This window comes from Pseudoxanthomonas taiwanensis, assembly GCF_010093135.1.
Classification (GTDB): Bacteria; Pseudomonadota; Gammaproteobacteria; order Xanthomonadales; family Xanthomonadaceae; genus Pseudoxanthomonas; species Pseudoxanthomonas taiwanensis.
In genome coordinates, this window is record NZ_PDWK01000026.1 from 1 (window position 1) to 41,453 (window position 41,453).

36 protein-coding genes and 1 pseudogene are annotated in these 41,453 nt (G+C 72.4%); 14 read left to right on the top strand and 23 right to left on the bottom strand.

The features are described from left to right. Positions 1-16 precede the first annotated feature (16 nt). The 3 genes from metH (at position 17) to yeiP (ending at position 4,148) form a co-directional block, all read left to right on the top strand. The gene (gene metH, locus CR938_RS06860; RefSeq protein ID WP_162124291.1) at positions 17-2,707 is read left to right on the top strand and encodes a methionine synthase; all 2,691 of its coding nucleotides are present in this window, start codon (positions 17-19) and stop codon (positions 2,705-2,707) included. Positions 2,708-2,781: 74 nt separating this feature from the next. Then, the gene (locus tag CR938_RS06865) at positions 2,782-3,552 is read left to right on the top strand and encodes an SDR family NAD(P)-dependent oxidoreductase (protein ID WP_162124292.1); all 771 of its coding nucleotides are present in this window, start codon (positions 2,782-2,784) and stop codon (positions 3,550-3,552) included. Positions 3,553-3,581: 29 nt separating this feature from the next. Continuing rightward, complete coding sequence (gene yeiP, locus CR938_RS06870) at positions 3,582-4,148, top strand: elongation factor P-like protein YeiP (protein WP_162124293.1); 567 nt, start codon at positions 3,582-3,584, stop codon at positions 4,146-4,148. A gap of 102 nt (positions 4,149-4,250) precedes the next feature. Here the strand turns inward: yeiP and CR938_RS06875 are convergent, their stop codons facing one another. From CR938_RS06875 to CR938_RS06885, 3 genes are all read right to left on the bottom strand, one after another. Continuing rightward, complete coding sequence (locus CR938_RS06875; protein WP_162124294.1) at positions 4,251-6,062, bottom strand: DUF7844 domain-containing protein; 1,812 nt, start codon at positions 6,060-6,062, stop codon at positions 4,251-4,253. A gap of 10 nt (positions 6,063-6,072) precedes the next feature. Next, the gene (locus CR938_RS06880; RefSeq protein WP_162124295.1) at positions 6,073-6,378 is read right to left on the bottom strand and encodes a DUF2388 domain-containing protein; all 306 of its coding nucleotides are present in this window, start codon (positions 6,376-6,378) and stop codon (positions 6,073-6,075) included. A gap of 82 nt (positions 6,379-6,460) precedes the next feature. Next, positions 6,461-7,849 (bottom strand): FAD-binding oxidoreductase, encoded by a 1,389-nt coding sequence (locus CR938_RS06885; RefSeq protein ID WP_162124296.1) that lies wholly within the window; start codon positions 7,847-7,849, stop codon positions 6,461-6,463. Between the two features lie 198 nt (positions 7,850-8,047). On the opposite strand from CR938_RS06885, the gene serA reads away from it, so the two are divergent. Continuing rightward, complete coding sequence (gene serA, locus CR938_RS06890; RefSeq protein ID WP_162124297.1) at positions 8,048-9,289, top strand: phosphoglycerate dehydrogenase; 1,242 nt, start codon at positions 8,048-8,050, stop codon at positions 9,287-9,289. A gap of 18 nt (positions 9,290-9,307) precedes the next feature. On the opposite strand, the gene CR938_RS06895 is transcribed toward serA, so the two are convergent. Beyond that, entirely contained in the window at positions 9,308-9,880 is a 573-nt protein-coding gene (locus tag CR938_RS06895; protein ID WP_162124298.1) for an NUDIX hydrolase, read from the bottom strand. Between the two features lie 162 nt (positions 9,881-10,042). Between CR938_RS06895 and CR938_RS06900 the strand changes: the two genes are divergently transcribed. The 6 genes from CR938_RS06900 to CR938_RS06925 all read left to right on the top strand — a co-directional run bounded on the left by CR938_RS06900 (position 10,043) and on the right by CR938_RS06925 (position 16,069). Further along, entirely contained in the window at positions 10,043-11,527 is a 1,485-nt protein-coding gene (locus tag CR938_RS06900) for an amino acid permease (RefSeq protein ID WP_162124299.1), read from the top strand. Between the two features lie 104 nt (positions 11,528-11,631). Further along, positions 11,632-13,059 (top strand): amino acid permease, encoded by a 1,428-nt coding sequence (locus tag CR938_RS06905; protein WP_162124300.1) that lies wholly within the window; start codon positions 11,632-11,634, stop codon positions 13,057-13,059. Between the two features lie 82 nt (positions 13,060-13,141). Next, positions 13,142-13,786, top strand: a complete 645-nt coding sequence (locus CR938_RS06910; RefSeq protein ID WP_162124301.1) for a methylthioribulose 1-phosphate dehydratase — start codon at positions 13,142-13,144, stop codon at positions 13,784-13,786. A gap of 96 nt (positions 13,787-13,882) precedes the next feature. Continuing rightward, positions 13,883-14,440 carry a 1,2-dihydroxy-3-keto-5-methylthiopentene dioxygenase gene (locus CR938_RS06915; RefSeq protein WP_162124302.1) on the top strand — a complete coding sequence of 186 codons (558 nt, stop codon included), beginning with the start codon at positions 13,883-13,885 and terminating at the stop codon, positions 14,438-14,440. Between the two features lie 43 nt (positions 14,441-14,483). Continuing rightward, entirely contained in the window at positions 14,484-15,182 is a 699-nt protein-coding gene (mtnC, locus tag CR938_RS06920) for an acireductone synthase (RefSeq protein ID WP_162124303.1), read from the top strand. Between the two features lie 2 nt (positions 15,183-15,184). Further along, a complete protein-coding gene (locus CR938_RS06925; protein ID WP_162124304.1) occupies positions 15,185-16,069 on the top strand; it encodes an EamA family transporter in 885 nt (294 codons plus the stop codon). On the opposite strand, the gene CR938_RS06930 is transcribed toward CR938_RS06925, so the two are convergent. The 10 genes from CR938_RS06930 to CR938_RS06975 are packed head-to-tail and all read right to left on the bottom strand — an operon-like array spanning position 16,039 to position 25,227. Beyond that, positions 16,039-17,646, bottom strand: a complete 1,608-nt coding sequence (locus CR938_RS06930; protein WP_162124305.1) for a calcineurin-like phosphoesterase C-terminal domain-containing protein — start codon at positions 17,644-17,646, stop codon at positions 16,039-16,041. The genes CR938_RS06925 and CR938_RS06930 overlap by 31 nt on opposite strands. A 60-nt stretch (positions 17,647-17,706) precedes the next feature. Further along, a complete protein-coding gene (gene hisIE, locus CR938_RS06935; protein ID WP_162124306.1) occupies positions 17,707-18,390 on the bottom strand; it encodes a bifunctional phosphoribosyl-AMP cyclohydrolase/phosphoribosyl-ATP diphosphatase HisIE in 684 nt (227 codons plus the stop codon). Next, on the bottom strand, positions 18,380-19,156 hold the full coding sequence (hisF, locus tag CR938_RS06940; protein ID WP_162124307.1) for an imidazole glycerol phosphate synthase subunit HisF: 777 nt from the start codon (positions 19,154-19,156) through the stop codon (positions 18,380-18,382). Before hisF ends, hisIE begins: the two co-directional genes overlap by 11 nt. Beyond that, the gene (hisA, locus tag CR938_RS06945; RefSeq protein WP_162124308.1) at positions 19,150-19,884 is read right to left on the bottom strand and encodes a 1-(5-phosphoribosyl)-5-[(5-phosphoribosylamino)methylideneamino]imidazole-4-carboxamide isomerase; all 735 of its coding nucleotides are present in this window, start codon (positions 19,882-19,884) and stop codon (positions 19,150-19,152) included. Before hisA ends, hisF begins: the two co-directional genes overlap by 7 nt. After that, the gene (gene hisH / locus CR938_RS06950; protein ID WP_162124309.1) at positions 19,881-20,480 is read right to left on the bottom strand and encodes an imidazole glycerol phosphate synthase subunit HisH; all 600 of its coding nucleotides are present in this window, start codon (positions 20,478-20,480) and stop codon (positions 19,881-19,883) included. Before hisH ends, hisA begins: the two co-directional genes overlap by 4 nt. Next, positions 20,480-21,556, bottom strand: a complete 1,077-nt coding sequence (hisB, locus tag CR938_RS06955; RefSeq protein WP_162124310.1) for a bifunctional histidinol-phosphatase/imidazoleglycerol-phosphate dehydratase HisB — start codon at positions 21,554-21,556, stop codon at positions 20,480-20,482. The genes hisH and hisB overlap by 1 nt, the downstream gene beginning before the upstream one ends. Beyond that, the gene (gene hisC, locus CR938_RS06960; RefSeq protein WP_162124311.1) at positions 21,553-22,662 is read right to left on the bottom strand and encodes a histidinol-phosphate transaminase; all 1,110 of its coding nucleotides are present in this window, start codon (positions 22,660-22,662) and stop codon (positions 21,553-21,555) included. Before hisC ends, hisB begins: the two co-directional genes overlap by 4 nt. Beyond that, complete coding sequence (hisD, locus tag CR938_RS06965; protein WP_162124312.1) at positions 22,659-23,990, bottom strand: histidinol dehydrogenase; 1,332 nt, start codon at positions 23,988-23,990, stop codon at positions 22,659-22,661. The genes hisC and hisD overlap by 4 nt, the downstream gene beginning before the upstream one ends. After that, positions 23,987-24,901: an ATP phosphoribosyltransferase gene (gene hisG / locus CR938_RS06970; RefSeq protein ID WP_162124313.1), complete on the bottom strand. Its 915-nt coding sequence runs from the start codon at positions 24,899-24,901 to the stop codon at positions 23,987-23,989. Before hisG ends, hisD begins: the two co-directional genes overlap by 4 nt. After that, positions 24,898-25,227 (bottom strand): YerC/YecD family TrpR-related protein, encoded by a 330-nt coding sequence (locus CR938_RS06975; protein WP_162124314.1) that lies wholly within the window; start codon positions 25,225-25,227, stop codon positions 24,898-24,900. Before CR938_RS06975 ends, hisG begins: the two co-directional genes overlap by 4 nt. A gap of 374 nt (positions 25,228-25,601) precedes the next feature. On the opposite strand from CR938_RS06975, the gene CR938_RS06980 reads away from it, so the two are divergent. The 3 genes from CR938_RS06980 (at position 25,602) to CR938_RS14590 (ending at position 28,082) form a co-directional block, all read left to right on the top strand. Next, a complete protein-coding gene (locus CR938_RS06980; protein ID WP_162124315.1) occupies positions 25,602-26,501 on the top strand; it encodes a ribose-phosphate pyrophosphokinase in 900 nt (299 codons plus the stop codon). A 62-nt stretch (positions 26,502-26,563) separates the two neighbouring features. Beyond that, a complete protein-coding gene (locus tag CR938_RS06985; RefSeq protein WP_246191001.1) occupies positions 26,564-27,754 on the top strand; it encodes a thymidine phosphorylase in 1,191 nt (396 codons plus the stop codon). Beyond that, positions 27,690-28,082, top strand: coding sequence for a hypothetical protein (locus CR938_RS14590; RefSeq protein ID WP_246191002.1), 393 nt, complete (start codon positions 27,690-27,692; stop codon positions 28,080-28,082). Before CR938_RS06985 ends, CR938_RS14590 begins: the two co-directional genes overlap by 65 nt. Before the next feature lie 16 nt (positions 28,083-28,098). Here CR938_RS14590 and CR938_RS06990 read toward each other — a convergent pair whose 3' ends face one another. Both CR938_RS06990 and hisS read right to left on the bottom strand, forming a co-directional pair. Further along, a complete protein-coding gene (locus CR938_RS06990) occupies positions 28,099-30,000 on the bottom strand; it encodes an HAL/PAL/TAL family ammonia-lyase (RefSeq protein ID WP_162124316.1) in 1,902 nt (633 codons plus the stop codon). A gap of 30 nt (positions 30,001-30,030) precedes the next feature. Next, positions 30,031-31,440 carry a histidine--tRNA ligase gene (gene hisS, locus CR938_RS06995; protein WP_162124317.1) on the bottom strand — a complete coding sequence of 470 codons (1,410 nt, stop codon included), beginning with the start codon at positions 31,438-31,440 and terminating at the stop codon, positions 30,031-30,033. Between the two features lie 122 nt (positions 31,441-31,562). Between hisS and CR938_RS07000 the strand changes: the two genes are divergently transcribed. Continuing rightward, a complete protein-coding gene (locus tag CR938_RS07000) occupies positions 31,563-32,306 on the top strand; it encodes a Crp/Fnr family transcriptional regulator (RefSeq protein ID WP_162124318.1) in 744 nt (247 codons plus the stop codon). A 157-nt stretch (positions 32,307-32,463) separates the two neighbouring features. Here the strand turns inward: CR938_RS07000 and pnp are convergent, their stop codons facing one another. The 7 genes and pseudogenes from pnp to rimP form a co-directional block, all read right to left on the bottom strand. After that, positions 32,464-34,569: a polyribonucleotide nucleotidyltransferase gene (pnp, locus tag CR938_RS07005; protein ID WP_162124319.1), complete on the bottom strand. Its 2,106-nt coding sequence runs from the start codon at positions 34,567-34,569 to the stop codon at positions 32,464-32,466. A 197-nt stretch (positions 34,570-34,766) separates the two neighbouring features. After that, positions 34,767-35,027, bottom strand: coding sequence for a 30S ribosomal protein S15 (rpsO, locus tag CR938_RS07010; protein ID WP_162124320.1), 261 nt, complete (start codon positions 35,025-35,027; stop codon positions 34,767-34,769). Positions 35,028-35,199: 172 nt separating this feature from the next. After that, positions 35,200-36,126, bottom strand: a complete 927-nt coding sequence (gene truB, locus CR938_RS07015; protein ID WP_162124321.1) for a tRNA pseudouridine(55) synthase TruB — start codon at positions 36,124-36,126, stop codon at positions 35,200-35,202. Between the two features lie 84 nt (positions 36,127-36,210). Continuing rightward, positions 36,211-36,573: a 30S ribosome-binding factor RbfA gene (rbfA, locus tag CR938_RS07020; protein WP_162124322.1), complete on the bottom strand. Its 363-nt coding sequence runs from the start codon at positions 36,571-36,573 to the stop codon at positions 36,211-36,213. A gap of 3 nt (positions 36,574-36,576) precedes the next feature. Further along, positions 36,577-39,204 (bottom strand): translation initiation factor IF-2, encoded by a 2,628-nt coding sequence (infB, locus tag CR938_RS07025; RefSeq protein ID WP_162124323.1) that lies wholly within the window; start codon positions 39,202-39,204, stop codon positions 36,577-36,579. Positions 39,205-39,299: 95 nt separating this feature from the next. Beyond that, positions 39,300-40,811: a transcription termination factor NusA gene (gene nusA / locus CR938_RS07030; protein WP_162124324.1), complete on the bottom strand. Its 1,512-nt coding sequence runs from the start codon at positions 40,809-40,811 to the stop codon at positions 39,300-39,302. A gap of 9 nt (positions 40,812-40,820) precedes the next feature. Then, positions 40,821-41,427, bottom strand: a pseudogene (gene rimP, locus CR938_RS07035) (ribosome maturation factor RimP); the annotation flags it as partial. Between the last annotated feature and the right edge of the window lie 26 nt (positions 41,428-41,453).

Below are 41,453 nucleotides of genomic sequence, written 5' to 3' on the forward strand. Positions count from 1 at the left end.
CTGAAGCCCTCCCGCGATGTCCTCCCCCGTCCCCCGCTACACCCGCCTGTCCGGCCTGGAACCACTGGTCATCACCCCGGAGCTGCTGTTCGTCAACATCGGCGAGCGCACCAACGTCACCGGCAGCGCCCGGTTCCGCAAGCTGATCCGCGAGCAGCGCTACGCCGAGGCGGTGGAGGTGGCGCGCCAGCAGGTGGAGAACGGCGCGCAGATCCTCGACGTGAACATGGACGAGGGCCTGATCGATTCCGAGCAGGCCATGGTCCGCTTCCTCAACCTGATCGCGGCCGAGCCGGACATCGCCCGCATCCCGATCATGGTCGACTCCTCGAAGTGGAGCGTGATCGAGGCCGGCCTGAAGTGCCTCCAGGGCAAGGGCGTGGTCAACTCGATCTCGCTCAAGGAGGGCAAGGAGGTCTTCGTCGAGCAGGCACGCAAGGTGCTGCGCTACGGCGCCGCGGTCGTGGTGATGGCCTTCGACGAGCAGGGCCAGGCCGATACCTGCGCGCGCAAGGTGGAGATCTGCACGCGCGCCTACCGCATCCTGGTGGACGAGGTCGGGTTCCCGCCCGAGGACATCATCTTCGACCCCAACGTCTTCGCCATCGCCACCGGCATCGAGGAGCACGACAACTACGCGGTGGACTTCATCGAAGCCACCCGCATCATCAAGGCCACCCTGCCGCACTGCCACGTCTCCGGCGGCGTCTCCAACGTCTCCTTCGCCTTCCGCGGCAACGAGACGGTGCGCCAGGCCATCCACAGCGTGTTCCTGTACCACGCCATCCGCGCCGGCATGGACATGGGCATCGTCAACGCCGGCGCCCTGCCCATCTACGACGAGCTGGACCCGGAGCTGCGCGAGCGCGTGGAGGACGTGGTGCTCAACCGCCGCCGCGACGCCACCGAGCGACTGCTGGAGATCGCCGAGCGCTACAGGGGCAGGAAGGGCGAAAAGAAGGCCGAGGACCTGGCCTGGCGGCAGAAGCCGGTGGCCGAGCGCCTGGCCCATGCCCTGGTCCACGGCATCGACCAGTACGTGGAGGCCGACACCGAGGAGGCGCGCCTGCAGGCCGCGCGCCCGCTGGACGTGATCGAGGGCCCGCTGATGGCCGGCATGAACCAGGTCGGCGACCTGTTCGGCGCCGGCAAGATGTTCCTGCCGCAGGTAGTCAAGTCGGCGCGGGTGATGAAGAAGGCGGTGGCCTGCCTGCTGCCGCACATCGAGGCCGAGAAGCAGCGCTCGGGCGACACCGGCCGATCCAACGGCCGCATCGTCATGGCCACGGTCAAGGGCGACGTGCACGACATCGGCAAGAACATCGTCGGCGTGGTCCTGGCCTGCAACAACTTCGAGGTCGTGGACCTGGGCGTGATGGTGCCGGCGCAGAAGATCCTCGACACCGCCCGCGAGGTGGGCGCGGACCTGATCGGCCTGTCCGGCCTGATCACGCCCTCGCTGGAGGAGATGGGCCACGTGGCGCGCGAGCTGGAGCGCCAGGGCTTCGACATCCCGCTGATGATCGGCGGTGCCACCACCTCGCGCGCGCACACCGCGCTGAAGATCGATCCGCACTACCACGCCCCCACCGTGTGGGTGAAGGACGCCTCGCGCGCGGTCAGCGTGGCCCAGTCGCTGATCTCGCCCGAGCTGCGCGCGGCCTTCGTCGCCGCCAACGAGGCCGACTACGCCGAGATCCGCCGCCGCCACCAGCAGCGCGGCGACACCCGCCGCCTGGTGCCGCTGGAGCAGGCGCGAGCGCAGCGCTTCGACGGCGGCTGGGACGGCTACGCGCCGCCGGCCCCGCACCGGCCCGGTCTGCACGTGTTCGACGACTACCCGCTGGCCGAGCTGGTGGAGTTCATCGACTGGACCCCGTTCTTCGGCGCCTGGGAACTGTCCGGGCGCTTCCCGGCCATCCTCGACGACCCGGTGGTGGGGGAGCAGGCCCGCGCCCTGTACCGCGACGCGCGCGCCATGCTCGAGCGCATCGTCGCGGAGAAGTGGCTGGCGGCCAGGGCGGTGTTCGGCCTGTGGCCGGCCCAGGCCCGCGGCGACGACGTGGTGGTGCGGCATCCGGACGGCCCGGCCACCCTGCACTTCCTGCGCCAGCAGGTGGACAAGCCGGCCGACCGCCCGGACTTCTGCCTGGCCGATTTCATCGCCCCGGAGCACACCGGCCTGCAGGACTGGATCGGCGCCTTCGCGGTGACCGCCGGCATCGGCATCGAGGAACATGTGGCCCGCTTCGAGGCCGCCCACGACGACTACAACGCGATCCTGCTCAAGGCTCTGGCCGACCGCCTGGCCGAGGCCCTGGCCGAGCGCCTGCACCAGCGCGTGCGCACCGAGTTCTGGGGCTACGCGGCGGACGAGGCGCTGGACAACGAGGCCCTGATCGCCGAGCGGTACCGCGGCATCCGCCCGGCCCCCGGCTACCCGGCCTGCCCGGACCACAGCGAGAAGGCCACCCTGTTCCGCCTGCTCGACGCCACCGCCAACGCCGGCATCGGCCTGACCGAGAGCTTCGCCATGCTGCCCGCCGCGGCGGTGTCGGGCTACTACTTCAGCCACCCGCGCAGCCAGTACTTCGTGGTCGGCCGCATCGGCCGCGACCAGGTGGCCGACTACGCGCGGCGCAAGGGCGTGCCGGTGGCCCAGGTCGAGCGCTGGCTGGCCACCCACCTGGACTACGACCCGGAATAGGCGGCGTCCGGGCCTCCGCACCCGGCGGAGCCGGCCCCGTACAATAGGCCGGTTTTTCCCACACAGGGTCCGCCATGCAAGCGAACAACGTCCGTGCCGTCGTCACCGGCGGCGTCTCCGGCCTCGGCCTGGCCGTGGCCCGCCACCTGGTCGCCGAAGGCGGCCGCGTCGCCCTGCTCGACGTCAACGACGACAAGGGCGCGGCCGCCGTCGCCGAGCTGGGCCAGGACAACGCCCGCTACTTCCGCACCGACGTCACCGACGAGGCCGGCGTGGCCGCCACCCTGGAGGCGGCGCGCGGCTTCCTCGGCGGGCTCAACGGCGCGGTCAACTGCGCCGGCATCCTCGGCGCCGGCCGGGTGCTGGGCAAGGAAGGCCCGATGCCGCTGGAAGCCTTCACCCGCACGGTGATGGTCAACCTGGTCGGCAGCTTCAACGTGGCCAAGGCCGCCGCCGCGCTGATGCAGCACAACGAGCCGGGCGAGGACGGCGAGCGCGGCGTGATCGTCAACACCGCCTCGGTGGCCGCCTACGAGGGCCAGATCGGCCAGGCCGCCTACTCCGCCTCCAAGGGCGGCGTGGTCGGCATGACCCTGCCGATGGCCCGCGAGCTGGCCCGCTTCGGCATCCGCGTCATGACCATCGCCCCGGGCGTGTTCTGGACGCCGATGGTGGACGGCATGCCCGAGTCCGTCCAGCAGTCGCTGGCCGCCTCCATCCCCTTCCCCTCGCGCCTGGGCCAGCCGGAGGAATTCGCCGAGACCGTCGCCTTCATCCTGCGCAACCGCTACCTCAACGGCGGCACCATCCGCCTGGACGGCGCCACCCGCCTGGCGCCGAAGTAACCCTCCCGCTTCCTCCGGCAGAACCCCGCATGAAAGCCAGCGAAATCAAGAAGGGCAACGTCGTCGAGTACAACAACGGCGTCTACCAGATCCGCGACATCGAGCGCAGCTCGCCGCAGGGCCGCGGCGGCAACGTCCGCTACCGCTTCGCCATGTACAGCGTCCCCGGCGGCAACAAGCTGGACGTCACCTTCGACGCCGACGACGAGCTGACCGAGGTCGAGCTGCTGCGCCGCCAGGCCACCTTCTCGTACAAGGACGGCGACGCCTTCGTGTTCCTCGACGACGAGGACTACACCCCGTACACGCTGGACGCCGATGCGGTGGGCGAATCGGCCGGCTACATCACCGACGGCCTGGCCGGCTGCTACGTGCAGATCATCGACGAGCAGCCGGTGGCGGTGCAGCTGCCGCAGCACGTCGTCCTGGAGGTGGTCGACACCCCGCCGGAGCTGAAGGGCGGCACCGCGACCAAGCGCCCCAAGCCCGCGCGCCTGAGCACCGGCATCGAGATCATGGTGCCGGAGTACATCAGCAACGGCGAGCGCATCCTGGTCAACACCACCACCGGCGAGTTCGGCGGCCGCGCCGACTGAGCCGCGCCTGCGGATGGCACCACGACGGGCGGCCCCTGGCCGCCCGTTTCCGTTTCCGGCGCCCGGACGCGGCCAGGGAGGCCACCGCCCCCCTGCGGGCGATCACGGACGGGGCTGGCGGGCCAGGGCGCGCAGGCGTCGACCGGCCAGCTCCAGGTTGGCTTCGGTGGCGGCCAGCGCGGCCTGGCGGGCCGGGGGCAACAGCGCGCGGGCCCGGGCCTGCAGGCGCCTGCCCTGCTCGCCGCGCAGCGCCGCGTCGGCGGCCACGCGCGCGGCCAGGGTGGCGCGCTCGTCCTCCTGCGGCAGGCCGTAGCCGGGCTGGCCCTCCAGCCAGGCCGCCGGCCGGGCGAAGCGGCCACCCAGTTCGAGGAAGCGCCGCAGTGCCTCGTGCGTGCCGGCTGCCACCGGCAGGCGCTCCGGCCGCAGCAGCAGGCGCTTGAGCGCGTCGCGCGCCAGCGCCTCCTCGCGGCGCAGGGCGGCGGCCTCCAGCAGCAGCAGCGCCGCGGCCGGGCGCAGGCCGGCGCGTTCCAGCGCCGGGCGCCGTGCCTGCGGCGGCAGTTCCAGCCAGCCCTGCACGTCCGCCGGCGCCAGGTCCAGGGCCTGGCGGGCCACCTCGTACATGGCCTGGTAGTGGGCGCTGGCCGGCTCGAAGTAGTAGCCCAGCCGCACCTGCGAAGCCGGGTCGGCCGGCACCGCGGCCTCGTCGGTGGCACCGGCGCGGCGCAGGCGGCGCAGCAGGCCGGTGGGCGTGATGCTGGACAGCGGCAGCGCCGCCAGCCGCGGCACCGCGTCGTGCAGCAGGCGCCAGGTCTCCACCGCGCAGTTGTTGGCCAGGAAATAGTAGCGGCCGTCGTAGCTCCAGTGCAGCTGCGCGGCGCGCGCCAGCAGCGCGGCGACCTCCCCGCGCTCCAGCGCCAGCGGCACGGAGCGCAGGCCGCGCAGCTCCACCTTCGTGTACTCGTCCACCACCTGCCCCAGCGGCAGGGCGAACAGGCGCGCCGGGTAGGCGCCGGTCAGGCCGCGCCAGCTGGAGATCTGCACGTCGTCCACGAAGGCGCGGAAGGACAGCACCAGGTGATGCTGCAGGTCCAGGCGGCAGTCCGGACCGCGCGGGCGCCCGGGGGCGCACACCACCAGGCGCAGCATGCTGTGGCCCCAGCGGCTCATCGGCCGGGCATTGCCCTCGGCCAGCAGGTAGTCCACCGCGTACACGCGCTCCGGGTCCAGCAGGCGCAGCGGTTCGGCCGCGTCCGCCGCGTCCTGCACGAACGGCAGTTCCGGCGCGCACGCGGTGGCGGCCGCGGGCCGCCGGAACCAGGCGTCGAAGTGCGCGCGCAGCGCCGGCCGGCGGCAGCCATATTCCGGATCCAGCAGGTAGTGCTCGAGGTTGACCGCGACGAACTCGCGCGGCGAATGCAGCTCGTAGGGATCGGGGCTGCGGTCGGCCATGAAGTTGCGCGCCCGCCGGCCGGGGCGCAGCGCCGCCACCTGCCAGCCGGCCAGGTCGAGCAGGCGCGGGTCGCGCGACAGCCCGCCGTCGGCGCCGCGGTCGTAGACGTGGGCCAGCTCGTGCAGCAGCGCCGCCAGCGCGGCGCGCACGGCCGGGTGCCCGGGGCCGGCGCCGGGCGGGCGTGCCATCCAGGCGCGCAGCAGGCGCCGGTCCAGGGCGATGCGGCCACCACGGGCGCGCCCGTGCACGCCCGGCGGCAGGTCGTCGCGCCAGCGCACGTGCAGCGGATCGGGCAGTGCCCGCGCCCAGCGCGACGGCAGCCGCGCCAGGCCGGCCTGGAGCAGTTCCGTCGCGGCCTGGTGCTCGTCCGGCGCCAGCCCGCCCTCCATGCGCACGGCCGGCGCGGCAAGCGCCGGCGCGCAGGCCAGGCACAGCGCCGCCAGGACGGTGCGGGCGCGCCTCATCGCACGCTGCTTATCGGCCGGCGAGGATGGCGCGGGCCCGGGTCATGTCGTCGGCCTGGCGCAGCGCCGGCTCGCGCTCGCGCAGCACCCGCAGCGCCGCCTCCAGGCGGGCGCTGCGCAGCCGGCCGTCACTGGCCACGAAGCCGGCCGCGTCCTCGCGCGCCTCGTGCACCAGCTTGTCGTCGCCGGAGGTGCTGCCGGAGGAAGCCGAGGTGCCGGCGGAGCTGGCACCGGCGGTGGTGCCGGCGAAGCTGGAGGCGAAGGCGGGCGCGGCGCACAGCAGCGCCAGGGCGGCAACGGACGGCAAACGGTTCATGCAGCGCGGTTCCGGTCGAACGGGGACGAGCGGCAAGCCTAACCGCGCCGGCGCGCGATGCCCATAACCCCGGAGCGGCCGTTCAGGCGTCCAGCAGCTTGCCCGGATTCAGGATGCCGTTGGGGTCGAACACGCGCCGGATCCCGCGCATCAGCGCGATCTCCTCGGGCGACCGGATGCTGCCCAGGTACGGCTTCTTGACCAGGCCGATGCCATGCTCGGCAGAAATGCTGCCGCCGTGCTCCTGCAGCGCCTGCGCCAGCAGCCGGGTCACCTGCTCGCAGTGGGCCACGAACTCGGCGCCGTCCACGTCCGCGGGCTTGAGCACGTTGATGTGCAGGTTGCCGTCGCCGATGTGGCCGAACCAGACCACTTCGTACTGCGGATAGGCCTGGCCGAGCAGGGCCTGGGCGCGGGCCAGGAAGGCCGGCATGGCCGAGATCCGCACCGAGACGTCGTTCTTGTACGGGGTGTAGCGGGCGATGGATTCGGTGATGCCCTCGCGCAGGCGCCACAGCTGCGCCGCCTGCGCCCCGCTCTGGCTGATCACCCCGTCCACGATCCAGCCCTGCTCCATGCAGTGCTCGAACGCGGCCATGGCCGCCGCCTCGGTCGCCTCGTCGCCGCCGGCGAACTCGGTCACCACGTAGTACGGATAGGTCCCGGCGAACGGCGCCTGCCCGCCGTGGGCCAGCACGTGGCGCAGGGCCACGTCGGTGAAGAACTCGAAGGCCTCGAGGCGCAGGCGCGCGCGGAACTCGGCGAAGACCTGCATCAGCACCTCGAACGAGGGCAGCGCCAGCAGCATCACGCTGCCCTGGGGCACCGGGTCGGTGAGCTTCAGGGTGGCCTCGACCACGATGCCCAGGGTGCCCTCCGAGCCGATGAACAGGTGGCGCAGGTCGTAGCCGGAGGAGTTCTTGACCAGCCCGCGGTTGAGCTCCAGCACCTCGCCGGCACCGGTGACCACCTTCAGCCCGGCCACCCATTCGCGGGTGTTGCCGTAGCGGATCACGCGGATGCCGCCGGCGTTGGTGGCGATGTTGCCGCCGATGGTGCAGGAGCCGCGCGCGGCGAAGTCCACCGGGTACTGCAGGCCGTGCCCGCGCGCCGCCTCCTGCACTGCCTCCAGGGGGGTGCCGGCCTGCACGGTCAGGGTGCGGTCCACCGGATCGAAGTCCAGCACCCGGTTCATCCGCTCCAGGCTCAGCACCAGCTCGCCGTGGGCGGCCACCGCGCCGCCGGACAGGCCGGTGCGGCCGCCGGAGGGCACGATCGCGACCTTGTGGCGGTTGGCCCCGCGCCCCACCGCCTGCACCTCCTCCACCGTCCCCGGCAGGGCGACGGCCAGGGGCGCGGGCGTCCAGCGCCGGGTCCAGTCGCGGCCGTAGTGCTCCAGGTCGGCCGGCCCGGTCTTCAGGCGCAGGCCCGGCGCCGCGTCCAGCAGCTCGGCGAGGCGGGGATCGATCATGGTGGGTGCGTGGCGGTGTGGGGAGCCCGCAAGCGTGCCAGCGGCCGGCGGCAGCGTCCAGGCGCCCGGTGGGTGTGGTTTCGGCGGCAACTTTCCCTGGCGGCGGAGGGCGGTGTTCCGCCATGACGCACTGCGCAAAACCGGGGCCGCTTCTGGCATAGTGGGGAACGCCCGCCCCACCGTCCGGAAGCATCGGCAATGTCGCCCAAGAAGACCTCCTTCCCCAAGCAGGACATCCGGGTATTGCTGCTGGAGGGCGTCAGCCAGTCCGCGGTGGACACCTTCCGCGCCGCCGGCTACACCCAGATCGAATACCACGACAAGTCGCTGCCGGAGGACGAGCTGAAGGCGCGCATCGCCGAGGCCCACATCATCGGCATCCGCTCGCGCACCCAGCTGACCGCCGAGGTGCTGGCCGGCGCCCGGCGGCTGATCGCCATCGGCTGCTTCTGCATCGGCACCAACCAGGTGGACCTGGAGGCGGCCGAGCTGGCCGGCATCCCGGTGTTCAACGCGCCCTATTCCAACACCCGCTCGGTGGCCGAGCTGGTGGTGGCCGAGGCGGTGATGCTGATGCGCGGCATCCCGCAGAAGAACGCGCAGTGCCACCGCGGCGGCTGGTCCAAGACCGCCGCCGGCAGCCACGAGGTGCGCGGCAAGACCCTGGGCATCATCGGCTACGGCCACATCGGCNCCCAGGTCGGCGTGCTGGCCGAGGGCCTGGGCATGAACGTGATCTTCCACGACATCGAGACCAAGCTCTCGCTGGGCAACGCGCGCGCGGCCGCCAGTCTGGAGGACCTGCTGGCGCGCTCGGACGTGGTCACCCTGCACGTGCCGGAGACGCCGGCCACGAAGAACATGATCGGTGCGGCGCAGATCGCCGCGATGAAGCCCGGCGCGCACCTGATCAACGCCTCGCGCGGCACCGTGGTGGACATCGACGCGCTGGCCGCGGCGCTGGAGTCCGGCCACCTGGGCGGCGCGGCGGTGGACGTGTTCCCGGTCGAGCCCAAGGGCAACAACGAGCCCTTCGTCTCGCCGCTGACCCGCTTCGACAACGTGATCCTGACCCCGCACATCGGCGGCAGCACGCTGGAGGCGCAGGACAACATCGGCGTGGAGGTGGCGGCCAAGCTGGTGCGCTACAGCGACAACGGCTCGACCCTGTCGGCGGTCAATTTCCCCGAGGTCACCCTGCCCGAGCACAAGGGCAGCACCCGCCTGCTGCACATCCACCGCAACGTGCCGGGCGTGCTGTCGCAGGTCAACGCGATCTTCGGCCGCCACGCGGTCAACATCGACGGCCAGTTCCTGCGCACCGACCCCAAGGTCGGCTACGTGGTCATCGACGTGGCCACCGGCGAGATGCAGGCCGCCGCGCTGCGCGAGCAGCTGGCCGCCATCCCCGGCACGCTGCGTACCCGCGTGCTGTACTGAGGCCGGCGCCGGCTACGCTCACCCGCCGCCGGCCAGCCGCGCCAGCCACTTGCCGGCCATGCGCCGCAGCGGGGCGTCCAGCGCCGGGTCGGCGGCCACCTCCGCCACCGGCCGCCAGGCCAGGTCCAGCGATTCGGCGCTGACGGTGTAGCGCTCGCAGCCGGTGGCGCGGACAACGTAGCGCACGTCGTAGTGCCAGTGCCCGGGCACGCCGCCGCGCTCCGGGATCCAGTGCCGGTCCAGGTCGAACGGCTCAGGCTCCACCCGCAGGCCGGACAGGCCCGATTCCTCCTCCGCCTCGCGCAGCGCCACCCGCGCCAGGTCGCGGTCGCCGTCGGCGTGGCCGCCCAGCTGCAGCCAGCGGCCGAGCTTGCGGTGGTGGGTCAGCAGTACGCGCGCGCCGGCGCCGTCCACCAGCCAGCACGAGGCGGTGAAGTGCCCGGCCAGGCGCTCGCGGCGGAAGGGCTCGCGGGGATCGTCCAGCAGCGCCAGGAACAGCCGCGCGGTTTCCTCCTCCCGCGGCCAGCGCGCGGCGTAGCGCGCGAATGCTTGCCGCAGTGCGGCATGGACGGATGCGTGGTCTGGCGGCATTTGCCGGCTTTTCCTGCGTGGGACGTGGCGGCCGGCATTATGCGGCCACGGGCACCCGATGGCGCTTGCCGGTGATTTCCCGCGTGGGTTAATGTGGCCCGCCGCACGGCCATTACGCCTGATCCGTCGCCCAGCGGCGCCGGCCACCCACAGGGGAATCGGATGTTCAAAGACCTGTTCGTTACCAAGCCGGTGCAGCCTGCCGGCCATGTCGATGCCGGTGAGCCGGTCGAAGGCTCGCTCCAGGGGGAAGGGAATCTCAAGCGCGTACTGACCGCCCGGCACCTGGTGCTGCTGGGCATCGGCGCCATCATCGGCGCCGGCATTTTCGTCATGCCGGGCCAGGCCGCGGCCAACCACGCCGGCCCGGCCATCATGCTCAGCTTCGTCCTGGCCGGCGTGGCCTGCGCCTTCGCCGGCCTGTGCTACGCCGAGTTCGCCTCGATGATCCCGGTCTCGGGCAGCGCCTACAGCTACACCTACGCCACCCTCGGCGAGGCGGTGGCCTGGTTCGTGGGCTGGAGCCTGGTGCTGGAGTACCTGTTCGCGGCCTCGGCGGTGGCGGTGGGCTGGTCGGCCTACACCATCAGCCTGATGGAGTCGGTGGCCGTCATGTTCGGCAGCGACTGGAAGTTCCCCGCGCTGCTGGCCTCCGCCCCGGTCACCTATGCCAACGGCAAGTTCGCCGCCACCGGCGCGCTGTTCAACCTGCCGGCGGTGCTGATCGTCGCCGGCGTGGGCTACCTCTGCTACATCGGCATCCGCCAGTCGGCCACCGCCAACGCGGTCATCGTGGCGGTCAAGGTGGCGGTGATCCTGGCCCTGATCGGCTTCGGCGCCGCCTACGTCAACCCGGAGAACTGGGTGCCCTTCATCCCCGAGCACGAGGGCGGCGACCGCTTCGGCTGGCCGGGCGTGCTGCGCGCGGCCTCGATCGTGTTCTTCGCCTACATCGGCTTCGACGCGGTCTCCACCGCCGCGCAGGAGGCCAAGAACCCGCAGCGCGACATGCCCATCGGCATCCTCGGCTCGCTGGTGGTGTGCACCCTGCTGTACGTGGTCGTGGCCGCGGTGTTGACCGGCATGCTGCCGTACACCGAGCTGGGCACCGCCAAGCCGGTGGTCACCGCGCTGGAGCGTTACCCGGCGCTGGGCTGGCTCAAGTTCGCCATCGAGATCGGTGCGGTGGCCGGCCTGACCTCGGTGATCCTGGTCATGCTGATGGGCCAGCCGCGTATCTTCTACGCCATGGCCCGCGACGGCCTGATGCCGCGCTTCTTCGGCGCCGTGCACCCGCGCCACCACACCCCGCACAAGGCCACCGTGGTGGTGGCGGTGGTCGCGGCGGTGCTGGCCGCGTTCTTCCCGCTGGGCGTGCTCGGCGACCTGGTGTCCATGGGCACCCTGCTGGCCTTCGCCACGGTGTGCGTGGGCGTGCTGATCCTGCGCCGCACCCGCCCGGACCTGCAGCGCTCGTTCCGCGTGCCGTTCGCGCCGGTGGTCTGCGTCCTGGGCGCCCTGTCCTGCCTGTCGCTGGTCGGTTTCATGGGCTGGTACAACTGGCTGCTGCTGGCGTGCTGGACCTTCGCCGGGTTCCTCATCTACTTCGGCTACGGTTACCGGCACAGCAAGCTGCGGCAGCACTGAGGCAGCCGCCCGGAAGGGCCGACGATCCACTCGCCGGCCCTTCCCGTTTCCGCTTCCAGAAAACCCGCACGCCCCGGCCGTCCTGGGCGCCAGGACCAATACCCATGCTCAAGCGACTGTTCGCGACCAAGCACCCGCATGCCGCGCACTCCGACGCGCAGAGCCTGAACCTGACCCGTGCCCTGGGCCCGTGGGGCCTGACCGCGCTGGGCATCGGCGCGGTGATCGGCGGCGGCATCTTCGTCATCACCGGCCAGGCCGCGGCCGACCACGCCGGCCCGGCGATCATGCTCTCGTTCGTACTGGCGGCCATCTGCTGCGGCTTCTGCGCCATGGCCTACGCCGAGTTCGCGTCCATGGTGCCGGTCTCCGGCAGCGCCTACACTTACACTTACGCCACCCTCGGCGAGCTGGCGGCCTGGTTCATCGGCTGGATGCTGGTGCTGGAGTACGGCGTCTCCGCCTCGGCGGTGGCGGTCAGCTGGACCGGCTACTTCCTCAGCCTGCTGCAGCACTTCGACATCTACCTGCCCAAGGCGCTGACCTCGGCGCCGCTGGACGCGCAGCTGCGCCCCACCGGTTCGATCATGAACGTGCCGGCGGCGGCCATCGTCCTGCTGCTGACCTGGGTGTGCTACATCGGCATCCGCAAGTCCTCGGCCATGAACATGGCCATGGTCGTGCTCAAGACCGGCCTGATCGTGCTGGTGATCATCGCCGGCTGGAAGTACGTGGACCCGGCCAACTGGGAGCCGTTCATCCCGGCCAACGAGGGCCCGGGCAAGTACGGCTGGGACGGCGTGCTGCGCGGCGCGGCGATGGTGTTCTTCGCCTACATCGGCTTCGAGGCGGTGTCGGTGGCGGCGCAGGAATCCAAGCGCCCGCAGCGCGACATGCCCATCGGCATGCTGCTGTCGCTGGTGGTGTGCACCGTGCTGTACATCGGCATGGCCGCGGTGATGACCGGCCTGGTGCCCTACACCCGCCTGGGCACCGACGAGCCGGTGGTGACCGCGGTGGCCGCGCACCCGGAGCTGGGCTGGCTGCGCGTGGTGGTGGAGATCGGCGCGCTGGTCGGCCTGTCCTCGGTGGTGCTGGTGATGATCATCGGCCAGCCGCGCATCTTCATGATCATGGCCCGCGACGGCCTGTTGCCGCCGGTGTTCACCCGCATCCACCCCGAGTACCGCACCCCGCACATCAACACCGTGATCACCGGCATCGGCATCGCCCTGCTGGCGGCGCTGTTCCCGCTGGACATCCTCGGCGAGCTGACCTCGATGGGCACGCTGATCGCCTTCGCCTCGGTGTGCGTGGGCGTGCTGATCCTGCGCCGTACCCAGCCGGACCTCCCGCGTCCGTTCCGCATCCGCGGCGCCTGGTTCGTGTGCTCGGCCGGCGTGCTCAGCTGCCTGGCGCTGCTGTCGGCGATGACCGCGCACAACTGGATGCTGATGCTGCTGTGGACCGCGGCCGGCTTCGTCATCTACTTCCTGTACGGCTACCGGCACAGCCGCCTGCGCAACGGCTGACCGCTCCCGTCCGGACCGTGCCCGCCCCGCGCGCCGCCGGCGCGCGGGGCGGCATCCGTTCCGCCTCCGGTAAACTGGCGCCATGAACCAAGCCCTCCCCTACGACCCGCAGCGCCTGGCCGAGTGCGCCGGGCAGATCATCGCCAACGTGCGCGAGCTGGCCGCGCGCGGCTGGACCCCGGCCACCAGCTCCAACTTCTCCATGCGCATGGACCCGGCCCATGCGGCCATCACCGTCTCCGGCCGCGACAAGGGCCGCCTGGGCGAGGGCGACATCATGGTGGTGGACCTGGACGGCCGCGCCGTCGGCAGCGACCACCGCCCCTCGGCCGAGACCCTGCTGCACACCCGCCTGTACCGCCGTTTCCCCGAGGTGGGCTGCGTGCTGCACACCCATTCGCTGGTGCAGACCGTGGCCTCGCGCCTGTTCGCCGGCGCCGGCCGCGTGCGCCTGGTCGGCTACGAGCTGCTCAAGGCCTTCCCCGGCAACAGCACCCACGAAGCCGAGATCGAGGTGCCGGTGTTCCCCAACAGCCAGGACATGACGGTGCTGGCCGCGCAGGTGGACGCCGAGCTGGACCGCCGGCCGCTGTGGGGCTACCTGATCGACGGCCACGGCCTGTACGCCTGGGGCCGCGACATGGCCGAGGCGCGCCGCCACCTGGAGGCGTTCGAGTTCCTGCTGGCCTGCGAGCTGGAGCTGCGCCGGCTCGGTGCCCGCGCCTGAACGGTGCCCCCGCCCCCGTTGACCGCGGGGGGCCGCCGGCCTGCTACGCTAGGCGGTCCCGCGGCACCTGCAGGCCCGCGCAGGAGACCCCCCACGATGAGCCGTCTGCGCATCTTCCACGAGAACGATCCCACCACTCCGCTGCTGGCCACCACCGACGGCCAGGCCATCGCCGAGGAGCTGTCGCGCATCGGCGTGACCTTCGAGCGCTGGGAAGCCAGCCGCCCGGTCGCCCCCGGCGCCACCCCCGAGGAGGTGATGGCGGCCTACCGCGCCGACATCGACCGCCTGGTGGCCGAGCGCGGCTTCCGCACCGTGGACGTGATCAGCATCGCCCCGGACAACCCGCAGCGCGAGGCGCTGCGCGCCAAGTTCCTGGACGAACACTTCCACAAGGAGGACGAGGTCCGCTTCTTCGTCGCCGGCTCGGGCCTGTTCACCCTGCACGTGGACGACAAGGTCTACGAGGTCGAGTGCGTCAAGGGCGACCTGATCGGCGTCCCCGACGGCACCCGCCACTGGTTCGACATGGGGCCGGAGCCGAACTTCGTGGCCATCCGCTTCTTCACCGAGCCGGACGGCTGGGTCGGCCATTTCACCGGGACCGACATCGCCAGCCGGTTCCCCCGCTACGAGCCGGGCGCGGCGGCCTGACGCCGCGCCTTCCCGCCCGCACGGGCGCCCAGCAAGGGCCGACATGATCCGAGCCATCGTCACCGACATCGAAGGCACCACCAGCAGCATCTCCTTCGTCCGCGAAGTCCTGTTCCCGTACGCGCGCCGCGCCCTGCCCGGCTTCGTGGCCGCGCGCGGCCACGAACCGGAGGTGCGGCACTGGCTGGACGCGGTGGCCACCGAGGCCGGCGGCATCTGCCAGGACGAGGTGATCGTGGAGACCCTGCAGGGCTGGATCGACCAGGACCGCAAGCACACCGCGCTGAAGGCGCTGCAGGGCATGATCTGGGAAGCCGGCTACCGCAACGGCGACTTCACCGCGCCGGTGTACCCGGACGCCGAGCAGACCCTGCGCCGCTGGCACGCGCTGGAGCTGCCGCTGTACGTGTACTCCTCCGGCTCGGTGCCGGCGCAGAAGCTGTTCTTCGGCCACACCGACGCCGGCGACCTGACCGGGCTGTTCTCCGGCTGGTTCGACACCCGGACCGGCGGCAAGCGCGAGAGCGACAGCTACTTGCGCATCGCCGAGGCCATCGGCCAGCCGCCCAAGGCCATCCTGTTCCTGTCCGACGTGGTCGAGGAACTGGACGCGGCGCGGGCCGCCGGCCTGCACACGGTGCTGGTGGACCGGCCGCAGGACTACCCGGAGCCGCGCCATGGCGACGCCGCGCACGGCCATACCCGGGTCACCAGCTTCATCGAGATCGACCTGCCGCTGTAGCCATGCGTACGGCGCGCCGGGCCACCGCCAGCGGCGTGCTGGCGATCCTGCTGTGGTCGTCGCTGGCCCTGCTGACCGTCGCCACCGCCGGCCTGCCGCCGTTCCAGGTGCTGGCCACCGCCTTCGCCGTGGCCGCGGCCAGCGGCCTGCTGCAGGCCGCCTGGCGCGGCCGCGCCGGCCTGGCCGGGCTGCACGCGCCGCCGGCGGCGCTGGCACTGTCCACCGCCGGCCTGTTCGGCTACCACGCGCTGTACTTCATGGCGCTCAAGCGCGCCCCGGCGGTGGAGGCCAACCTGCTCAACTACCTGTGGCCGCTGCTGATCGTGGTCTTCGCCGGCCTGCTGCCCGGCGCGCGCGGGCGCCCGGCGCAATGGCTGGGCGCCCTGCTGGGCCTGGCCGCGGCGGTGATGGTGCTGGCGGGCGGGCGCCGCCTGCACGCCGAGGCCGCACACCTGACCGGCTCCCGGGCGGCGCTCGGCGCGGCGGTGGCGTGGGCCGGCTACTCGGTGCTCAACCGCCGCCATGCGCAGGTGCCCGCCGGCGCGATCGTGCCGGCCTGCGCGCTGGTGGCGCTGCTGGGCGCGCTGGCCCCCCTGCTGTTCGAGGACAGCGTGGCGCCGACACCGGCGCAGTGGCTGTGGCTGCTGCTGATGGGCCTGGGCCCGGTGGGCATCGCCTTCCGCCTGTGGGACACCGGCACCAAGCACGGCGACCTCGCCCTGCTGGGAATCCTGTCCTACCTGGCGCCCGTGCTGTCCACCGCGCTGCTGGTGCTGTCCGGGCGGGTGCAGGCGCACCCGCTGCAGGCCGTGGCTCTGGTCCTGCTGCTGGCCGGGGCCTGGCTGGGGGCGCGGCCTCAGTCGGCCGCCACCTCCACCAGCCGGTAGGTGGTGGACGCGGCGGCCTGCCCCACCCAACGCCCGCGCGCCCGCACCTCCACGTGGTGCTCGCCCGGCGCCAGGTCGGTGGCCAGCACGCCGCGCCACAGGTGCATGGACGGCCGCGCCTCCGGCGAGCGGTCGTAGCCGCGCGGGGTCTCGGCCAGGTCGTCGGCCACGTTCTCCAGCACCAGGCGCGGGTCCGGTCTCTCCACCCGGCGCATCGGCCGCCACGGGCCGCCGTCGATGCGGTACTCCACCTCGGTGCCGTCATCGCCCATGAACACGTTGGCGTACACGCCGTAGGACGGGTACGCCCCGCGGCGCAGCGCGCGCGGCGCGTGCAGGGCCATGGCCCGGGTGAAGGCCGGATCGTCCTGCGGCACGCGCGCCGGGTGCCATTCCAGCGCGTAGCTGCCGTCGGCCGCCACGCGCAGCAGGGCGTGGCCGTTGGGCGTGCCGTCGGCCATGGTCGTGTCCGGGATGCCCTCCGCGTCCGGCGCGCCGGACCAGAACGCGCCGCACACCGCGCCGACGTTGTACTCGTGCAGCGGCGCGGCACCGTGCCAGCCCTCGGCCGGGCCGTGGTAGTAGTGGCGCTGGGTGTGGTTGTGGCCGCTGAGCACCAGCACCCTGGGGAAGCGCGCCAGCAGCGTGAACAGGCGCTCGCGGTCGGCGTGCCGGAAGGTCTCGCGCCCGTCCTCGTCGAACAGCGGGATGTGGAAGCCCAGCACCACCAGCCGCTCCGGAGGCAGTGTGGCCAGGTAGGCCTCGAGGAAGGCGAACTGGTCCTCGCGCAGGCCGCCTATGTAGGAAGGCCGCTGGCCCGGCAGGTGGACCACGTCGTCCATGAACACGAAGCTGGCCCCGCCCTCCTCCAGCGCATAGGTGTCCGGGCCGTAGGCATTGCGCCAGCTCAAACCCGCGTCCTCGTCGCGCGTGGCGTCCTGGTCCACGTCGTGGTTGCCGGGCACGGGGAACCACGGCACGCCCAGCCTGCCGGTCACCGCGTCCAGGGCGCCGTACAGGGACATGTCGTCGTTGACCAGGTCGCCGAGGGTGGTGCCGAACGTGGCGGCATGGCGGCCGGCCAGCGGCAGGACCACGTCGCGCAGGTAGTAGTCCACCTCGCGCAGGTTCTTGACCTGGGTGTCGGAGAAGACCAGCACCTCGAAGCCGTGCGCCGGGGTGGCCGGCGCCCGTTCCAGGGCGAAGTCCCAGTGCTCCGGCACGGTCGGGGCGATGCCGCCGTAGCGCAGCGGCGGCGAGCCTTCGGGGAAGTAGTGCTTCCAGAAGTCCGGCAGGCCGTTGGCGCGCGCCGGGAAGCGGTACCCCTCCGGCTTGACCACGAACACGGTCTGGCCCTGCGCCACCACCAGGCGGTAGCGGCCCTGCGCGTCGGTGCGCACCAGCTCGCGGCCGTTGGAGACGAGCACGCCGGCCACGCCCGGCTCGTCCGGGCCGCGCCCGGGCCTGCCGTCGGTTTCCAGATAGACCACGCCCTCGGCGATGGTGGCGGTCGCGGCCGGGGCCGCGCCCGGCCAGGCGAGCAGGGCGGCGAGGATCAGGGCGGAACGGGCACGCATGCGGACCTCCGGACGGGTGCGGCGATTGTACGCGCCGCTCCTCCAGTCCGGCCCGTGCCTTCAGCCGCGGTGACGCTGGGCCAGCACTTCCACCACGTCGGGCAAAGACAGCCCGCGCGCGTGCAGCAGCACGGTCAGGTGGTAGACCAGGTCGGCGGCCTCGCCCAGCAGCTGGGCGTCGTTCTGCGCCACGCCGGCCAGCGCGGTCTCCACGCCCTCCTCGCCCACCTTCTGGGCGATGCGGCGCACGCCGGCCTCGAACAGGCGGGTGGTGTAGCTGCCCTCCGGCCGTTCGCGCGCGCGTCCGGCCACCAGCGCGTCCAGTTCGGCGAGGAAGCCGACGCCGCCGGCGGCCAGCTCCGCCGGCAGGGGCGGCCGTTCCGCCGCCGGCGCGCGCGGGAAGCAGCTGGGGCGCTGCAGGTGGCAGGTGGGCCCGCGCGGGCGCGCCAGCACCAGCAGTGTGTCGGCATCGCAATCGGTCTGCACGTCCAGCAGCTCCAGCACGTGGCCGGAGGTCTCGCCCTTGGTCCACAGCACCTGGCGGCTGCGGCTGTAGAAGGTGACCAGGCCGGTGTCGAGGGTGACCCGCAGCGCCTCCTCGTCCATGTAGCCGAGCATCAGCACGCGCAGGCTGTCGGCGTCCTGCACGATCGCCGGGAGCAGGCCGTCGCCCTTGCCCCAGTCCAGGCTCTCGGGCAGGACCGGGCCGGGCCGGCGGCCCGGAGCCGGGGTGTTACCGGTCATCGCGCACCTCGATGTTGCGTCCGCGCAGGAAGCGCTTGAGTTCGGGAATGGCCACCACGCCGCCGTGGAACACGCTGGCGGCCAGCGCGCCGTCCACGTCGGCCTGCTCGAACACCTCGGCGAAGTGCTCCATGCTTCCGGCCCCGCCGGAGGCCACCAGCGGCACCTGGCAGAGCGCGCGCGCCTGCCTGAGCTGCGTGATGTCGTAGCCGCGGCGCACGCCGTCGCTGTCCATGCAGTTGAGCACGATCTCGCCGGCGCCCAGGCGCTGCACCTGCACCAGCCAGTCCAGGGTGCGCAGGCCCGGTGCGCGCATGCGCGCCGGATCACCGGTGTACTGGCGCACCCGCCACTGGCCGTCGGCCTCCCGCACCGAGTCCACGCCCACCACCACGCACTGCACGCCGAAGGCCGCGGCCAGCTCGGAGATCAGCTCCGGCCGCTCCAGCGCCGGCGTGTTGACCGAGATCTTGTCGGCGCCGGCGTGCAGCACCGCTCGCGCGGTCTCCACGCTGCGGATGCCGCCGGCCACGCAGAACGGGATGTCGATCAGCCGCGCCACCCGCTCCACCCAGGCATAGTCCACCGAGCGGCCTTCCGGGCTGGCACCGATGTCGTAGAACACCAGCTCGTCGGCGCCCTCGTCGCGGTAGCGCAGGGCCAGCTCGACGATATCGCCCATGTCCACGTGGTCGCGGAAGCGCACGCCCTTGACCACGCGCCCGTCCTTCACGTCCAGGCAGGGAATGATGCGCCGGCTCAGCATCGCAGCGCCTCCGCCAGGGTGAAGCGTCCTTCCAGCAGCGCCCGGCCCAGCACGATGCCGGCGCAGCCGCTGGCCGCGGCCCGGCGCACGTCCTCCAGGCCGCTGACGCCGCCGGAGGCCTGCACCTGCAGGCCCGGCGCGACCGTGTGCAGGTGCGCGTAGAGCCCGAAGTTGGGGCCGGAGAGCATGCCGTCGCGGGCGATGTCGGTGCACAGCAGGTGGCGCAGGCCGGCCGCGGCGTAGCGGCCGGCCAGCGCGTCCAGCGTCTGCCCCGAATCCTCGGTCCAGCCGTGCACCGGCAGCCGCCAGCTGTCGTCCTCCGCCTGGCGGGTGTCCAGCGCCACCACGATGCGCTCGGCACCGAACTCTCCGATCCAGTCCATGACCGCCTCCGGCTGCCGCACCGACAGGGAGCCGACCACCACCCGCGCCGCACCGGCCTCGAGGATGCGCCGCACGTCCTCGCGCGAGCGCACACCGCCGCCGGTCTGCACCTGCAGGCCGGCATCGGCGACCTGCCGCAGCAGCGGCGCCAGGGTGTAGCCTCCCGCGCGGGCCGCGTCCAGGTCCACCAGGTGCAGCCAGCGCGCGCCCTGCCCGGCGTAGGCGCGGGCCAGGGCCAGCGGATCGTCGCCGTAGCGGGTTTCGCGCGCGTAGTCGCCCTGGGCCAGGCGCACCACCCGGCCGCCGCGCACGTCGATGGCCGGGTACAAGGTCAATCCGCTCATGCCAGTCCGTATTCGATGAAGTTTCGCAGCAGCCGCGCGCCGACCCGGGCCGAGCGTTCGGGATGGAACTGCGCGCCGGCCACGTTGCCGCGCTGGACCACGGCGGCGAAGCGGCGCCCGTGGGTGGTGCTGGCCAGGCACGCTTCGCCCACCGGCGCGGCGTAGCCGTGCACGAAGTAGGCGTGGTCGCCGCTTTCGATGCCCTCCAGCAACGGCGCGTCGCGGTTCTTCTCCAGGGTGTTCCAGCCCATGTGCGGCACGCGCACGCCCGGGCCCGGCCGCAGGCGGGTGACGCGCCCGGGCAGCAGGCCCAGGCAGTCCACGTCCTCCTCCTCCGAGTGTTCGAACAGCAGCTGCATGCCCAGGCACACGCCCAGCAGCGGGCGCTGCAGGGTGCGCAGCACCTCCACCAGGCCGTACCGGCGCAGCCGGCGCATGCCCTCGGCGGCCGCGCCCACGCCGGGCAGGATCACCCTGTCGGCGGCACGGATGCGCTCCGGATCGGCGGTCAGCTCCGCGTCCACGCCCAGGCGCTGCAGGGCGTAGCGCACCGAGCCGATGTTGGAGCCGCCACCGTCGACCAGCACCACCCGCATCACAGTGCCCCCTTGGTGGACGGCAGTTCCGCGCCCTCGCGCCGCACCGCCTGGCGCAGGGCGCGGGCCAGGCCCTTGAAGCAGGCCTCGATCTTGTGGTGGTCGTTCTCGCCCTCGACCCGGATGTGCAGGGTCAGCGCCGCCGCGTCGGCCAGCGAGCGGAAGAAGTGCGGCACCAGCTCGGTGGGCATGTCGCCCACCCGCTCGCGGCGGAAGCTTCCCTCGAACACCAGGTACGGGCGGCCGGAGAAGTCCAGCGCCACCTGCGCCAGGGTCTCGTCCATCGGCAGCACGAAGCCGTAGCGGCCGATGCCGCGCTTGTCGCCCAGTGCCTCGCGCAGGCCCTGGCCCAGGGCCAGGGCGGTGTCCTCGATGGTGTGGTGCTCGTCGATGTGCAGGTCGCCGTCGGCCTGGATTCCCGGGGAGAAACCGCCGTGCTTGCCGATCTGCTCGAGCATGTGGTCGAAGAACGGCAGGCCGGTGTGGACTTTCGGCTCGGCGGCCAGGTCCAGGTCCACGGCCACCCGGATCTGCGTTTCCTTCGTGTCGCGCTGGACCACGGCGCGGCGCGGCGCGTCGACCAGCTCGTGGGCGATGCCGGCCCAGTCCCACTCGCCGCCGAACCGCGGCGTGCGCAGCTGGAAGCAGCGGATGCCCAGATTGGCGGCGAACTCCACGTCGGTGGGCCGGTCGCCCACCATGGCCGAGCGCTTCCAGTCGATGGAGCGGTCCTGCAGGTACGGCAGCACCAGGCCGATGCCCGGCTTGCGCGTGGTCCGGTTCTCGTGTGGCCAGCTGGTGTCGATCAGCACGTCGCGGAAGGTGATGCCCTGGCTTTCGAACACCTGCATCATCAGGTCGTGCGGGCCGTCGAAGGCGGACCGCGGGAAGGCCCCGCTGCCCAGCCCGTCCTGGTTGGAGACCATGACGAACTGCCAGCCGGCGTCGCGCAGCTTCAGCAGCGCCGGGACCACGCCGCGCACGAAGCGCAGCTTCTCGTAGGCGTCGATCTGGAAGTCGTCCGGCTCCTCGATCAGGGTGCCGTCGCGATCGACGAACAGGATGGCGGTGCTCATGCGGCCTTCTCCGCGGCCCGGAGCGTGTCCAGGACGCGCTGGTTCTGTTCGGGGGTGCCGATGCTGATGCGCAGGGCGTCGCCCAGGCCGGGCGCGGCGCGCTGGTCGCGCACCACCACGCCGGCGGCAAGCAGCCGGTCGAACGCCGCCTGGGCGTCGGCGAAGCGCACCAGCAGGTAGTTGCCCTGCGAGGGATAGACCCTGCGCACGCCCGGCAGCGCGGCCAGGGCCTGCCGCAGGCGTTCGCGTTCCCCGCGCACCCGGGCCACGCGCGCGGCGGTGCGTTGCAGCGCCTCCGGCGCCAGTGCGGCCAGGGCCAGGGCGGCGCACGGCGCCGGCACCGGATACGGGGCCTGGCAGGCACGCAGCACGCGGACGAGCGTGGGCGCGGCGACCAGCGCGCCGATCCGCGCCGCGGCCAGGGCGTGGGCCTTGGACAGGGTGCGCAGCACGGCGATGTTCGGGTGCGCGTCCATCAGGGTGGTGGCCGAAGGCTGGTCGGCGAACTCGCCATAGGCCTCGTCCACCACCACCAGCGCCCTGCCCCGCAGGCGCCGCGCGAGCCCGGCGATCCCCTCCAGCGGCACCACGCCGCCGGTGGGATTGGAGGGCGAACACAGGAACACGATGCGGGCGTTGCCGCGCTCGGCCACCGTGGCCACCGCCTCCAGGTCGGTGCGGAAGCCCGCACCGTCCTCGACCAGCGGCACCTCCAGCAGCGGCGCGTTCTGCAGGCGCGCGCTGACCGCGTACATGCCGAACACCGGCGGGGTGACCAGCACCGCGTCGCGGCGCGGCTCGCACAGCGCGCGTACCAGCAGGTCGATGGCCTCGTCGCTGCCGCGGCCGATCAGCACGCGCGCCGCGTCCACGCCGTACAGGCGGGCGAGCGCCTCGCGCAGCGCGGCCGGCTGCGGGTCCGGGTAGCGGCGGCTGCCGCCTTCGGCGTCGGCCGGGTTCGGCCAGGGGCTTTCGTTGGCGTTGAGCCAGATCTCGCCGCGCAGGTCGGCGCTGCGCGCCGAGGAATAGCCGCCGAAGCCGCGCAGGTCCTCGCGCACCAGCGCCAGCAGCGCGGCCTCGCCGTCCGTCGCCGGCAGCGCGCTCATGCCCCGGCCCTCCGCAGGCGCAGGGCCACGGCGTTGGCGTGCGCGTTCAGGCGCTCGGCGCGGGCCAGGGTCACCGCGCACGGGCCGATGGCGGCGATGCCCTCGCGGCTGGCGGCCTGCACGCTGACGAAGTTCTGGAAGCTGGCCACGCTCACCCCGCTCCAGGCGCGCGCGGCGCCGCTGGTGGGCAGGACGTGGTTGGTGCCGCTGCAGTAGTCGCCGAGCGCCTCCGGCGTCCAGTCGCCGAGGAACACCGAACCGGCGGCCTCGACCCGGTCCAGCCAGGCGCGCGGCTCGCGCAGGGCCAGGATCAGGTGCTCGGGTGCGTAGGCGTTGCTGATGGCGAAGGCCTGCTCCAGCGATTCCACGAGCACCAGGCGCGAGGCCGACAGCGCGCGGGCGGCGATGTCCGCGCGCGGCAGCGCGGAAAGCTGTGCCTCCAACTCGGCCTCCACCCGGTCCAGCAGCACGGCGCTGTCGGTCAGCAGCAGCACCTGCGAATCCGGGCCGTGCTCGGCCTGCGAGAGCAGGTCGGCGGCGACGAAGGCCGGATCGGCGCCTGCATCGGCGATTACCAGCACCTCGGACGGGCCGGCCGGCATGTCGATGGCGGCGGCCCCGCTCTGCGCCACCTGGCGCTTGGCCTCGTCCACGTAGCTGTTGCCGGGGCCGAAGATCTTGTCCACCTTGGGCACGCTGGCCGTGCCGAAGGCCAGCGCGGCGATGGCCTGGGCGCCACCGAGCTTGAACACCCGTCCCACGCCGGCCAGGCGCGCGGCCACCAGCACCGCCGGATCGGCCGTGCCGTCGGCGCGCGGCGGCGTGCACAGCACCACCTCGCGGCAACCGGCCAGGCGCGCCGGCACGCACAGCATCAGCGCGGTGGACGGCAGCGGCGCGCTGCCGGCCGGCACGTACAGGCCCACCCGCGGCACCGGCCGGACGATGCGCTCGCAAACCACGCCCGGCGCGGTCTCCACGGCGTAGTCCCGGCCCATGCCGGCACGGTGGAAGGCCTCGATGCGCGCGGCCGCCTCGGCCATGGCCCGGCGCAGCTCCGCGCCCACCGCCGCCTCGGCGGCGGCGAACTCGGCCGTGTCCACCTCGAAGCGCTCCAGCTCCACCCGGTCGAAGCGCGCGGTCAGCTCGCGCAGCGCCTCGTCACCGCGCGCGCGCACCGTCTCCAGCACGCCGGCCACGGCCTGGCGGGTGGTCTCGGCCACCACCTGCACCGGCCGGGTGAGCGCGCGCCGGCGCGCGGGTTCGTCCAGCGCGGTCCATTCCAGACGGTTCCACGGCCGCCCGCCCGCCTGCACCCGCACGCTCATGACAGCGTCCTCTCCACGGCCAGCACCATCAGCCCGCGCGCGCCGGCGCGCTCCAGTTCCTCCAGGCGCTGCCAGGACACCGCCGCGCTTTCGCACATGGTCTGCAGCGCCACCTCGCCGTTCTCCGCCGGCAGCTCGATGAGCGGGCCGGCATCGCGCAGCAGCCGCTGCAGTGCCGGCAGCGATTCGCGCGGGGCGTTGAACATCAGCAGCTTGCGGTCCTTGAGCTGGAGCACGCCGTCCATCCGCCGCAGCAGCATCTGCGCCAGCCCGGCGCGGGCATCGTCGAAGCCCTGTGCCGGCCCGGCCAGCACCGCCTCGCTCTCCAGCAGCGTCTCCACCGGCTTGAGCTGGTTGGCGCGCAGGGTCGCGCCGCTGGAGACCAGGTCGCAGATCAGGTCGGCGGTGCCCAGGCGCGGGGCGATCTCGACCGAACCGGACAGCTCCACCACCTGCGCCTGGATGCCCTGCCGCTCCAGCCAGGCGGCCAGGATCGCCGGGTAGCTGGTGGCGATGCGCAGGCCCTGCAGCTGCCGGGGCCCCTGCCAGTCCCAGTCCTCGGGCACGGCCAGCATCAGCCGGCACTGGCCGAAGCCGAGGCCGCGCAGCTCGCGGTAGGCGGGGGCCAGGCCGATACGCGCGCGCCCGGCCGCCTGCTCGTCCAGCTCGTTGCGGCCGACGATGCCCAGATCGCACACGCCGTCGGCGATCAGGCCGGGGATGTCGTCGTCGCGGACCAGCAGCAGGTCCACCGGCAGGGATTCGCCGTAGCAGAACAGCCTGTCGCGGCTCTCGCGCCAGCTCAGGCCGCAGGCGGCCAGCAGCGAACGCGCGGGCTCGGCCAGGCGGCCGCTCTTCTGGATGGCGATCCGCAACCGGTCGCGGGAAGCCGATCCGAGGGGGGGAGTCATCGTGTGTTTCTCGCGCTGGGACGGGCGCACCGGCCGATGGCCAGCGCATAACCGCCGGCGCCGCGCTCCAGCGTGCGCGCGACCCGGCCGATGGTGGTGACGCTGACCCCGGTCAGCTCGTAGATCTCGCGATACGGCACGCCCCGCAGCAGCAGCGGCACCACCGCCCAGCGGTCGACCATGGCCTCCAGCTCGGCCGGAGTGCACAGGTCGCGCAGGAACGCCACCACCTCGCCGGCGTCCTGCAGGCTGGCGATGGCCTCGGCCAAGGCCTGCAGGGATTCGTCGGAGGGGCGCGCGGCGGCGGGAATGGGACGGGGCTTCATGCGCGTACCAATGTATTAACGCGCTAATACATTACGCCGCGACGCAGCATGGGTCAATCCCCGATGCCGCGCCGGGCGCCGGGCATTCGGGATCGCCCGGCCGGACGCACGCGGCGGCACGTCCGGTCCATGCACAGGACCGGGCGTGGATGGCCCGATACTGCAACGCCCCTTGCTGCCGCACGGAGATGCCCCCCTGCCCCATCCCGCCGTCCGGGCCGGCACGCCCCCAGGTCCGCCACCGGCGCGCCGTTGTCCATCGTCGCGGCCGGAAGTGGTATGCAAGCCTTCTCCGCGCCCGGCGCCGGCCCGCCTGCGCGACACGCCCAGGAGGATGGCATGACGCTCCCGCATCCCGAACCGGACTTCCACGCATGCAACGCCTGATCCTCGCTCTGCCCGGCAACGAACCCTTCGCCGACCGGCTGGCCGCCGCCTGCGGCGGCGCCCGCGGCCGCATCCAGACCCGCCGCTTTCCCGACGGCGAGAGCTACGTGCGCCTGCTCGACGAGGTCGCCGGGCGCACGGTGGACCTGGTGTGCACCCTGGCGCACCCGGACGGCCAACTGGCCATGCTGCTGTTCGCCGCCGACTGCGCGCGCGAGCTCGGCGCCGCGCAGGTCAACCTGGTCGCGCCGTACCTGGCCTACATGCGCCAGGACGCGCGCTTCCACCCCGGCGAGGCGGTCAGCTCGCGGACCTTCGCGCGGGTGCTGTCGGCGCACTTCGACGCCCTGGTGACCGTGGATCCGCACCTGCACCGCCATCCGGCGCTGGACGCCGTGTACACCATTCCCGCCACCGCCCTGCACGCGGCGCCACTGCTGGCCGACTGGATCGCGGGCAACGTCGCGCGGCCGCTCATCGTCGGTCCGGACGAGGAAAGCGGACAGTGGGCCGGGGCGGTCGCCGCCCGGATCGGCGCGCCCTGCGTGGTGCTGCGCAAGACCCGCCACGGCGACCGCGAGGTGGACATCGCGCCGGCCGACCTGGGCCGCTACCGCGGCCACACCCCGGTGCTGGTGGACGACATCGCCTCCTCCGGGCACACCCTGCTGGCCGCCGGCCGCCTGCTGCGGGAGCAGGGCCTGGAGCGGCCCGAATGCGTCGTGGTCCACGCCCTGGCCGACGCGGACGCCCACGCGGCGCTGTGCCGGGTCTTCACCCGCTTCACCTCCACCGATTCGGTGCCGCACCCGAGCAACCGCATCGGGCTGGCGCCGCTGGTCGCACGGGCGCTGGCCGGCGCCGGGCACGGCCCGGCGACGGAGTGAGGCCGCCGCCTTCGGACATGGCCCGGAGGCCACCGTTCCGCCGCCAGCCGGAGTTGCCCGCCTTGAGCCACGCGACCACGCCGCAAGCCCCCGTCCTGCGCGCCACGCGCCTGCGCCTGCACGCCCAGCACCAGGCGGTGGCGGTGATGCGCACCGACTGCCACATCTGCCGTGCCGAAGGCCTGGCCCCGCGCAGCCAGGTGCTGGTCAGCGCCAACGGCCGCGAGGTCTACGCCCTGCTGTACCAGACCGACGATCCGCGCGCGCCGCTGGACCAGGTGGCGCTGTCCGAGGCGGCCTGGGAGGCGCTGGGCATCGAGGAAGGCGCGCCGGTGCGGGTGCGCCACGCGCCCCTGCCCGCCTCGCTGGGCCACGTGCGCCGGCGCCTGCGCGGGCAGCGCCTGGACGCCGCGGACTTCACCGCCATCGTTGGCGACGCCGTCCGCGGCCGCTATACCGACGTGCAGCTGGCGGCGTTCCTGGCCGCCACCGCGCCCCTGCCGCTGGACGTGCAGGAGATCATCCACCTGACCCGGGCGATGGTGGAGGCGGGCCGGAGGCTGTCCTGGCCCGGCCGCCCGGTGGTGGACAAGCACTGCGTCGGCGGCCTGCCCGGCAACCGCACCACCCCGATCGTGGTGGCCATCGCCGCGGCCAACGGCCTGGTGATGCCCAAGACCTCCTCGCGCGCGATCACCTCGCCGGCCGGCACCGCCGACACCATGGCCACACTCACCCCGGTGGCGCTGGACGCGGACACCCTGCACCGCGTGGTCGAGCGCCACGGCGGCTGCCTGGCCTGGGGCGGGGCCATGCGGCTGTCGCCGGCCGACGATCTGTTCGTGCGCATCGGGCGCGAGCTGGACATCGACACCGAGGGCCAGATGATCGCCTCGATCCTGTCGAAGAAGATCGCCGCCGGCGCCACCCACGTGGTGATCGACATCCCGGTGGGGCCGACCGCCAAGGTGCGCAACCACGACGAGGCCGCGCACCTGGCCGCATGCATGGAACAGGTCGCCGACCACTTCGGGCTGCACCTGCGCTGCCTGTTCACCGACGGCAGCCAGCCGGTCGGGCGCGGCATCGGCCCGGCGCTGGAGGCGCGCGACGTGCTGGCGGTACTGCAGGGCGCGGCCGACGCCCCCCGCCGACCTGCGCGAGCGCGCCACCCTGGTGGCCGGCGCGGTGCTGGAGATCGGCGGCGCCGCCGGGCCCGGCCAGGGTCAGGCCCTGGCCCTGCACACCCTTGAGGACGGTCGCGCCTGGGCGCGTTTCCAGGCCATCTGCCTGGCCCAGGGCGGGCTGTTCACCCCGCCCCGCGCCACGTACGTGGAGACCCTGGCGGCGCCCATCCCCGGCACGGTCACCGTGATCGACAACCGCAGGCTGTCGCGGCTGGCCAAGCTGGCCGGTGCGCCGCAGAGCCCGGCGGCCGGCGTGCGTCTGCAGGTGCGGCTGGGCGATGCGGTGCGCGCCGGGCAGCCGCTGCTGCAGCTGCATGCGCAGAGCCCGGGCGAGCTGGCCTACGCGCTGGACTACTTCCACAGCGCCGGGCCGATCATCACCGTCGCCGGCTGAGGCGCCGGCAACGGCCTCAGGCGTCGAGGGCCTGGCGCACCACCTGCAGCAGTTCGCCGGAGGCGACCAGGCGCACCATCGCTGCGACCTCGCCGTCCAGCGCGCGGTCGCGCTCCAGGAAGGGCACCACCTGGCGGATGTGCGCGTGCGCGGCGGCCACCGCGGCGCCGGGATGGAAGGCCTCGGCCTGGGCCAGCTGCCGGCGCAGGGCCTCGACCTCGTCCATGAACTGCGCATGGAACGGGCTGTCCGGCGCCGGCGCGCCCTGCACCTTGGCCGCCAGGCCGACGGCGTCGGCGCGGCGGGCCAGGGCGCGGGCGGCGTTGATCATGTCGCGGCGCAGGTCCAGTGCCTGGGCCGCGGTGTACAGCTCCAGGGCCAGCACCTTGCCCAGGTCCTCGACCATGGCCAGCACGTGGCGCGCCTCGTTGGCGCCCATGGACACGTGGTCCTCGGCGTTGGCGCTGGTCGGCACCGAGTACACCGAGGCCGGGTGCGCGCGGCTGGCCAGGTCGTTGACAATGGCCGCGGCGGTGTACTGCACGATCATGTGGCCGGACTCGGTGGCATCCTCGTTGCCGATCAGGAAGGCCGGCAGACCGTCGTTGGTGGCCGGGTCCACCAGCTTGTTGAGGCGGCGCTCGCTGATCGAGGCCAGCACCGGGATCGCCGCCTTGACTGCGCTCATCGCCAGGGCCAGCGGCATGCCGTGGAAGTGGCCGGCCGAGATCACCTGCTCCTCGACGTGGGCCGCGCCCTGCCTGTCGGGGAAGACCAGCGGGTTGTCGGTGACGGCGTTGAGCTCGATCTCCAGCACGCGGCGGGCGTGGGCCACCGCGTCGCGCACCGCGCCGTGCACCTGCGGGATGCACCGCAGCGAGTAGCTGTCCTGCGGCTGGTGCTTCTTGCCGCCGCGGAACGGCAGAAAGCGCTGGTAGAAGCGCTCGCGGCCATGGCGCTGGTCGGCCGGCACCCAATCCCAGCCGATGTCGAAGTGCAGCCGGCGGGCCTCGTCGGTGTCCCAGCTGCCCGGCAACCAAGGGCGGAAGCGCGGCACCAGGTGGTAGGGAATGTCGGCCAGGGTCGAGCCGGCCAGCAGGCGGCGCAGGTTGGCCGCCACCTGGACCTGCCCCGGGTGCGGGCGCAGCGCGTGGACCTCCTCGGCGAAGGCGCCCAGGCGGCCGGCGAAGGCGTCGATGGTCATGGCTGCGGCCAGGTCGGCCGTGTCCAGCATCAGCTCCAGGCGGTGCAGCGCCAGCACGCCCATGGCCAGCATCTGCGCGGTGCCGTTGTTCAGCGCCAGGCCTTCCTTGTAGGACAGGGTGACCGGCTCCAGGCCGGCACGGCGCAGCGCCTCGGCGCCGGGCAGGCGCTGCCCCTGGAAGAAGGCCTCGCCGCCGCCGAGCAGGACGATGGCCAGGTGCGAGAGCGGGGCCAGGTCGCCGGAGGCGCCCACCGAGCCCAGCTGCGGCACCACCGGCACGATGCCGGCGTTGAGCATGGCCGCCATCGCCTGCAGGGTCTGCACGCGGATGCCAGAGTGGCCCTTGAGCAGGGTGTTGAGGCGGATGCAGAGCATGGCCCGCACCACTTCCGGGGACATCGGCTCGCCCACGCACACGGCGTGGGTGACGATCAGGTTGCGCTGCAGCTCCTCGTGCAGGGAACGGCCAGACGGCGCCGCGCCCGGCAGTTCGTCGCGCAGCGGGTGCGCGCCCAGCAGCTTGTCCGCGTTGCTGCCGAAGCCGGTGGACACGCCGTAGATCGGCTCCTCGCGCCGCACCTGCTCTGCCAGGAAATCGGCGGCGCGGGCCACGTCACGCAACGCGTCCGGGTCCAGCTCCACCGGTGCGCCGTAGGCGACCGCGACCAGGCGGTCGCGGGTCAGCGAATGCCCGTCCAGGCGAATGGGCTTCATGGGCTCCCCCTCCTCATGTCGCGGGCGCGCTCAGCGCCCGGCCAGCGCCCGTGCCTGTTCCAGCTCCACGCGCAGCGTGTCGGCCAGCTCGTCGCGCGGCACCTCGAACTGCTGCTCGCGCAGCAGGTCCTTGACCGCGACCACGCCGCGCGCCAGCTCGTCCTCGCCGGCCAGGACCACGAAGCGGATCCCGGCACGCGCGGCGTACTGGAACTGCCTGCCCAGCTTGCGCGCCTCCATCTGCACCTCGGCGTTGATGCCGCCTGCGCGCAGGCGCCGGGCGATGTCCAGCACGTCGGCCAGCTGCGCCTCGTCCATCAGCGCCACCATGGCCTGCACGCTGCTCTCGGCGATGCCCTCGATCAGGCCGGCCTCGCGCAGCTGCCAGAACAGCCGGGTCAGGCCGATGGAGATGCCCACGCCGGGCAGCTTCGACTTGGTGTAGTGGCTGGCCAGGTCCTCGTAGCGGCCGCCGGAGCAGATCGAGCCGATCTCCGGGTGGTCCACCAGCTGGGTCTCGTAGACGGTGCCGGTGTAGTAGTCCAGGCCACGGGCGATGGAGAAGTTCAGGCAGTAGGCCGACTCCGGCACGCCCATGGCGCGCACCAGCTCCAGCACCTGGCGCAGCTCCTCCGCGCCCTCGCGCAGCGCCTGGCCGCCGGCCCCGCCGGCCTCGGCCAGCACCTGGTCGATCTTCGCCAGGGCGTCGGCGTGCGAACCGGAGCGCACCTCGACGAAGGCCAGGATCCGCGCCACCGCCTCGGCCGGCAGGTTGAAGTCCGGGCCGGTGAGGGTCTGGCGCACGTACTCGGCGCCGCGCTTGTCCAGCTTGTCCACCTCGCGCAGGACCAGCGCCTGCTGCTGCGGATCGGCCACGCCCAGCGACTCGAAGAACCCGCGCATCAGCTTGCGGTTGTTCAGCTGCACACGGAAGGCGCCGATGCCCAGCTCGGCGAACACCGCGTGGATCACCGCCACCACCTCGGCGTCGTAGCGGATGGACAGGGTGTCCTTGCCGATGACGTCGATGTCGCACTGGTAGAACTCGCGGAAGCGGCCGCGCTGGGCGCGCTCGCCGCGGTACACGCGCTGCATCTGGTAGCGGCGGAACGGGAAGCTCAGCTCGTGCTCGTGCTCGGCCACGTAGCGGGCCAGCGGCACGGTCAGGTCGAAGCGCAGGGCCAGCTCCGGCAGCCCGGCGGAGGCACCGGAGGCGGCGTTGGCCAGCGCGCCGGTGGACTGGACGAAATAGACCTGCCGTTCGGTTTCACCGCCCGACTTGGTCAGCAGCACCTCGGACAGCTCGAAGACGGGGGTTTCCACCGGCAGGAAGCCGAAGCGCTCGTAGTTGCGCCGGATGACGTCGAGCATGCGCTGGAAGGCGATCTGCTCGCGCGGCAGCAGTTCCAGGACGCCAGGTGGGGTACGGGGCCTGATCAACGAAAGACTCCTGCGGGGGAACGCATGGACGGGATGCGGAATTCTACCGCCTCCCGCCCCCCGTCACGGCACGCGGCGCAGCCAACCGGTATGATGTAAGGGTCCTGTCCCGTGTGCCCGCCATGGCCTGGCCTCCGTTCGACAACCCCTGCCTGACCCCTCCCCCCCAGGAGACGGGTCTGCTGGCCCCCTGCGCGCATTGCGAGGTGCGGCACCTGGCCGTGTGCTCGGCGCTGGACCAGGAGGAGGCGCATGCCCTGTACGCGGCCGCCAGCAGCCAACTGCTCGGCCCGGGCGTGGTCCTGGCCCGCCAGGGCGACCCGCGCAAGCACGTCTACACCGTGGTGCGCGGCGCGCTGCGCCTGGTGCGCCTGACCGCCGACGGCCGCCGCCAGGTCGCCGGCTTCGCCCTGCCCGGCGACTTCGTGGGCCTGAGCGGGTCGCCGACCCACCAGCACGACATCGAGACCCTGGGCGAGACCCAGCTGTGCAGCTTCGGCGTGGAGGCCATGCGCCGCCTGGCCGAGCGCTATCCGGCCCTGCAGGCCAAGCTGCTGGAGCGGGCCTGCATCGAGCTGGACTCGGCGCGCGAGCAGATGATGTCGCTGGCGCGCATGAACCCCACCGAACGCCTGGCCGACTTCCTGCTGAAGCTGGCCGCGCGCGAAGCCCGTGCCGGCAACCCTGGGCCGATGGTGGCCCTGCCGATGCCGCGCGCGGACATCGCCGACCACCTGGGCCTGACCGTGGAGACGGTCAGCCGCTGCCTGACCAGCCTGCGCAACCGCGGCCTGATCGCCATGCCGGAGACCTACCGGGTGGAGATCCTCGACTTCGCCGGCCTGGAAGCGCTCAACGGCGGCTGAGCCCGGCGGCCCGGCACCGCCTTTCCCCCACCCCGTCCGCCCGCTCCCGCGGCGCGCATCCGCGCGCCCGCGCCGCCGGACGCGTTCTCCATGCCCCGGAAACGCAGAAAGCAGGCCGAAGCCTGCTCCCTGGTGATTCCGGTGCTGGCGGGGCCGGTCAGCCGGCCACGCCCTCGCCTTCCTCGACAGCCTTGATCGACAGGCGGATACGGCCCTGCTTGTCGACTTCCAGCACCTTGACCTTGACCACGTCGCCTTCCTTGAGCTTGTCGGAGACCTTCTCCACGCGCTCGCTGGAGATCTGCGAGACGTGCACCAGGCCGTCCTTGCCCGGCAGGATGGTCACGAAGGCGCCGAAGTCCATGATCTTGACGATCTTGCCCTCGTAGATCCGGCCCGGTTCGACGTCAGAGGTGATCTGCTCGATGCGCGCCCTGGCGGCCTGGGCCGCGGCGGCGTTGACCGAGGCGATGACCACGGTGCCGTCGTCCTGGATGTCGATCTGGGTGCCGGTTTCCTTGGTGATGCTCTGGATGGTCGCGCCGCCCTTGCCGATCACCTCGCGGATCTTGTCCGGGTGGATCTTGATGGTCAGCAGGCGCGGGGCGTACTCGGACAGCTCGGCGCGCGGGGCGCTGATGGCCTTGGCCATCTCGTCGAGGATGTGCAGGCGGCCGGCCTTGGCCTGCTCCAGCGCCTTGCGCATGATCTCCTCGGTGATGCCCTCGATCTTGATGTCCATCTGCAGGGCGGACACGCCGTCGGCGGTACCGGCGACCTTGAAGTCCATGTCGCCTAGGTGGTCCTCGTCGCCGAGGATGTCGGACAGCACCACGAACTGGTCGCCTTCCTTGACCAGGCCCATGGCGATGCCGGCCACCGGCGCCTTCACCGGCACGCCGGCATCCATCAGCGCCAGCGAGCTGCCGCAGACCGAGGCCATGGACGAGGAACCGTTGGACTCGGTGATCTCCGAGACCACGCGCACGGTGTACGGGAACTCCTCGATGGTCGGCATCACCGCCATCACGCCGCGCTTGGCCAAGCGGCCGTGGCCGATCTCGCGGCGCTTGGGTGCGCCGAAGCGGCCGCACTCGCCCACCGAGTACGGCGGGAAGTTGTAGTGGAACAGGAAGTTCTCGCGGTACTCGCCGGTGACCGCGTCGATGATCTGGCCGTCGCGCGCGGTGCCCAGGGTGGTGACCACGATGGCCTGGGTCTCGCCGCGGGTGAACATGGCCGAGCCGTGGGTGCGCGGCAGCACGCCGGTCTTCACGGTGATCGGGCGGACGGCGTCCAGGGCGCGGCCGTCGATGCGGACCTTGGTGGTCAGCACGGCGTCGCGCATGGTGCGGTATTCGAGCTCGCCGAACTCCTTGTTCAGCTCGGCCGGGTCCCATCCCTCGGCGGCGATGCGGCCGGCCAGCTGCTCGGTGACGTCCTTCTTGATCTCGGCGATGGCGTCGCGGCGCTGCAGCTTGTCGCGGATCTGGAAGGCCTCGGCCAGGCGGTTGCCCACGGCCTCCTTCAGCGCGGCGATCAGGGCCTCGTTCTTCGGCGGCGGCACCCAGTCGCTGGGCTTGACGCCGGCCTCGACGGTCAGCTCGTTGATCGCGTTGATGACCTTCTGCATCTCGCGGTGGCCGAACATCACCGCGCCGAGCATCACTTCCTCGCTCAGCAGCTGGGCCTCGGACTCCACCATCAGCACGGCGTTGGAGGTGCCGGCCACCACCAGCTCGAGCTTGGATTCCTTCAGCTCGCTGGTGGTCGGGTTGAGCAGGTACTGGCCGTCCTTGTAGCCGACCTTGGCGGCGCCGATCGGGCCCTTGAACGGGGTGCCGGCCAGGGCCAGGGCGGCGGAGGCGCCGATCATGGCCGGGATGTCGCCGTCGATCTCCGGATCGAGCGACATCACCGTGGCGATGATCTGGACCTCGTTCTTGTAGTCCTCCGGGAACAGCGGCCGGATCGGGCGGTCGATCAGGCGGGAAATCAGCGTTTCCTTCTCGGTCGGGCGGCCCTCGCGCTTGAAGAAACCGCCGGGGATGCGGCCGCCGGCGTAGAACTTCTCCTGGTAGTCCACGGTGAGCGGGAAGAAGTCCTGGCCCTCGCGCGCGGTCTTGGCGGCCACGCAGGTGACCAGCAGTACGGTGTCGTCCATCTTGACGATCACCGCGCCGCTGGCCTGGCGGGCGACCTCGCCCGTTTCCAGCGTTACGGTGTGCTTGCCGTACTGGAAGGTTTTGGTGATTTTTGCCACGTTGGTTCCTTAGGATACTGCTGCTAGCTTGTTGACCGGATGCGGCCCCTGCCGCATTCGGGTGGCCGGGGTTCCGGCCAGTGGCAGATGTTGCGCCCCGGACACGCCCCCGTGGATGCGCGGGTCGCGGGGTCGGGCGCTGCCGCCGCCCGAAATGCAAACCGCGGCGCATTTCTGCGCCGCGGCGGGGTCTTGCATCAACGACGCAGGCCGAGCTTCTCGATCAGGCCCTTGTAGCGCTCGCTGTCCTTGCGCTTCAGGTAGTCCAGCAGGCTGCGGCGGCGGTTGACCAGCTGCAGCAGACCGCGGCGGCTGTGGTGGTCCTTCTTGTGGACCTTGAAGTGCTCGGTCAGCTGCTCGATGCGCGCGGTCAGCAGGGCGATCTGGACCTCCGGCGAACCGGTGTCGTTGGCGCTGCGCTGGTTTTCCTGGATGATCTTCTGGGTATCGATGGACATGTGCGTTCTCTCGTCGCGAGGCCGGCAGGAACGCATCGATGCGCACCGCCCGACCCGCCGTGGTGGATGCCCGCCCGTGGGCGGAAGGTGATGCCTTGGGAAAAAGGCGCGGGAATTGTACCTGCCGGGGGCGGCCCCAACAAGGCAAACCCGGCGGCCGGACAGACGGCGCTCAGGCCGCGCCCGCCCCGCCGGTCCTGAACAGCCGCTGCGGCGCCAGCCGCCCGCCGGCCTCGACCCGGCCCAGGCCCAGTGGCACCCCGCCGGGGCCGAACACCGCGGCCGGATCGGCCGGCGGCCACGGGCCGCGCAGGCGCTGGCCCTGGGCGAAGCGCGTGGCCTCGGCCGCGCCCAGCTCCACCCGGGGGAAGCCGCGCAGGCCCTCGGCCAGCGGCAGCAGCCGGGCCTCCAGCGCGGCCTCGTCGCCTTCCAGCGCCTGCAGCTCCTCCAGCGTATGCATGCGCGGCTGCCTGAACGGGTCCACCCACAGCCGGCGCAGGCTGGCGATGTGGGCGCCGCAGCCCAGGGCCTCGCCCAGATCGCGGGCCAGGCTGCGGATGTAGGTGCCCGAGCCGCAGGCCACGCGCAGGCGCAGGAAGGCCGGTTGCAGCTCCAGCAGCTCGATGGCGTGGATCACCACCTCGCGCACCGGCGCCTCGATGGCCTCGCCGCGGCGCGCGCGCGCGTACAGCGGCTCGCCGCCCTGCTTGAGCGCCGAGTACACCGGGGCGCGCTGCCGCTGCAGACCGGTGAAGCCGGCCAGCACCGCCTCCACGGCGGCGCGGTCCAGTGGCGGCACCGGGCGCCGGCGCAGCACCTGCCCGTCGGCGTCGTCGGGGTCGGTGGTCGCGCCCAGGGCGATGCCGGCCTCGTAGGCCTTGTCCGAGCCCAGCAGCAGGCCAGCGATCTTGGTCGCTTCGCCGAAGCAGACCGGCAGCAGGCCGGTGGCCAGCGGGTCCAGGCTGCCGGTGTGGCCGCCCTTCTCCGCCCGGTACAGGCGGCGCACCGCCTGCAGGGCGGCGTTGGAACTCATGCCCGCCGGCTTGTCCAGCAGCAGGATGCCGTCCAGCGGGCGGTAGCGGGTCTTGGCTCGGGTCATGGGTCGGGAGTGGGCGCGGCCCGGCCGACGGCGGCCGGGCGCGGCATGGGCCACGCACCCGCCGGCGCCGGCGGGCCGGCGCGGTCAGTCGTCCGAGCCGGACGGGCGGGTGCCGCGCAGCAGCGCCTCGATGCGCTCGCCGCGGTCCACCGAGTCGTCGTAGTGGAAGTGCAGCTCCGGCACGTGGCGCATGCGGATCCGCCGGCCCAGCTCCATGCGCAGCTCGCGCGCCATCCCGCGCAGCGCGGCCACCGCCTCGGCCGAACGGTCGGGCAGCAGCGCGGTCACGAAGACCTTGGCGTGGGCCAGGTCACGGGTCACTTCCACGTCGGACACGCTGACCGACGGCAGGCCATGCTCACGCACGGCCTCATGGACCAGCACGCCCAGCTCCCGGCGGAGCTGGGCGGAAACGCGATCGGTGCGGTGGAACGACCTGGCTGGCATGGCTTACAGCGTCCGCTGGACCTCGATGCGCTCGTAGCACTCGATCTGGTCGCCCGGCTTGACGTCGTTGTACTCCTTCACGCCGATGCCGCACTCCATGCCCGAGCGGACCTCGTCCACGTTCTCCTTGAACCGGCGCAGCGACTCCAGCTCGCCCTCGAAGATGACCGTGTTGTCGCGCAGCACGCGGATCGGCTTGCTGCGCTTGACCACGCCCTCGACGACCATGCAGCCGGCCACGGCGCCGAACTTGGAGCTGCGGAACACCTCGCGCACCTCGGCGATGCCGATGATCTCCTCGCGGATCTCCTTGCCCAGCAGGCCGGAGGCCACCTGCTTCACCTGGTCGATCACGTCGTAGATGATCGAGAAGTAGCGCAGGTCCACGCCGTTGGCCTCGATGATCCTGCGCGCCGAGGCGTCGGCACGGACGTTGAAGCCGATGATCGTGGCCTTGGTGGTGACCGCGACGTTGGCGTCGGACTCGGTGATGCCGCCCACGCCGGAGCTGATCACGTTGATCCGGATCAGGTCGTTGGACAGCGCGGTCAGCGACTGCTTCAGCGCCTCCACCGAGCCCTGGACGTCGGCCTTGACGACCAGGTTGAGGACCTGCTGGCCCTCGCCCTGGCCCATCTGGGCCATGATGTCCTCCATGCGGTTGCCGGCCTGCTTGACCAGGCGCGACTCGCGGCGCTTGGCCTCGCGCTGCTGCGCCACGTCCTTGGCCAGGCGCTCGTCCTTGACCACGACGAAGTCGTCGCCGGCATCGGGCACGCCGGACAGGCCCAGCACCTGGACCGGGATCGAGGGGCCGGCGCTCTCCGGCTGGCCGCCGGTCTCGTCGAACAGGGCGCGGACGCGGCCGTACTGCACGCCGCAGACCATGTAGTCGCCCTTGCGCAGACGGCCCTCCTGCACCAGCACCGTGGCCACCGGACCGCGGCCCTTGTCCAGCGAGGACTCGATGACGGTGCCGCGGGCGCGGCCCTCGGCCACGGCCTTCAGCTCCAGCAGCTCGGCCTGCAGGATGATGGCGTCCAGCAGGTCGTCGATGCCCTGGCCGGTCTTGGCGGAGATGGCCACCATCTGGGTGTCGCCGCCGAACTCCTCGGCCACGACCTCCTCGGCCAGCAGCTCGTTCTTCACGCGCAGCGGGTCGGCGTCGGACTTGTCGATCTTGTTGATGGCCACGATGATCGGCACGCCGGCAGCCTTGGCGTGCTGGATGGCCTCCTTGGTCTGCGGCATGACGCCGTCGTCCGCGGCCACGACCAGCACCACGATGTCGGTCAGCTTGGCGCCGCGCGCGCGCATCGAGGTGAAGGCGGCGTGGCCCGGGGTGTCCAGGAAGCTGATCACGCCCTTGGGCGTCTCGACGTGGTAGGCGCCGATGTGCTGGGTGATGCCGCCGGCCTCGGCCGAGGCGACCTTGGTGCGGCGGATGTAGTCCAGCAGCGAGGTCTTGCCGTGGTCCACGTGGCCCATGATGGTGACCACCGGCGGACGGGGCACCGGCTCGCCCTGCACCTGCTCCAGGCTGGCCAGCAGCTCGCTCTCGGCGTCGTCGGTCTCGGCGCGCACGGCCTTGTGGCCCAGCTCCTCGGTGACCAGGACCGCGGTGTCGTGGTCGATGGTCTGGTTGATGGTGGCCATGACGCCCATCTTGAACAGCGCCTTGACCACGTCGCTGCCCTTCATGGCCAGCTTCTGCGCCAGGTCGGCCACGGTGATCGAGTCGCCGATGGCGACCTCGCGCACGACCGGCGCGGTCGGGCGCTCGAAACCGCCCACGCCGGACCCGCGCGACTCCTGGCGGCGCGGCTTGGGCCTGCCGCCCGGGCGGGTGCTGGAACGGCGCGCGCGCTCGGCCGCCGACAGATGCAGCTGGCCGGCGAAGCGGCTGGTGGTGTCGTCGTCGTCCAGGCCGGCGACCATGACGTTGGAGCCGCGCTTGGGCTTGGAACCGCGGCCGTCGTCGCGCTCGGGCGCGGCGCGGTGCGGCGGCGCCGGGCGCGGCGCCGGGCGCGCGGCCTGGGCGGGCTTCTCCTGCCCGTCCGCCGGGGCGGCGGCAGCGGCCTTGGCGCGCTCCTCCTCCTCGGCCTTGCGGCGGGCCTCCTCCTCGGCCCTGCGGCGGGCTTCCTCTTCCTCGCGGCGCTTGCGCTCAGCCTCCTCGGCGCGCTGGCGGTCCAGCTCGGCCAGGCGCTGCTGCTCGGCGAGGTTGCGCTGGCGCGACTCCTCGAGCTTGCGCAGGGCCTCCAGGCGCTCGGCCTCCAGCGGGTCGATCGCGTCGCCGGGCCTGGAGGCCGCGACCGCGTCGGGCTTCACGTAGGTCCGCTTCTGCCGCACCTCGACGGCCACCGTGGTCTTGCTGCGACCACCGCCGACGGTCAGTTCCTGCACCTTGCGCCGGGCCAGCGTGATCTTCTTGGGCACGGCCACCTCCTCGGCCGAGGAGTCCTTGCCATGCATGCGGCGCAGGAAGCCGAGCAGCTTGATCTTCTCGGCACTGGTCACGACCTGGTCGGGGCCGCTGAAGGGCATGCCGGCCTCGGCCAGCTGCTCCAGCAGCTTCTCGACCGGGGTGTTGACCAGCTCGGCGAGCTTGCGAATGGTGGTTTGCTGCGACATTCGGATCCTATGCTCTGTTTGGCGCCTCCCCGCCAACAGCAAGGGAGTCGCGGATTCTAAGCCCTGAGCGGGTCAGGGCGGCGTTCATCGCCGGCTCATGCGCCGCGCTCCAGACGGGCGATCTCCTCGGCACGCGCGGCCAGGATCAGGGCGCCGGCGCGCTCCTCGTCCAGCCCCTCGATGCCAAGCTCGACCAGCTCGTCGACGGCCAGGTCCGACAGGTCCTCGGCCGTGCGCACGCCCTTGGCGGCCAGGGCGTAGGCGGTGGCCTCGTCCATGCCCTCCAGGGCCAGCAGGTCCTCGGCCGGGGCGTTCTCGTCCAGCTGCTCCTCGGCGGCCAGGGCCTCGTTCAGCAGGGCGTCGCGGGCGCGGGCGCGCAGCTCCTCGACGATGTCCTCGTCGAAGCCCTCGATGGCCAGCAGCTCGCCCACCGGCACGTAGGCGATCTCCTCGACGGTGCTGAAGCCCTCGCTGACCAGGATGGCGGCGATCTCCTCGTCCACCTCCAGCTTGTCCATGAACAGCTGGCGGGCGGCGGCCTGCTCGGCCTCGCTCTTGGCCTGGACCTGCTCGGCGGTCATCACGTTGAGCTGCCAGCCGGTCAGGCGGCTGGCCAGGCGCACGTTCTGGCCGCCCTTGCCGATGGCCTGGGCCAGGCGGTCCTCGGCCACGGCCAGGTCCATCGAGTGCTTCTCCTCGTCCACGATGATGGACTGCACCTCGGCCGGCGCCATCGCGTTGATGACGAAGCTGGCCGGGTTCTCGTCCCACAGCACGATGTCCACGCGCTCGCCGTTGAGCTCGTTGGACACGGCCTGCACGCGCGAGCCGCGCATGCCGATGCACGCGCCGATCGGGTCGGTGCGGTTGTCGTGGGCGACCACGGCGATCTTGGCGCGGTCGCCCGGGTCTCGGGCGCAGGCCTTGATCTCGACCAGGCCCTGGCCGACCTCCGGCACCTCGAGCTTGAACAGCTCGATCATGAACTCCGGCGCGGTGCGGCTGATGAACAGCTGCGGGCCGCGGGGCTCGCTGCGCACGTCGTACAGGTAGCCGCGCACGCGGTCGCCGGCACGCAGCACGTCGCGCGGGATGGACTTGTCCTTGGGGATGAAGCCCTCGGCGTTGCCGCCCAGGTCCACGTAGACGTTGCCGCGCTCCACGCGCTTGACCACGCCGGTGACCAGCTCGCCGACCCGGTGCTTCCACGCGTCCACCACCTGCTGGCGCTCGGCCTCGCGCACGCGCTGGACGATCACCTGCTTGGCGGCCTGGGCGGCGATGCGGCCGAACTCGGGGTTCTCGATCTGCTCCTCGATGTAGTCGCCGACCTCGACGCCCTCGACCTCCTCGATGGCGTCCATCAGGCGGATCTGGCGGTCCGGGGACTCCATCACCGCGTCGTCGGCCACCACCTCCCAGCGGCGGAAGGTCTCGTAGCTGCCGTCCTTGCGGTTGATGGACACGCGGGTCAGCACGTCCTGGTCGACGTAGCGCTTCTTGGCCGCCGAGGCCAGCGCGGCCTCCAGCGCCTCGAAGATGACCTCGCGCGGGACGCCCTTCTCGTTGGCGACCGCGTCCACAACCAGCAGAAGTTCCTTGCTCATCTGTGTTAACTCCGCGTGCGGCACCCCGGCCGCCGGCTTGTTGGAGGGTTTACTTGCCAGTCCTGCCCCTGCCGGGAGCGGCGCCCCGCCCCTTCTGGGACGGGTTCCTGCCCGGCGCCAGGCCCAGCGCGGCCCAGTCGGGTACCAGGCGCGCCCGGTCGATGTTGTCGGCCGCCACCGGGAACTCGTTGCCGTCCAGCTCGAACACCACGGTCTGCCCCTCGACGCGCAGGATACGACCCTGCAGGCGCCGGCGTCCCTCCTGGGGCAGTTTCAGGCCGACCTTGGCCTCCTGGCCCTGGAAGCGTGCGAAGTGCTCCAGCGTGAACAGGGGGCGGTCCAGGCCCGGCGAGGACACCTCGAGGGTGTAGTTGCCCGGGATCGGATCGGCCACGTCCAGCTGGGCCGAGACCTCGCGGCTGACCGTCTCGCAATCGTCGATGGTCACCGTGCGCGGCTCCCCCTCCCCGCCTTCGCCGCCTGCCGGCACGTCGATGTACAGGCGCAGCGTGGCGTTGCCCGGGGCCGGCAGGTACTCGATGCCGAGCAGGTCCAGCCCCAGCGACTCGACGGTCGGACGCAGGAGTTCGGCGATTTCGCTGGTCTTCTCGCTCATGGCGGCTAGGGCTGCTGTTGGAACGT

Coding starts and splice junctions, on each gene's coding strand:
- metH (WP_162124291.1), top strand. CDS start 17: ATGTCCTCCCCCGTCCCCCGCTACACCCGCCTGTCCGGCCTGGAACCA.
- CR938_RS06865 (WP_162124292.1), top strand. CDS start 2,782: ATGCAAGCGAACAACGTCCGTGCCGTCGTCACCGGCGGCGTCTCCGGC.
- yeiP (WP_162124293.1), top strand. CDS start 3,582: ATGAAAGCCAGCGAAATCAAGAAGGGCAACGTCGTCGAGTACAACAAC.
- CR938_RS06875 (WP_162124294.1), bottom strand. CDS start 6,062: ATGAGGCGCGCCCGCACCGTCCTGGCGGCGCTGTGCCTGGCCTGCGCG.
- CR938_RS06880 (WP_162124295.1), bottom strand. CDS start 6,378: ATGAACCGTTTGCCGTCCGTTGCCGCCCTGGCGCTGCTGTGCGCCGCG.
- CR938_RS06885 (WP_162124296.1), bottom strand. CDS start 7,849: ATGATCGATCCCCGCCTCGCCGAGCTGCTGGACGCGGCGCCGGGCCTG.
- CR938_RS06895 (WP_162124298.1), bottom strand. CDS start 9,880: ATGCCGCCAGACCACGCATCCGTCCATGCCGCACTGCGGCAAGCATTC.
- CR938_RS06900 (WP_162124299.1), top strand. CDS start 10,043: ATGTTCAAAGACCTGTTCGTTACCAAGCCGGTGCAGCCTGCCGGCCAT.
- CR938_RS06905 (WP_162124300.1), top strand. CDS start 11,632: ATGCTCAAGCGACTGTTCGCGACCAAGCACCCGCATGCCGCGCACTCC.
- CR938_RS06910 (WP_162124301.1), top strand. CDS start 13,142: ATGAACCAAGCCCTCCCCTACGACCCGCAGCGCCTGGCCGAGTGCGCC.
- CR938_RS06915 (WP_162124302.1), top strand. CDS start 13,883: ATGAGCCGTCTGCGCATCTTCCACGAGAACGATCCCACCACTCCGCTG.
- mtnC (WP_162124303.1), top strand. CDS start 14,484: ATGATCCGAGCCATCGTCACCGACATCGAAGGCACCACCAGCAGCATC.
- CR938_RS06925 (WP_162124304.1), top strand. CDS start 15,185: ATGCGTACGGCGCGCCGGGCCACCGCCAGCGGCGTGCTGGCGATCCTG.
- CR938_RS06930 (WP_162124305.1), bottom strand. CDS start 17,646: ATGCGTGCCCGTTCCGCCCTGATCCTCGCCGCCCTGCTCGCCTGGCCG.
- hisIE (WP_162124306.1), bottom strand. CDS start 18,390: ATGACCGGTAACACCCCGGCTCCGGGCCGCCGGCCCGGCCCGGTCCTG.
- hisF (WP_162124307.1), bottom strand. CDS start 19,156: ATGCTGAGCCGGCGCATCATTCCCTGCCTGGACGTGAAGGACGGGCGC.
- hisA (WP_162124308.1), bottom strand. CDS start 19,884: ATGAGCGGATTGACCTTGTACCCGGCCATCGACGTGCGCGGCGGCCGG.
- hisH (WP_162124309.1), bottom strand. CDS start 20,480: ATGCGGGTGGTGCTGGTCGACGGTGGCGGCTCCAACATCGGCTCGGTG.
- hisB (WP_162124310.1), bottom strand. CDS start 21,556: ATGAGCACCGCCATCCTGTTCGTCGATCGCGACGGCACCCTGATCGAG.
- hisC (WP_162124311.1), bottom strand. CDS start 22,662: ATGAGCGCGCTGCCGGCGACGGACGGCGAGGCCGCGCTGCTGGCGCTG.
- hisD (WP_162124312.1), bottom strand. CDS start 23,990: ATGAGCGTGCGGGTGCAGGCGGGCGGGCGGCCGTGGAACCGTCTGGAA.
- hisG (WP_162124313.1), bottom strand. CDS start 24,901: ATGACTCCCCCCCTCGGATCGGCTTCCCGCGACCGGTTGCGGATCGCC.
- CR938_RS06975 (WP_162124314.1), bottom strand. CDS start 25,227: ATGAAGCCCCGTCCCATTCCCGCCGCCGCGCGCCCCTCCGACGAATCC.
- CR938_RS06980 (WP_162124315.1), top strand. CDS start 25,602: ATGCAACGCCTGATCCTCGCTCTGCCCGGCAACGAACCCTTCGCCGAC.
- CR938_RS06990 (WP_162124316.1), bottom strand. CDS start 30,000: ATGAAGCCCATTCGCCTGGACGGGCATTCGCTGACCCGCGACCGCCTG.
- CR938_RS07000 (WP_162124318.1), top strand. CDS start 31,563: ATGGCCTGGCCTCCGTTCGACAACCCCTGCCTGACCCCTCCCCCCCAG.
- rpsO (WP_162124320.1), bottom strand. CDS start 35,027: ATGTCCATCGATACCCAGAAGATCATCCAGGAAAACCAGCGCAGCGCC.
- truB (WP_162124321.1), bottom strand. CDS start 36,126: ATGACCCGAGCCAAGACCCGCTACCGCCCGCTGGACGGCATCCTGCTG.
- rbfA (WP_162124322.1), bottom strand. CDS start 36,573: ATGCCAGCCAGGTCGTTCCACCGCACCGATCGCGTTTCCGCCCAGCTC.
- infB (WP_162124323.1), bottom strand. CDS start 39,204: ATGTCGCAGCAAACCACCATTCGCAAGCTCGCCGAGCTGGTCAACACC.
- nusA (WP_162124324.1), bottom strand. CDS start 40,811: ATGAGCAAGGAACTTCTGCTGGTTGTGGACGCGGTCGCCAACGAGAAG.